Annotated in this window: 56 protein-coding genes and 1 pseudogene (1 of these 57 only partly in view); 31 read left to right on the forward strand and 26 right to left on the reverse strand. The window is 66.7% G+C overall.

Features of this window, described 5'->3' with window-relative positions; genetic code table 11:
• The 3 genes and pseudogenes from ACREB7_RS04400 to ACREB7_RS04410 all read left to right on the forward strand — a co-directional run.
• Positions 1-460 (forward strand): annotated as a pseudogene (locus ACREB7_RS04400) (tRNA (adenosine(37)-N6)-threonylcarbamoyltransferase complex transferase subunit TsaD); the annotation flags it as partial.
• Complete coding sequence (locus ACREB7_RS04405) at positions 457-1,443, forward strand: NAD(P)H-dependent glycerol-3-phosphate dehydrogenase (protein ID WP_431591080.1); 987 nt, start codon at positions 457-459, stop codon at positions 1,441-1,443. The pseudogene ACREB7_RS04400 and the gene ACREB7_RS04405, both read left to right, overlap by 4 nt.
• 76 nt (positions 1,444-1,519) lie before the next feature.
• Entirely contained in the window at positions 1,520-3,079 is a 1,560-nt protein-coding gene (locus ACREB7_RS04410) for a lipopolysaccharide biosynthesis protein (protein ID WP_431591081.1), read from the forward strand.
• A 3-nt stretch (positions 3,080-3,082) separates the two neighbouring features.
• On the opposite strand, the gene ACREB7_RS04415 is transcribed toward ACREB7_RS04410, so the two are convergent.
• Together ACREB7_RS04415 and ACREB7_RS04420 are read right to left on the reverse strand one after the other, a co-directional pair.
• Positions 3,083-3,343 (reverse strand): hypothetical protein, encoded by a 261-nt coding sequence (locus ACREB7_RS04415; RefSeq protein WP_431591082.1) that lies wholly within the window; start codon positions 3,341-3,343, stop codon positions 3,083-3,085.
• Positions 3,344-3,395: 52 nt separating this feature from the next.
• The gene (locus tag ACREB7_RS04420; RefSeq protein WP_431591083.1) at positions 3,396-4,394 is read right to left on the reverse strand and encodes an adenosine kinase; all 999 of its coding nucleotides are present in this window, start codon (positions 4,392-4,394) and stop codon (positions 3,396-3,398) included.
• 111 nt (positions 4,395-4,505) lie between these two features.
• Between ACREB7_RS04420 and ACREB7_RS04425 the strand changes: the two genes are divergently transcribed.
• Positions 4,506-5,186, forward strand: a complete 681-nt coding sequence (locus ACREB7_RS04425; RefSeq protein ID WP_431591084.1) for an EI24 domain-containing protein — start codon at positions 4,506-4,508, stop codon at positions 5,184-5,186.
• Entirely contained in the window at positions 5,183-5,551 is a 369-nt protein-coding gene (locus ACREB7_RS04430; protein ID WP_431591085.1) for a hypothetical protein, read from the forward strand. Before ACREB7_RS04425 ends, ACREB7_RS04430 begins: the two co-directional genes overlap by 4 nt.
• Before the next feature lie 7 nt (positions 5,552-5,558).
• Here the strand turns inward: ACREB7_RS04430 and queG are convergent, their stop codons facing one another.
• Positions 5,559-6,611, reverse strand: a complete 1,053-nt coding sequence (gene queG / locus ACREB7_RS04435) for a tRNA epoxyqueuosine(34) reductase QueG (RefSeq protein ID WP_431591086.1) — start codon at positions 6,609-6,611, stop codon at positions 5,559-5,561.
• A gap of 68 nt (positions 6,612-6,679) precedes the next feature.
• Between queG and ACREB7_RS04440 the strand changes: the two genes are divergently transcribed.
• From ACREB7_RS04440 to msrB, 4 genes are all read left to right on the forward strand, one after another.
• Positions 6,680-7,636 carry an ABC transporter ATP-binding protein gene (locus tag ACREB7_RS04440; protein ID WP_431591087.1) on the forward strand — a complete coding sequence of 319 codons (957 nt, stop codon included), beginning with the start codon at positions 6,680-6,682 and terminating at the stop codon, positions 7,634-7,636.
• Positions 7,633-8,880, forward strand: a complete 1,248-nt coding sequence (locus ACREB7_RS04445) for an ABC transporter permease (RefSeq protein WP_431591088.1) — start codon at positions 7,633-7,635, stop codon at positions 8,878-8,880. Before ACREB7_RS04440 ends, ACREB7_RS04445 begins: the two co-directional genes overlap by 4 nt.
• A 324-nt stretch (positions 8,881-9,204) precedes the next feature.
• Positions 9,205-10,461, forward strand: a complete 1,257-nt coding sequence (locus ACREB7_RS04450; RefSeq protein WP_431591089.1) for a cytochrome P450 — start codon at positions 9,205-9,207, stop codon at positions 10,459-10,461.
• Positions 10,462-10,518: 57 nt separating this feature from the next.
• Positions 10,519-11,007: a peptide-methionine (R)-S-oxide reductase MsrB gene (gene msrB, locus ACREB7_RS04455; protein ID WP_431591090.1), complete on the forward strand. Its 489-nt coding sequence runs from the start codon at positions 10,519-10,521 to the stop codon at positions 11,005-11,007.
• On the opposite strand, the gene ACREB7_RS04460 is transcribed toward msrB, so the two are convergent.
• From ACREB7_RS04460 to ACREB7_RS04470, 3 genes are read right to left on the reverse strand one after another with little or no spacing between them, the layout of a single operon-like run.
• Positions 10,988-12,784 carry a hypothetical protein gene (locus tag ACREB7_RS04460; protein ID WP_431591091.1) on the reverse strand — a complete coding sequence of 599 codons (1,797 nt, stop codon included), beginning with the start codon at positions 12,782-12,784 and terminating at the stop codon, positions 10,988-10,990. The two genes, msrB and ACREB7_RS04460, sit on opposite strands and share 20 nt — an antisense overlap.
• A 6-nt stretch (positions 12,785-12,790) precedes the next feature.
• On the reverse strand, positions 12,791-13,228 hold the full coding sequence (locus ACREB7_RS04465; protein ID WP_431591092.1) for a GtrA family protein: 438 nt from the start codon (positions 13,226-13,228) through the stop codon (positions 12,791-12,793).
• Entirely contained in the window at positions 13,228-14,763 is a 1,536-nt protein-coding gene (locus ACREB7_RS04470) for an NAD(P)/FAD-dependent oxidoreductase (RefSeq protein ID WP_431591093.1), read from the reverse strand. Before ACREB7_RS04470 ends, ACREB7_RS04465 begins: the two co-directional genes overlap by 1 nt.
• A 156-nt stretch (positions 14,764-14,919) precedes the next feature.
• Between ACREB7_RS04470 and ACREB7_RS04475 the strand changes: the two genes are divergently transcribed.
• A complete protein-coding gene (locus ACREB7_RS04475) occupies positions 14,920-18,144 on the forward strand; it encodes a CHAT domain-containing protein (RefSeq protein ID WP_431591094.1) in 3,225 nt (1,074 codons plus the stop codon).
• Positions 18,145-18,165: 21 nt separating this feature from the next.
• On the opposite strand, the gene ACREB7_RS04480 is transcribed toward ACREB7_RS04475, so the two are convergent.
• From ACREB7_RS04480 to rsmG, 6 genes are all read right to left on the reverse strand, one after another.
• On the reverse strand, positions 18,166-20,949 hold the full coding sequence (locus ACREB7_RS04480) for a carboxypeptidase regulatory-like domain-containing protein (protein ID WP_431591095.1): 2,784 nt from the start codon (positions 20,947-20,949) through the stop codon (positions 18,166-18,168).
• A gap of 31 nt (positions 20,950-20,980) precedes the next feature.
• Positions 20,981-21,805, reverse strand: a complete 825-nt coding sequence (locus tag ACREB7_RS04485) for a fimbrial biogenesis chaperone (protein WP_431591096.1) — start codon at positions 21,803-21,805, stop codon at positions 20,981-20,983.
• 230 nt (positions 21,806-22,035) lie between these two features.
• Positions 22,036-22,503, reverse strand: coding sequence for a DUF4402 domain-containing protein (locus ACREB7_RS04490; protein ID WP_431591097.1), 468 nt, complete (start codon positions 22,501-22,503; stop codon positions 22,036-22,038).
• A gap of 304 nt (positions 22,504-22,807) precedes the next feature.
• Positions 22,808-23,767, reverse strand: a complete 960-nt coding sequence (locus ACREB7_RS04495) for a ParB/RepB/Spo0J family partition protein (RefSeq protein ID WP_431591098.1) — start codon at positions 23,765-23,767, stop codon at positions 22,808-22,810.
• Positions 23,768-24,550, reverse strand: a complete 783-nt coding sequence (locus tag ACREB7_RS04500; RefSeq protein WP_431591099.1) for a ParA family protein — start codon at positions 24,548-24,550, stop codon at positions 23,768-23,770. It abuts the gene before it with no gap.
• On the reverse strand, positions 24,547-25,206 hold the full coding sequence (gene rsmG, locus ACREB7_RS04505; RefSeq protein WP_431591100.1) for a 16S rRNA (guanine(527)-N(7))-methyltransferase RsmG: 660 nt from the start codon (positions 25,204-25,206) through the stop codon (positions 24,547-24,549). The genes ACREB7_RS04500 and rsmG overlap by 4 nt, the downstream gene beginning before the upstream one ends.
• A gap of 440 nt (positions 25,207-25,646) precedes the next feature.
• On the opposite strand from rsmG, the gene ACREB7_RS04510 reads away from it, so the two are divergent.
• Positions 25,647-25,994, forward strand: coding sequence for a hypothetical protein (locus ACREB7_RS04510; RefSeq protein WP_431591101.1), 348 nt, complete (start codon positions 25,647-25,649; stop codon positions 25,992-25,994).
• Between the two features lie 37 nt (positions 25,995-26,031).
• Here ACREB7_RS04510 and mnmG read toward each other — a convergent pair whose 3' ends face one another.
• The 3 genes from mnmG to ACREB7_RS04525 form a co-directional block, all read right to left on the reverse strand.
• Positions 26,032-27,903, reverse strand: a complete 1,872-nt coding sequence (mnmG, locus tag ACREB7_RS04515; protein ID WP_431591102.1) for a tRNA uridine-5-carboxymethylaminomethyl(34) synthesis enzyme MnmG — start codon at positions 27,901-27,903, stop codon at positions 26,032-26,034.
• Positions 27,904-28,206: 303 nt separating this feature from the next.
• Entirely contained in the window at positions 28,207-29,511 is a 1,305-nt protein-coding gene (mnmE, locus tag ACREB7_RS04520; protein ID WP_431591136.1) for a tRNA uridine-5-carboxymethylaminomethyl(34) synthesis GTPase MnmE, read from the reverse strand.
• 23 nt (positions 29,512-29,534) lie between these two features.
• A complete protein-coding gene (locus ACREB7_RS04525; protein WP_431591103.1) occupies positions 29,535-29,825 on the reverse strand; it encodes a DUF6489 family protein in 291 nt (96 codons plus the stop codon).
• Between the two features lie 121 nt (positions 29,826-29,946).
• Between ACREB7_RS04525 and ACREB7_RS04530 the strand changes: the two genes are divergently transcribed.
• Genes ACREB7_RS04530 through ACREB7_RS04540 form a run of 3 tightly spaced genes read left to right on the forward strand, consistent with a single transcriptional unit; the run spans position 29,947 to position 32,643 of the window.
• Positions 29,947-30,645, forward strand: coding sequence for a dienelactone hydrolase family protein (locus ACREB7_RS04530; protein ID WP_431591104.1), 699 nt, complete (start codon positions 29,947-29,949; stop codon positions 30,643-30,645).
• Positions 30,642-31,052, forward strand: coding sequence for a nuclear transport factor 2 family protein (locus ACREB7_RS04535; protein ID WP_431591105.1), 411 nt, complete (start codon positions 30,642-30,644; stop codon positions 31,050-31,052). Before ACREB7_RS04530 ends, ACREB7_RS04535 begins: the two co-directional genes overlap by 4 nt.
• Before the next feature lie 4 nt (positions 31,053-31,056).
• Positions 31,057-32,643 carry an FMN-binding glutamate synthase family protein gene (locus ACREB7_RS04540; RefSeq protein ID WP_431591106.1) on the forward strand — a complete coding sequence of 529 codons (1,587 nt, stop codon included), beginning with the start codon at positions 31,057-31,059 and terminating at the stop codon, positions 32,641-32,643.
• Here ACREB7_RS04540 and ACREB7_RS04545 read toward each other — a convergent pair.
• From ACREB7_RS04545 to hemE, 6 genes are all read right to left on the reverse strand, one after another.
• The gene (locus ACREB7_RS04545; RefSeq protein WP_431591107.1) at positions 32,640-33,026 is read right to left on the reverse strand and encodes a DUF1489 family protein; all 387 of its coding nucleotides are present in this window, start codon (positions 33,024-33,026) and stop codon (positions 32,640-32,642) included. The two genes, ACREB7_RS04540 and ACREB7_RS04545, sit on opposite strands and share 4 nt — an antisense overlap.
• Before the next feature lie 92 nt (positions 33,027-33,118).
• Positions 33,119-33,841 carry a TerC family protein gene (locus ACREB7_RS04550; protein WP_431591137.1) on the reverse strand — a complete coding sequence of 241 codons (723 nt, stop codon included), beginning with the start codon at positions 33,839-33,841 and terminating at the stop codon, positions 33,119-33,121.
• On the reverse strand, positions 33,841-34,134 hold the full coding sequence (locus tag ACREB7_RS04555; protein WP_431591108.1) for an antibiotic biosynthesis monooxygenase family protein: 294 nt from the start codon (positions 34,132-34,134) through the stop codon (positions 33,841-33,843). Before ACREB7_RS04555 ends, ACREB7_RS04550 begins: the two co-directional genes overlap by 1 nt.
• 9 nt (positions 34,135-34,143) lie before the next feature.
• Positions 34,144-35,400 (reverse strand): transcription termination factor Rho, encoded by a 1,257-nt coding sequence (gene rho / locus ACREB7_RS04560; RefSeq protein WP_166944984.1) that lies wholly within the window; start codon positions 35,398-35,400, stop codon positions 34,144-34,146.
• A 193-nt stretch (positions 35,401-35,593) separates the two neighbouring features.
• On the reverse strand, positions 35,594-36,043 hold the full coding sequence (locus tag ACREB7_RS04565; RefSeq protein WP_431591109.1) for a CopD family protein: 450 nt from the start codon (positions 36,041-36,043) through the stop codon (positions 35,594-35,596).
• A 2-nt stretch (positions 36,044-36,045) separates the two neighbouring features.
• A complete protein-coding gene (gene hemE, locus ACREB7_RS04570; protein WP_431591110.1) occupies positions 36,046-37,068 on the reverse strand; it encodes a uroporphyrinogen decarboxylase in 1,023 nt (340 codons plus the stop codon).
• A gap of 350 nt (positions 37,069-37,418) precedes the next feature.
• On the opposite strand from hemE, the gene ACREB7_RS04575 reads away from it, so the two are divergent.
• The 12 genes from ACREB7_RS04575 (at position 37,419) to ACREB7_RS04630 (ending at position 45,722) form a co-directional block, all read left to right on the forward strand.
• On the forward strand, positions 37,419-38,237 hold the full coding sequence (locus tag ACREB7_RS04575; protein WP_431591111.1) for a pyruvate, water dikinase regulatory protein: 819 nt from the start codon (positions 37,419-37,421) through the stop codon (positions 38,235-38,237).
• The gene (locus ACREB7_RS04580; RefSeq protein ID WP_431591112.1) at positions 38,234-38,830 is read left to right on the forward strand and encodes a Maf family protein; all 597 of its coding nucleotides are present in this window, start codon (positions 38,234-38,236) and stop codon (positions 38,828-38,830) included. Before ACREB7_RS04575 ends, ACREB7_RS04580 begins: the two co-directional genes overlap by 4 nt.
• Complete coding sequence (aroE, locus tag ACREB7_RS04585; protein ID WP_431591113.1) at positions 38,827-39,639, forward strand: shikimate dehydrogenase; 813 nt, start codon at positions 38,827-38,829, stop codon at positions 39,637-39,639. Before ACREB7_RS04580 ends, aroE begins: the two co-directional genes overlap by 4 nt.
• Entirely contained in the window at positions 39,636-40,259 is a 624-nt protein-coding gene (gene coaE, locus ACREB7_RS04590) for a dephospho-CoA kinase (protein WP_431591114.1), read from the forward strand. Before aroE ends, coaE begins: the two co-directional genes overlap by 4 nt.
• Positions 40,260-40,278: 19 nt before the next feature.
• A complete protein-coding gene (dnaQ, locus tag ACREB7_RS04595; protein ID WP_431591138.1) occupies positions 40,279-40,977 on the forward strand; it encodes a DNA polymerase III subunit epsilon in 699 nt (232 codons plus the stop codon).
• A 46-nt stretch (positions 40,978-41,023) separates the two neighbouring features.
• Complete coding sequence (gene hpf / locus ACREB7_RS04600; protein WP_056341896.1) at positions 41,024-41,596, forward strand: ribosome hibernation-promoting factor, HPF/YfiA family; 573 nt, start codon at positions 41,024-41,026, stop codon at positions 41,594-41,596.
• Between the two features lie 160 nt (positions 41,597-41,756).
• Positions 41,757-42,221 (forward strand): PTS sugar transporter subunit IIA, encoded by a 465-nt coding sequence (locus ACREB7_RS04605; protein ID WP_431591115.1) that lies wholly within the window; start codon positions 41,757-41,759, stop codon positions 42,219-42,221.
• A gap of 21 nt (positions 42,222-42,242) precedes the next feature.
• Entirely contained in the window at positions 42,243-42,581 is a 339-nt protein-coding gene (locus ACREB7_RS04610) for a DUF1491 family protein (RefSeq protein WP_431591116.1), read from the forward strand.
• A 233-nt stretch (positions 42,582-42,814) separates the two neighbouring features.
• Positions 42,815-43,429 carry a cell wall hydrolase gene (locus ACREB7_RS04615; protein WP_431591117.1) on the forward strand — a complete coding sequence of 205 codons (615 nt, stop codon included), beginning with the start codon at positions 42,815-42,817 and terminating at the stop codon, positions 43,427-43,429.
• A gap of 69 nt (positions 43,430-43,498) precedes the next feature.
• Positions 43,499-44,131: a DUF4136 domain-containing protein gene (locus ACREB7_RS04620; RefSeq protein ID WP_431591118.1), complete on the forward strand. Its 633-nt coding sequence runs from the start codon at positions 43,499-43,501 to the stop codon at positions 44,129-44,131.
• Positions 44,128-45,249 (forward strand): M14 family metallopeptidase, encoded by a 1,122-nt coding sequence (locus ACREB7_RS04625; RefSeq protein ID WP_431591119.1) that lies wholly within the window; start codon positions 44,128-44,130, stop codon positions 45,247-45,249. The genes ACREB7_RS04620 and ACREB7_RS04625 overlap by 4 nt, the downstream gene beginning before the upstream one ends.
• On the forward strand, positions 45,249-45,722 hold the full coding sequence (locus ACREB7_RS04630; protein ID WP_431591120.1) for a GNAT family N-acetyltransferase: 474 nt from the start codon (positions 45,249-45,251) through the stop codon (positions 45,720-45,722). Before ACREB7_RS04625 ends, ACREB7_RS04630 begins: the two co-directional genes overlap by 1 nt.
• A gap of 270 nt (positions 45,723-45,992) precedes the next feature.
• On the opposite strand, the gene ACREB7_RS04635 is transcribed toward ACREB7_RS04630, so the two are convergent.
• Positions 45,993-46,454 carry an Hsp20 family protein gene (locus ACREB7_RS04635; RefSeq protein ID WP_431591121.1) on the reverse strand — a complete coding sequence of 154 codons (462 nt, stop codon included), beginning with the start codon at positions 46,452-46,454 and terminating at the stop codon, positions 45,993-45,995.
• Between the two features lie 187 nt (positions 46,455-46,641).
• Between ACREB7_RS04635 and gpmA the strand changes: the two genes are divergently transcribed.
• Positions 46,642-47,328, forward strand: a complete 687-nt coding sequence (gpmA, locus tag ACREB7_RS04640; RefSeq protein ID WP_431591122.1) for a 2,3-diphosphoglycerate-dependent phosphoglycerate mutase — start codon at positions 46,642-46,644, stop codon at positions 47,326-47,328.
• Between the two features lie 27 nt (positions 47,329-47,355).
• Here the strand turns inward: gpmA and ACREB7_RS04645 are convergent, their stop codons facing one another.
• The 3 genes from ACREB7_RS04645 to ACREB7_RS04655 form a co-directional block, all read right to left on the reverse strand.
• A complete protein-coding gene (locus ACREB7_RS04645; RefSeq protein WP_431591123.1) occupies positions 47,356-49,467 on the reverse strand; it encodes a TonB-dependent receptor plug domain-containing protein in 2,112 nt (703 codons plus the stop codon).
• 116 nt (positions 49,468-49,583) lie between these two features.
• Positions 49,584-50,426 carry a 2,3,4,5-tetrahydropyridine-2,6-dicarboxylate N-succinyltransferase gene (gene dapD / locus ACREB7_RS04650; protein ID WP_431591124.1) on the reverse strand — a complete coding sequence of 281 codons (843 nt, stop codon included), beginning with the start codon at positions 50,424-50,426 and terminating at the stop codon, positions 49,584-49,586.
• Positions 50,423-51,115 (reverse strand): pyrimidine 5'-nucleotidase, encoded by a 693-nt coding sequence (locus tag ACREB7_RS04655; RefSeq protein ID WP_431591125.1) that lies wholly within the window; start codon positions 51,113-51,115, stop codon positions 50,423-50,425. The genes dapD and ACREB7_RS04655 overlap by 4 nt, the downstream gene beginning before the upstream one ends.
• 158 nt (positions 51,116-51,273) lie before the next feature.
• Between ACREB7_RS04655 and ACREB7_RS04660 the strand changes: the two genes are divergently transcribed.
• Positions 51,274-52,572, forward strand: coding sequence for an amidohydrolase family protein (locus tag ACREB7_RS04660; RefSeq protein ID WP_431591126.1), 1,299 nt, complete (start codon positions 51,274-51,276; stop codon positions 52,570-52,572).
• Positions 52,573-52,672: 100 nt separating this feature from the next.
• On the opposite strand, the gene ACREB7_RS04665 is transcribed toward ACREB7_RS04660, so the two are convergent.
• Positions 52,673-53,179, reverse strand: a complete 507-nt coding sequence (locus ACREB7_RS04665; RefSeq protein ID WP_431591127.1) for a DNA-deoxyinosine glycosylase — start codon at positions 53,177-53,179, stop codon at positions 52,673-52,675.
• A gap of 299 nt (positions 53,180-53,478) precedes the next feature.
• Between ACREB7_RS04665 and rpsL the strand changes: the two genes are divergently transcribed.
• From rpsL to fusA, 3 genes are all read left to right on the forward strand, one after another.
• Entirely contained in the window at positions 53,479-53,850 is a 372-nt protein-coding gene (gene rpsL / locus ACREB7_RS04670; protein WP_431591128.1) for a 30S ribosomal protein S12, read from the forward strand.
• A gap of 71 nt (positions 53,851-53,921) precedes the next feature.
• Positions 53,922-54,392: a 30S ribosomal protein S7 gene (gene rpsG / locus ACREB7_RS04675; protein ID WP_431591129.1), complete on the forward strand. Its 471-nt coding sequence runs from the start codon at positions 53,922-53,924 to the stop codon at positions 54,390-54,392.
• A gap of 105 nt (positions 54,393-54,497) precedes the next feature.
• A protein-coding gene (gene fusA / locus ACREB7_RS04680; RefSeq protein ID WP_431591130.1) for an elongation factor G crosses the window boundary here: on the forward strand, positions 54,498-54,939 show its 5' portion. 1,652 nt of this gene lie beyond the right edge of the window; the window shows 442 of its 2,094 coding nt (coding positions 1-442); its start codon is at positions 54,498-54,500; its stop codon lies off the right edge, out of view.

Genomic DNA, 54,939 nt, shown 5'->3' on the forward strand with positions numbered 1-54,939 from the left:
CCCCAAAGCCGTGCCGCTGCCGCGCCCGCTCGTCGGCAGCAGCGAACCGCATTTCTCCTTCGCCGGACTCAAGAGCGCGGTGTCGCGCGCCGCCGCGTCGGGCCAGCACAGCGTCCCCGACCTCGCCGCCTCCTTCCAGCAGGCGGTCGTCGACTGCCTGGTCGATCGCAGCCGCATCGCGCTCGCCGCCTGCCCCGAGGCCACGGCGTTCGTCGTCGCGGGCGGGGTCGCCGCCAATGGCGCGATTCGCACCGCCCTGACCGACCTTGCGGCGCAGCACCACAAGCCCTTCGTCGCCCCGCCTTTGTGGCTGTGCACCGACAATGGCGCGATGATCGCCTGGGCCGGCGCCGAGCGCTTCGCCGCCGGGCTCACCGATCCGCTCGACGTCGCGGCGCGCCCGCGCTGGCCGCTCGATGCCGACGCCGAAGCGGTGCGCGGCGCAGGAGTAAAAGCATGACGTCACGCTTCGGCATCGTCGGCGGCGGCGCCTGGGGCACCGCGCTGGCGCAATTGCTCGCCGCCGATGGCGCCCCGGTCCGGCTGTGGGCGCGCGAAGCCGACGTCGTGACGGCGATCAACGCCGAACATCGCAACCCGCTGTTCCTGCCCGGCGCCGCGCTGTCGCCCTCGCTCACCGCCAGCGGCGCGCTCGCCGACCTCGCCGCGTGCGACGCGCTGCTGATCGTCGTTCCCGTGCCCTTCCTGCGCGCGGTTCTCGCCGACCTGCCGCCCAGTGATGCGCCGCTGATCCTGTGCAGCAAGGGCATGGAGGCGGGCAGCTTCGCCTTCCCGATCGATATCGCGCGCGACGTCGCGCCGGGCCGCCCGGTCGCCGTCCTGTCGGGCCCGACCTTCGCGCACGAGGTCGCCGCCGGGCTGCCGACCGCGATCACCCTTGCCGCTGCGGATACCGCAGTCGCCGACCGCCTCGCGCAGGCGCTCGCGCGTCCGCATTTCCGGCCCTATGTCTCGGCCGATGTCATCGGGGCCGAGATCGGCGGCGCGGTGAAGAATATCCTCGCGATCGCCTGCGGCATCGTCGACGGCGCCGGGCTCGGGCTCAATGCGCGCGCCGCGCTGATCAGCCGCGGCTTCGCCGAAATGACGCGCTTCGGGCTGGCGCGCGGCGCCGATGCCGAAACGCTCGCCGGACTCGCCGGGCTCGGCGACCTCGTGCTGACCTGCACCTCGAGCAATTCGCGCAACTTCTCGCTCGGCCAGGGGCTCGGGCGCGGCGAGGATGCCGCCGCCTTGATGGCCGACCGCCGCAGCGTCGCCGAAGGAGCGTTCAGCGCCCCGGTCGTCGCCGCCGCCGCGCGCGCCGACGGCATCGACATGCCGATCACCGACGCGGTCGCGCGGCTCGTCGCGGGCGAAATTCGCGCCGGCGAAGCCATTCAGGCGCTGCTCAGCCGTCCGCTGCGACGCGAGGGGCGATGATCCGACACCGTGATTTGCCACTCCCCCCCGGCCGCGCTACTAAGCGGCAGGGCGAGGAGCAAGGGGGGCCGCAGGTTTGACCCAGACGGACAGCGCGGCCGCGCCCGCCCTCGATTCGGCGTCGCCCACCCCTTCGTCGGACCCGCCGCCGCGCGATGCCGACACCGCCGCGCTCGCCAAGGGCGGCCGCACCAACTTCTTCGGCTTCATCCTCCGCCTCGTCGCGCGCCTGCCCTTTCTCTATGTCGCCGGCCGCTGGTACGGCGCCGAGGCGGTCGGGCGCTTCGCCTTTGCCGTGCTGGTCATCGAACTGGTCGCCCAGCTCGCCACGCTGGGCCTCAAGCGCGGCCTCGCCGAGCAATTGAGCGCCCCCGATGCCGACCATCGCATGGTCGTGTGGGACGGCATGTTTGTCGCCTTCCTCGCCTCGGCGGCGGGATCGGCGCTCCTCCTCCTCTTTCCGCAGCTCATGTTCCCCGCCGGCGGCATCGACAGCACCGACCGCTGGATGGCGTGCCTGGTCTTTGCGATCGCGGGGACCGAGGTCGCGCTCGCCGCCTGCGCCTATAAATTCGACATCGGCGCGACGGTGCGCGCGCGCGCGGTGGTCGAACCCTGGGTGATCAGCCTCGGCGCGGCGGGCTTCTGGTATGTGTCGGTGCGCGACGGGCTGATGCTGTCCTATGCCGCCGCGATGATCGGCGCTTTCCTGACCGCGCTGATCCCGATGCTCCGCCATTATGGGTCCCCGCGCGGCTGGCAGCCGCATCCGGTGCATCTGATGACGGTCGCGCGCCGCAATGCCCCGCTCGCCGCCGCCGATGCGATCGAATGGGGCACCCGCCGCCTCGACCTCTTCATCCTCGGTCAGTTCACCTCGCCGACGATCTACGGCATCTATTATATGGCGCAGCAGGTTGCCTCGCTGCCGCAGAAACTCAAGACCAGTTTCGAACCCATCCTCGGCCCCGTCATCACCCGCAATCTCGCCGAAAACCGGCTGGCCGCCGTGGCCGCGCAAGTGAGCCAGGTCGGTTTCTGGATCATCGCGGCGCAGGCCGGGGTCGCGCTCGCGCTCGGCATCCCGGGCGAAGCGGTGATGGGCCTCGTCGGTCCCGCCTTCGTCAGCGGGACCGCCGCGCTCGCCTTCCTGCTCGCCGCCGAGGTGGTCGCCGCGACCGCCGTGGTCAGCGAAGCGGCGCTCGTCTATGTCGCGCGCCACCGCAACCTGCTGATCAGCCTCGCGACGCTCGCGCTGCAGGCGGTGCTCAGCGTGGTCCTGATCAAGGTCGCCGAAGCGATGGGCCTGCCGCCGATCACTTATGCCGCTGCCGTCGCGCTCGCGCTCATGCTCGCCCTCGGTTTCGCCTCGGTGACCAAAGCCTGGCTGCTCGGGCGCATCCTGGGGACGCCGGTCAACAGCCTGCGCTGGGCGCTCGTCTGGGCGACCGCCGGCGCCGCCGTCCTCGGTTGGGGCGCGACGCAATTGCCCGAATGGGCCGAGCTGCTGGTCGGCGTGCCGGTCATCCTCGGCATTTATGGCTGGCTGATCTGGACGCGCGGCTTCGGCCCCGCCGACCGCGCCCTGTTCAAGAAACATCCCGAACCGGCGACCGCCGAAGCCGCCGCCGGTTGAGGGTCAATCGACCGCTTTCTGCGCCGCGTCGCCGACATCCTGCGCGGCATCGCCGACCTTTTGCGCCGCTTCGGTAATCGCGCCGGTTTCGGCCTTTTCATTGCCGAGGAACTGGAACGCGACAAAGCCCGCGACCGCGACGGCGATGAGCAGGATCAGCATCATGCCCATCCCGCCGCCGCTGCGGCGCGGTTCGCGGTCGACGATCGTCGTGGTGTGCGTCGTGCCGTCGGGCTCGCGCGTGGTATGGATTTCATCGCTCATAAAACCTCCTATGCCTGATGGCGCATAGGACGTTCCGAACCGCGATAAGTTCCTAGCCGAGCCGCGCGGCGACCTTGGCCTTGAGGTCGGTCTGCGCGCGCGGGCCGACCTGCGCGATGATTTCGCGCGCGCACACCGCACCCATCGTCAGGCAGTCGGCCATGCTGCGTCCTTCGGCGAGACCCGACAGGAAACCCGCGGCGAACAGGTCGCCCGCGCCCGTCGTATCGACGACCGTGTCGATCGGTTCGGCGGCGACTTCGGTGCGTTCCCCGTTGGTCATCGCCACCGCGCCATGTTCGCCGCGCGTCGCGACGAGCAGCGGGACTTCGGCGGCGACCTTGGCGAGCGCGGCCTCGAAATCGCCCTCCTGCGCCAGTTCGAGCAGCTCCGCTTCATTGGCGAACAGGATGTCGATCTCGCGCGCCGCGGTCATGCGGCGGAAATCCTCGCCATGTCCCGCGACAACGAAGGTGTCAGAGAGGGTGAAGGCGACGCGGCGGCCCGCCGCCTTGGCGAGCCCGATCGCCTCGGCCATCGCGGCGCGCGAGGCGTCGGCGTTCCACAAATAGCCTTCGAGATAGAGGATCTCGGCGTCGCCGATCAGGCCGGCGTCGAGCGCGTCATGCCCCAGATTCTGCGACGCGCCGAGGAAGGTGTTCATCGTCCGCTGCCCGTCGGGGGTGACGAGGATCAGGCACCGCGCGGTCGGCCCGCCGCCATCCTGCGCGGGCGTGTCAAAGGCGACGCCGAGCGAGGTCAGGTCGTGGGTGAACACCTGCCCCAGCTGGTCCTTCGCGACCTGGCCGATAAAACCGCATTGGCGCCCGAGCGCCGCCATGCCGGCCAGCGTGTTCGCCGCGCTGCCGCCCGACATTTCGACCGCCGGGCCCATCGCCGCATAGAGCCGCTCGGCCTCGTCGGCGTCGATCAGCCGCATCGATCCCTTGACCAGCTTTTCGGCGTCGATCAGCTCGTCGGACGCGCGGGCAAGGACGTCGACGATCGCATTGCCGATGGCAACGACGTCGAAACGGGCGGTGGAGGCCATGAAAATTCCTGTCGATGATGGGAAAAGATTGGGCGCGGCTTTAGGGATCGCGGCCCGGCAAGGCAAGCGCGACGCTTGACGCGTCGCCGGCGCCCGCGCATCCCGTGCCCCATGGCCCGCGCGATCCACGCCCTGATGCTCGCCCTGCAGGACCTGCCGCGCCGCCCGGTGCTCGTCGTCCTCGCGCAGAGCCTCGCGCTCACCTTGCTGATCTTCGCCGCCGCCGGCGCCGCGATCTTCTTCGGGGCGCGCTGGGCGCTCTATCGCTGGCAATGGCTCGGCGAGGTTGAGATCGACATGGCGGGCATATTGCTCATCCTCGGCCTGCTCGGCGCGAGCTGGCTGTTGTTTCGCGGCGTCGCGATCGCGGTGATCGGCCTGTTCGGCGACGCCATCGTCGCCGATGTCGAGGGGCGCCGCTATCCCGAGGCCGCCGCGCGGGCGGTGCCGGTGAGCTTCGCCAAGAGCCTGCGCCTCGGCCTCGTCTCGATCACCCGGCTGATCGTCGTCAACCTGATCGCGCTGCCCGTCTATATCCCCTTGCTGTTCACCGCGATCGGCGCGCCGCTCCTCGCCTTTGCGATCAACGCCGCGCTGCTCGGCCGCGACCTCGAGGCGATGGCGCTCGCGCGCCATCCCGACCGGCCGCGCCTCGCGCGCGGCGCGCGCTGGGGGCTCGGCGCGCTGTCCGCCGCAGCTTTCCTGGTACCCGTCGTCAATCTGTTGGCCCCCGTCCTGGGCGCCGCTATGGCCGTCCACCTCATTCACCTGCGAAACAGGGACGCCCCATGATCCGACTCCTTGCCGCCGCCGCCACCCTCGCCGCGCTCGGCGGCTGCGCCGCGGCGGTCCCGCCCCGCAGCGCCCCGCCGCCGGTGACCGCAGCGCCTGCCCCCACCATCGTCAGGCCGGTGCAGTCGAACAGCCTGATCGGCCAAAGCCCCGACGCGGCGCAGCGCCTGTTCGGCAAACCGCGCCTCGACGTGACCGAAGGCGCCGCGCGCAAGCTGCAGTTCGAGGGGACGGCGTGCGTCATCGACATTTATTTCTACGCCCCGCGCGCCGGCGCCTCACCGGTTGCGACGCATGTCGATGCCCGCACCCCCGATGGCCGCAACGCCGAATTGGGCAGCTGTGTGGAGACGCTGCGCCGCTAGCGTGACGTCAGGACGCCAATTCGGCGAGCGCCCAGGCCGCCGCCTCGGCAACCACGTCGGATTCGTCGTTTTTCAGCCGTTCGAGCGCCGGCCGGAACCGCGCATCGCCGCTGTTGCCCGCCGCGATCGCGGCGTTGCGGACCATGCGATGGCGTCCGATGCGCTTGATCGGCGATCCCGCGAAGACCTGGCGAAATGCGGCGTCGTCCAGCGCCAGCAGATCGCCGAGCGCCGGCGCGGCGAGCTCGGCGCGCGGCAGGAAGGCGCGGTGGCGCGCGGCGGTATCGGCGAATTTGTTCCACGGACACACCGCAAGGCAATCGTCGCAGCCATAGATGCGGTTGCCCATCGCGCGGCGCAGTTCGAGCGGGATCGGCCCGGCATATTCGATCGTGAGGTAGGAGATGCAGCGCCGGGCATCGAGCCGGTAGGGCGCCGGAAAGGCCTGCGTCGGGCAGGCGTCCTGGCACGCCGTACAGCTGCCGCACCTATCGCGCCCCGGGATCGCCGGCGTCAGGTCGAGCGTCGTATAGATCGCGCCGAGGAACAGCCAGCTGCCATGGTCGCGGCTGACGAGGTTGGTATGCTTGCCCTGCCACCCCAGCCCGGCCGCCGCCGACAGCGGCTTTTCCATCACCGGCGCGGTGTCGACGAACACCTTAACCTCGGCGTCCGCCGCTTCGGCGACGAGCCAACGCGCGACATGCTTCAGCGCCTTCTTCACGACGTCATGGTAATCGGCCCCCTGCGCATAGACCGAAATCCGCCCCCGGTCGGGATGCGCCGCCAGCGCCAGCGGATCGACCTCGGGCGCGTAACTCATCCCCAGCGCGATCACCGATTTGACCTCGGGCCACAGCCCCTGCGGCGATCCGCGCTGCGCGGCGCGGCTTTCCATCCAGATCATCTCGCCATGGCTGCCATCGGCGAGCCACTGGTTCAGCCGCGCGGCGGTGAGCGGCGCCGCATCGGCGCGCGCGATACCGAACGCGACGAACCCATGTTCGCGCGCGACGGCTTCCAGTCGCTGTTCGAGCGCAGGCAAGGCTTCGGCAACCATTGCCGCCCTATACGCGACCGCCCTTCGCATGTCATAGGGGCGACGACGACATTTCGCAGGACCAGCATTTGACCGAACTCAGCGTCGAGGCGCATGGCCTCACCAAATATTTCGAGGCTTTCAAGGCGGTCGACGACGTCAGCCTCGAAGTCCCGGCGGGCAGCATCTACGGCGTGCTCGGCCCCAATGGCGCGGGCAAGACCACCAGCCTGCGCATGATGCTCGGCATCATCGATCCCGACGCGGGGCAAAGCCGCTTGCTCGGTGGCCACAAGCCGCAGTCGGTGCGTCACCGCATCGGCTACCTCCCCGAAGAGCGCGGCCTCTATCCCGGCATGAAGGCGCGCGAGGCGATCGCCTTCATGGGCGCGCTGCGCGGGCTCGACTGGTCGGAGGGGCGCCGCCGCGCCGCCACCTTCATGGCCGAACTCGGGCTCGAGCGGGTGATCGACGAAAAGATCCGCAAGATGTCGAAGGGCATGGCCCAGATGGTCCAGCTGATCGGCTCGATCGTCCACGCCCCCGACCTGATCGTCCTCGACGAGCCTTTCTCCGGCCTCGACCCGGTCAATCAGGAGCGGCTCGAAATGCTGGTGCGGCGCGAACGCGACCGGGGCGCGACGATCCTCTTCTCGACCCATGTCATGGCGCATGCCGAGCGATTGTGCGACCGGCTCGCGATCATCGCGCGCTCGCAGCGACGTTTCGAGGGGAGCGTCGACGACGCGCGCGCGCTGCTGCCGATGCAGGTGCGCTACACCCCGCGCACCGAGGCCGCCCCCGACGCCGTCGCCGCGCTGCTCCCCGCCGGCGCCGAGCGGCGCGGCGAGGCCTGGCATTTCGCGATTCTGGACGAGGACGTCGAACCCCTGCTGTCGCGCATCACGGCGAGCCATTTTGGCGTTACGGGTTTGTCGATCAGCCGCCCGGCGCTCCACGACGCCTTTGTCCATATCGTCCGTCAGGTCGATGCCGATTTCCACGCCGACGCCGCCGAAGCCGCCGCCGAGGAGGCGAGCGCATGAACGCCTTCCTCAAGAATATGGTCGTCGTCGCGCGCCGCGACTTCCTGGCGATCGTCGCCACCCCGACCTTCCTGCTCTTCCTGCTCGCACCGCTGTTCATGGTCGGCATGGGTCTCGTTGGCGGCATGGGTGCGTCGCAGCTCGCCGACAGCGCGCGCGGCGCCGGCCGCATCGTCGTCGTGACCGACGCCGCCGACATCGAGGATTTCCGCGCCGCCGACGCGCGGCTCCGCGCCGCGATGCCGCGCGAACCGGCGGTATTGGACCTGCGTGTCGCCAGCCCCGCGACCGCCGATCCCGTCGCCATCGCGCGCGAAAAGGGCAGCGACACCTATGCGGTGCTCAGCGGAGCCTTGGCCTCCCCGCGCATCGTCGAACGCGAACCGGACAGCAGTTCGGGCCGCTACCTTGTGCTGCTCGCCGGCGAGGTGCTCCGCGCCCGCGCCGCCGGTCCCTTGCCTCCGGTCACCGCCACCTTCGAAAATCTGTCGAACGGCGGCACCAGCATCGCGGTCCAGCAATCGCTCGGCTTCAGCGCGGTGTTCGTCATCTTCCTGCTCACCCTGCTCCTCGCGGGCCAGACGGTGAGTTCGCTCGCCGAGGAAAAGGGCAACAAGGTCATCGAAATCCTCGCCGCCGCGGTGCCGCTCGAAAGCGTCTTCCTCGGCAAATTGCTCGGTTTCCTGGGCGTCGCGGTGCTGTTCATCGCCTTCTGGATGGCGATGGCGGTCGTCGGCGGGCTGGTCGCGGCGACCCAGATGGACCCCGCGACGATCGCCGCCGCAGGCGGCGCGAACAAGGCGATGGCGGCCATCGCGGCCTCCCCCGCCGTCGGCTGGCCCTTTTTCCTCGCCATCGGTTTCGCCTATTTCATCATGTCCTTCCTGCTGCTCGGCGCGGTGTTCCTCGGGGTCGGCGCGCAGGCGGCGACGGTGCGCGAAATCCAGATGCTCAGCCTGCCGATCACCATCTTCCAGGTCGGCATGTTCAGCCTCTGCGCCGCCTCGGCGAGCGCGCCGGGGAGTACCCTCGCGACCTTCGCGCAAATCTTCCCCTTCTCCTCGCCGCTCGCGATGGCCGCGCGCGCCGCGACCGACGATGCGATCGCCATCCATCTGCTCGCGCTCGGCTGGCAGGCGATCTGGGTCGCACTCGTCATCTTCCTCTCGGTCCGCCTCTTCCGCGCCGGCGTGCTCAGCGGCCGCAGCGACTGGCGCTTCTGGCGGCGAAAAAAGGGCGCGTAGCCGTTTTCGATTCGAATGTTCGGGCTATGCCGCGATGGCGTGAAAAGGTTTCGCGCAAAGACGCAAAGACACGAAGAAGCTGTCCTGCGGCCGCAAGGCCGCTTTTTCCATCATCGCTGCGCGATGGCACGGCGCGGCTGAAAAGGCCGCTTCGCGGCGGGCGCGACATCTTCGTGTCTTTGCGTCTTTGCGCGAAACAAAAAACCGAACGTCGAGCGACGGGCCTTCCGTCAACGCCGACACCCCCGTCGTTGACAAAGCTGTAAATAGTGGCATTCTGCAACTGAATCGGCCGCGCCAGACGGCCCTCCAGAGGAGCAGCCCATGGCCACCCAAGTGCGTATCGCCCCCGAAATCGCCAATCCGCTCGACGTCAGCCGCGCCGAATTGTGGAGCGAGGATCGCTGGCAGGACCCGATGCGCCAGCTGCGCGCCGAATCGCCGATCTATCGCTGCGAGGATTCGAAATTCGGCCCCTATTGGTCGGTGACCACCTACAAGCCGATCCAACATATCGAAGCGCTCCCCAAGATCTTCTCCTCGTCGTGGGAATATGGCGGCATCACCGTCGCCGGCGACGGCGTCGAGCATCTGAAGCCGGGTGAAATCCCGATGCCGATGTTCATCGCGATGGATCCGCCGCAGCACACCGCGCAGCGCCGTACCGTCGCCCCCGCCTTCGGCCCCAGCGAGATCGAGCGCATGCGCGCCGACACCCAGGCGCGCACCGCGGCGCTGCTCGACACGCTGCCGATCGGCGAAACCTTCGACTGGGTCGAGCGGCTGTCGATCGAGCTGACCACCGACATGCTGGCGATCCTGTTCGATTTCCCGTGGGAAGAACGCCACAAGCTCACCGCCTGGTCCGACGCGCTCGGCGACATCGAAAGCTTCGACACCGACGAAAAACGCCATGCACGCACCGCGATCGCGTTCGAGATGGGCGCGTCCTTCAAACAATTGTGGGACCGCAAGGCGCAGAACCCCGGCACCCACGACCTCATCTCGATCATGCTCCAATCCGACGCGATGAAGCATATGAGCGAGCATGAGTTCATGGGGAACCTCATCCTGCTGATCGTCGGCGGCAATGACACGACGCGCAACTCGATGTCGGCCTATGCCTATGGCCTGCACAGTTTCCCCGAAGAACGCGCGAAGCTCGAGCGCGATCACAACCCCGAACTCGCGGTCAACGCGATGCACGAAATCCTGCGCTGGCAGACCCCGCTCGCGCATATGCGCCGCACCGCGACCGAAGACACCGAATTGTTCGGCCACGAGATCAAGGCGCGCGACAAGCTCGCGCTCTGGTACGCCTCGGCGAACCGCGACGAGAGCGTGTTTCCCAACGGCGACCGGATCATCGTCGACCGCGAGAATGCGCGCCGTCACCTCGCCTTCGGCTATGGCATCCATCGCTGCGTCGGGGCGCGGGTCGCCGAACTGCAGCTGACGACGCTGATTTCGGAAATGCAGAAGCGCCGCCTGCGCGTCAATGTGCTCGCCGAGCCCGAGCGCGTCCACGCCAGCTTCGTCCACGGCTATCGCCATATGCCGGTGCAGCTCGAAAAATATTGACGCACGGGTGAAACCGGCCGCTCCTGCCCAACGTATCTAGCGGAGAGGAGCCCGACCATGATCGAACGGCGTTATCTTATCGGCGGCATCGCGCTCGGCGGCGCGCTCATCGGTGCGCCGATGCTGTTCGCCAAGGCCTCGCCGCGCCCCAAGGGCCAACCCGGCTGGCAGTTGAGCGAGGCGCAATGGAAGAAACGGCTGACGCCCTTCCAGTACAAGATCTTGCGCGAGGCGGGCACCGAACGCCCCTTCACCAACGCGCTCAACAACGAACATCGCACCGGCATTTTCAGCTGCGCGGGCTGCGCGCTGCCGCTTTATTCGAGCAAAACCAAATATGACAGCAAGACCGGCTGGCCGAGTTTCTGGGACCCGCTGAAGGGCGCGATCGCGACGACGACCGATTATGAAATCGGCGTGGCGCGCACCGAAGTGCATTGCCGTCGCTGCGGCGGCCACCTCGGCCATGTCTTCAACGATGGCCCGAAACCGACCGGCAAGCGTTATTGCATGAACGGCGCCGCGCTTATTTTCCGGCCAGCCTGACGCGATAAAGCGCCGCCACCGATCCATCGGGAAGCGGCACCGGTTCGAGCCAGGCCGGCGGCGCATGACGCGCGAGTCGATCGGCGAGGCCGCCCGGGAAGCTCTGGGCGATATTCTGCATCTCATGCTGTCCGGAACAGACGAAGAGATAGTCGGCGCGCGAGGCCGCGACGATCGTCGCCGCATCGTCAGGCGCCGCGGCGAAAGCCGAGATCACCCGGTTGATCGCCGCATGGTTGCGATGATGCGCGGTCGCGACGACGCTGTGCGACGTCCGGACCAGGATCGTCGGCCCGATATCGACCCCCGACATCACCAGCCCCGGCGTCTGACGCGCCAGAACCGCCAGATCGGCGGGGGTCGGGCACGGCGCCAAAGTCGCGGGATCGGTCGGTTCGGCGGGCGCTATGGCCGCTACCGCGCTCATCGCCACCTGTCCCAGCACGACCGGCAGCACCAGCAAGACCGCCAGCGAAGCGGCGATGCGCGCCGGCGCGGTGGCGCGCGACTGGCCATGCCGCCAGAGCGCCACCCCGGTCGCCGCCAGCGCGGGCAGCGCATAGATATGGGTCACCGCGACCGTCCGGACGACGAGCAGCGACAGCAGCACGCTCGCCCCCAGCACCAGCAGCATGACCTCCCACCGCGCCTTGGCCGGTCCGGGCGCCGCGCGGCGCCAGATCGCAAAGGTCAGCGCCAGCCCGGCGAGCGACGGCGCGACCAGCAGGGCGATTTTCGGCGCCCCCTGCCGCCAGACCGGCCGCCCTTCGAGGACATTGAGATACCAGAAATCGCGTACCAAAGGTTCGAGGGTGCCGAACGGGCCGGCAAGGCACGCCGGGCTGATCCAGGCAAAGACCAGCGCCCCGACGCCGCCCGCGACCGCCAGCAGCGCGAGCCGCGCGCGCCAGTCGCGTTGCACCACGCCCAGCCGCGCGCCGGCCAGCAACAAGGCTGCCGCCACGGCGGCGGCGCTCAGATAGGGCCGCGACCAGGCGTCGCACCAGTCGCCGGCGACACCGTCCCAGCCGCGCGTCGCGAGCAACAGCAGCGGCGCACCGAGCGCGAGGCTGGCGACAAAGGCGAAAAGACGCGGTCCTGCCGCCGCGTCGCGGAGCCAGGCGAGCGCAAAAATTCCGCCGAAAATCAACAGATAGGGTACGGCTTCGAGCGATATCGCGAGATGCAGGATCATCACCGCGGCCGCCAGCATCCCGTGCCGCCGGTCGGGGGCGCCGAGCGCGATGGCGAGCATCGCGACCGACAGGATCGTCTGCCAATTATGATGGTCGATGCGCAGCGGCACGAAATAATGGAGGAAGGTCACCGTCGTCGCCGCGATCAGCAGCCCCGCCGCGACGACCGCGCGGTCGTCCGACAGCCGGCGCAGCACCAGCGCCAGGCACAGGAACAAGGGCAACAGCAACAGCGGCGGATAGAGCGCGATCGCCCATTGCTCGGCCGCCGCTTTCCCCAGCACCGGCTGCAGCAGCAGGATCAGCCCCGCGATCTGCGCGTCGATCAGCCGCGACCAGTGCATCAGGCCCCCGGCGGGCGGATTGATCCGGTGCTGGCTCGCATCGAACCAGCCCTGCCCGCCGAGCAGGTCGCGCACCTGGACGAAACGCAGCGCATCGTCGGCGTCGCGAAACGCCATCGTCTGGATCGCCGGTCCGAAAAGCACCAGCATGACCGCCATGACGCCAAGCGCAAAACCGCCCGCGATCCACAGATCGCGAGCCAAAGCGCGCGGCGTGTCGGGCGGTGCGCCGGTCATCGCGGTTCAGCGCCCCGCAAAAACGATGGCCTTGCGCAGCACATAGGTGGTCTGGAAACTGATCGCGATCGCCGCCAGCTTGGCAAGCCGCGGGTCGAGCCCGAACGCGTCGCCGGCCCACACGATGCCGACGGTAATGCCCAGCCCGGCGAGCGCCGAGCCCAGAAACAGCGCCTTTTGCCGCGCGCGCTCGATTCCCCGGGTCTGCGCCCCCGCGACAAAAACCAGCCGCGTCGAGATCAGCCAATGCACGGCGATCCCGGCGCTATAGCTGATCGCCGACGCCGCAGCAGCGTGCCAGCCGCCGGCGAGCAACAGCAGGAACAAGCCCATGTCGGCCGCCAGCGCGAAAGCGCTCGCGCCGATATAGCGCAAATAGGTGATCCGGTGCAGCCGCGCGAGCAGCCGCTGCCCAAGACCGGCGATGCCGGCTTCGCCCGGCATCAGGCGGCTTTGCTCACGCGGGCGGGCACGTCGCGCACCGACGCCAGCGCCGCCTGTTCGCCCTCGGTGCCGCTCTCGTGATATTCGGCGTCCTCGTTGACGCCCCAGATGTCGTACACCCGTTCGCCCGCGACGATGTTGCGCACCGTCAGCATCGCGGTCATCATCGCATGATCCTGGTTGTTGTAACGGTGCATGCCGTTGCGCCCGACCATGTGCAGCGTCGGATAACGCGCCTCGAGTTCGGACCGCATCGTCTCGACATGCGCCGCATAATCATCGTCATAGACCGGATAGGCCTTTTCCTGCCGCACCACCGCGCCGCCGACGACGTCTTTCGGATCGCACAGCCCGAGGATCGCCATTTCCTTCGTCGCCAGCGCGACCAGATCGGCATCGCTCGACGCCCACAGCCCGTCGCCCTCGAAACAGAAATATTCGAGCCCGACGCAGGCAAGCTCGGGATCGGGCACCATTTCGGGCGACCAGCTGCGGAAATTCTGCACCCGGCCGACCTGCACCTTGCTGTCGTGGATATAGATCCAGTTGTCGGGGAACAGATCCTCCGACCGAATCTTGAGCGCGACGGTCAGAAAGTCGCGATATTTCAAAGATGGCGCCGCCGAAAGCGCGCATTGCGGCAACGGATGGATTCGCGCCGCGAGCTCGCGCATCGGCGCCGAGCTGATCACATGGCCGGCATCGATCACGACGTCGCCGTCGGGCCCGGTCGCGGTCAGCCGCCAGCGTCCCGACACCTGATCCTGCGTCACCTGCTTGAAGCTGTGCCCCATCAGCACATGATTGCCGCCCGCGACCACCTTGTCGCGCGCCGCGTCCCACATCATGCCCGGGCCGAGCCGCGGATAGCGAAAGGTTTCGAGCAGGGTCTTGGTCGCCATGCCGTCATTCGGCGCCTTGTTGAGCCCCAGGCTGCGCTTCAGCCCGTCGAGCACCGCCGCGCCGAGGCTCAGCCCCTTGATGCGCTGCGCCGCCCAGTCGGCCGACATTTCGTCGCACGGCATCCCCCACACCTTCTCGGTATAGGTCTTGAAAAAGATCGAATAGAGCTTCCGCCCGAACTGGTTGATCGTCCAGTCCTCGAAGCTGCGCACCGCCTTGTTCGGGAAGATCTTCGCCTGCGCATAGCTCGCCATGCACAAAGTCGATCGCACGATGCCCAAATTCCACAAAGCCTCGAACGCACGCAGCGGATAGGAATAGAATTTGCCCTCATAATAGATGCGGCTCATCCGCGGGCGCTGGATGAAATCGTCGGGCAGGATTTCGTTCCACAGGTCGACGACCTCCTGGCTTTTCGAAAAGAAACGGTGCCCGCCGATGTCGAAACGAAAGCCCTCATGCTCGACCGTGCGGCTGATCCCGCCGACATAGACCGGGTCCTTCTCGATCACGGTGACCGAAAAGCCTTCCCTGGTCAGCAGATAGGCGGCGGTCAGCCCGGCCGGCCCCGCCCCGATGATCGCGACATCGGCACTGGTCGGACGGCTCTTCGGCGCGGATGCGTCGGACATAGATTGATTCCCCACAGGCAAAGTCTTGCGCATTTCCGCTGTGGGCGATCATGGCTAAAAATTGGTTAACATGCGCAAATCGGCGCGAGCGGACCCAAGGCAAGGCGCGAACCCGACGCCGATTTACTCGCGCTCGCCGCCGCGTTAAGCAGCCTGATGGTCGGACGCCGTTTCCTGCCGTGGGTCATCGCGCCGCTTCTGGCGGCCGCGGCGCCGTCGGCGGCGCAATTCGTTCCGCGTGACGCCATGATCCCGGCCGAGCGCGCCGCACAATCCGTGCCCGCCGACCGCGCCGCCCCGACCACTGCGGATATCGACCAGATCGCCGCGCTCGAAAATCAGGTGCGGATCGACCAGCCGTGCAACACGACCTGGCAGCCCGAGCTCGAAGCTCCGCGGCGCGCGCTGCTGGCGCTCTACGAAGGCCGCTATGGCCCCGACCATCCGGCGACCGCGCGCCCGCTGCTGTCGTTGCTCTGCCATTTCGCCTATAATGACAAGGCCTCGAGCGAACCCGACGCCATCGTCGCGCGGCTGATCGCGATCGGACGCGCGCGCGACCAGCCGCTGGCGCTCTATGCCGGGCTCTCGGCGCGCGCGCAGCGGCTGCGCGAGCAGGGAAAGGCCGAGGCCGCCGTCGCCGATGCCCGGGAGGCGCTCGCGCTCGCGCGCCAACATCTCGGCGCACGCCCGGCGATCGTCGCATCGGCGGCGGCAAGCCTCGCCGCCATGCTCGAAGGCGCGGGCCGCCCCGTCGATGCCGAACCCCTACTTCACCAGGCTGCCGCCCTGCGCCAGGCGCTCCCCGGCGGCGACCGCTTCGAGCTCGCCGCCGCCTATGAGGCGCTGGGCAACAACCTCGGCGCCCAGATGCGCATCGACGACGCGCGGCTCTGGTACGCGCGCGAACTCGACATCTTCGAGGCCGCGCTCGCCGACGCCGACGTCGGCACGCTGACCAACATCATCCTCTATTCGCAGCGCGTCTTCACCGCCGACCCCGCGCGCGTCGACGCGCTCTATCGCGCCGTGCTGGCGCGCGAGGAGGCGCTGCCGGGCAGCAGCGATGCGCGCAACTGGATGACGTTATGGAATCTCGCCAAATCCTCGTCGCTGCGCCTCGACCTGCCCAATGCCGCCTTTCGAGACGACCTGTCGGAGGCGATCGCCTACCAGCGCCGCGTCATCGCTGCGGTCGGCCCCGGCCCGGACGGCTGGCACGAACGCGATCTCGCGCGCCTGCTCGCCCAGAACGCCGCCACCGCGCCCGAAGCCGAAACCATCTATCGGCGCCATCTCGCCGCCGATCCCGGCAATATCCAGTTGGTCGAGATGCTCGGCGATACGCTGTGGATGCTCGGCCGCTACGACGAGGCGCTGCCGCTGCGCCAGCGCAGCATCGCCGACACGCGTGCGCGCCTCGGCGCCAGCCATCGCGAAACGCTGCGCCAGACCTATAATCTGGGGGTGACGCTGTGGGGCGTGCGGCGCCCGGCCGAAGCGCGGCCCTATTATGAGGATGTGCTCGCTGGCTATCGCGCCGAGCTGTCGGCGCTGCCCGAGACCGCCAATGCCGCCTACCGGCTCAATCTGGCGAACTTCATCAGCGGCCGCGCCATCGACCTCCTCCGCCTCCACTGGACCACGCGCGCCGCCGACGGCGCGAGCGGCGAGGCCGCCAGCCGCACCCGGGGCTTCGCGGTCGCCCAGCTCGCCCATCCCTCGGCATCGGGCGCGGCGATCAGCGAAACCGCCGCGCGCGCCCTCGCCGAACGCGCCGGCAAGACCGCCCCCTTCCTGCGCTGGACCGCCGCCCGCGACCGCGTCGTGTCGCTCGACAAAGCGATCGAGCAGGCGGCGCAGCGCGGCGCCGCCGGCGATGCCGATCGTGTCGGGCTGCTCGCCGACCGCGCCACCGCCGGGGAGGCGCTCGCCGCCGCCGCCGCCGCGCTGCGCGACCAGCTTCCCGATGTTTTCGCCACGCTGCGGCCCGAACCGGTATCGCTGGCCGAGGTCGCGGGCGGCGGCGGCAAGGCGGCCCTGCTGCGCAAGGACGAAGCGCTGGTCCTGCTCTATCCCGGAATGCCCGACGCGCGCGGCGAAATGAGCCGGGGTATCGCCTTTGCGGTGACCCGCGAGGGATCGGCGTGGGCCGAAATCCCGATCGACGGCGCCGACCTGACCCGGATGGTCGGCACGCTCGACGGGCAATTGGCCGATTCGAAACATTCGGGGCTGACGATCCTCGAGGCCGGCGAAAATCCCGATACCTATTTGCGCTATGATCGCACGATGGCCCACCGCGTCTATCAGGCGCTGTTCGGCGACCCGGCGATCGCCGCGCTGGTGCAGGGCAAGGAGCGATGGATCATCATTCCCGAAGGCCCGTTGCTCGCGCTCAATTTCGCGGCGCTGGTCACACGCCCGCCGCCAGGCGGCGCGGCGGGCGACATCGATCCGGCGACGCTGCGCGCGACGACATGGCTCGGCCTCGAACGCATCGTCGCGGTGGCGCCGTCGGTCGATGCGGTGCGCACCGCGCGCCGCACCGCAAACGCCGCCCGGGCCTCGGGCAAATTCTATGGCATGGGCGATCCGGCTTTTCGCGGCGTCGCCGACCCGGCGCCCAAACCGCTGCCCGGCCGCCTGCGCGGCGCGCCGGTTGCAGCATCCACGACCGCGAATATCGTCACGATGCCGCGCCAGCGACTCTATCGCGACGGGGTGGCCGACCCGGCCATGCTCGCCAAACTGCCCCGACTCGAATATAGCGCCGCCGAGGTCCGGCGCATGGCCGAACTCCTCGACGCGCCGACCGACCGCCAATGGCTCCAGCTCGACGCCACACAGGCTCGGCTCGACCAGAACAGTGTCGACGGGACGCTCGGCGACAGCGCGATCGTCCTGTTCGCCACCCACGCGCTGCTCGGCGGCAGTTTCGACGGCACGCTCGCCGAGCCGGCGCTGGCGCTCACCCCGGCGACCCCTATCGCAGGCGCGACACTCGATGCGAAGAACGACGGCCTGCTGACCGCATCGGAGGTCGCGCAATTGCGGTTCCGCGCGGCGCTGGTGATCCTCTCGGCGTGCGACACGGCGGCCGGCGCCGACGGCGGCGATGGCTTCAGCGGCCTGACGCGCGCCTTTCTGCTCGCCGGCGCGCGCGCGGTGCTCGCCACCTATTCGCCCGTCATCGACGAGGTCGGCGAACGGATGACGACGACCGCGATCGCCCGGCTCGGCGACCAGCGCGGCGACATTGCGGCGGCGCTGCGCGATGCGATGCGCACCGTGGCCGCCGACCCGTCCGAAGACGCGCGCGGCGAATCGCTCGCCCATCCGGCGGCATGGGCGGTCTATGTCGCCATCGACCCGTCCTGAAACCGACCAACCACGCCGCGTCTAGGGCACGCCGCTTCCGCCGGTCGGGGGCGGACCCCGCGCGCTATTGCCCTCGCCCGTCGCCGTCTCTCCCGACACCGCGAGGTCGCGCCGCAGCGGCTTGAGCGCCAGCGTGCCGAGCCGGATACGCGGGCTTCCCTTGCCCGGCGACGCACCGATCGCAAAGGCGCCATCGATGCGCAGCGCCTGCGCCGATGCCTTGGCGATGCGCACCGTGTAGCGCCCGTAAGCGACGCTTTCGAAAAGGAAATATCCATCGAACTCGGTCAACGTCGTCGCGCGCACGCGCCCCTCGGCATCGACAAGTTCGAGGGTCAGTCCCTCGATCGGATTGCCGCCATCGCGGGTCGCGGTGCCTTCGATTTCGCCAGCGGCGGTCATCGGCAGCATCACTTTGGTCGCGACACCCGGACGCGGGGTGACGACGACGCCGGGCAGCGCCGGCTGGACATAGGGGTCGGGCAGGCTGCCGGCGTCGATTCCGATCATCACCGGGCGGAAGGGTTCGAGCCCGTCGATCATCGCCGCGCCCCGCTTGTCGGTCGCGGCGTCGATGAAAGCATGGCCGGCCGTCAGCGGCACCCCGGGCAACGCCGCCTCGCCCGGCTGGCGCACGCCGTCGCCATTCTCGTCCATCCACACCTCGGCCATCACCTGGCCGCGGCTTGCGAGCTTTTCGCTCGACACCCGCCAGCCCCTACCCTGCGGCTTCGGCCCGAAGCTGAAGGCGAGCGACAACGACGCGGCGACCGAGCCGTCGCTCGCCACTTCACCGAAGCCGGTCAACTGCAACTTGTTGAAACGGCGCGTATAACCTAAGCCGGCCCGCGCCCGGTCGAGCCCCTTGTCATAGCCGAGCTCGGCGCGCCATTCGCCGTCGCCTCCCCCAGACTGACCAGCGCCCGCCCATTCGGCGATCACCGTCGCGCGCGAATCGGCAGCGGCGCCCGACAGCGCAAAGCGCGCCTCACCACGGAGACGCACGCGCCCGATGCGGGCGTTAGCCAACAGGGTTGCACTCAGATTGTCGGGCGGATCGGGACCGATCGGCACCTTGGTGCGCGCCCAGTCGAGCTGGCCGGTGAAAGTCAGCGCACGAAAACTCGCCGAGGCGCGCGCCGACGCCTCGAGACTCTGTACCCCCGAGGTCCGATCGACCTGGCGCAGATCGAGATGCAGCGGCAACACCGTGCGCCCGAGCTTGACCGACTGATCGACCGAAACCTGATAAAGGCCGTTGATATTGTTGATAAAACGGTCCGACACGAAACCGCCGAAGCCGCGCAGCGCGTCGGCGCGCACATAGGTTTCGCCGAACGCCGCCAGCCAGCTCGCGCGCAGCGCGCCGCTGTTGTCATCGGCATAGGCCCCCGACACTTCGAGCAACGTCGGGCCGATCGAACGCCGCAGCGCGACTTCGCCATAGTTGCGCCGGACATTCTCGATCATCAGGCTGTGCGCATAACCCGCGATCGAGGTGCGCGTGTCGAGCCCGCGCTCGAGCCCGATCGTCCCGCGCCAGCCGCGGCGAAAGGTCTGGCGCCGGTCGCCGAACGAAATCAGATCGGCATTCTCCTGCGCGAAGCCCGCCCAATAATAGGTCTGCTGCGGCGGGATCGAATCGATCCCGACCTGCAACTGCTTGATCTCGCGCCGGATCTGGCCCTGCGGCCCATAGAGCACGATCTCGAAGCGGTTCGAGCCATATTGCAGCGGCACGTCGAGAAATTCGTAGCGGCCGTCGCCATTGGGGCTCGTGAAGGCGAGCAATTGCCCGTTGCGATAGAGTTCGGCATCCCAGCCGGCGGGCAGGTCGCCACGAAAATCGGTCTTGTCGAACGCGTCGGGGCGCTCGATCGGCCGGTTGGTGAGCACCGCGCCGCGCCCCGGCGCCGATCCCGCAACGATCCCGGTGGAAAGCAGGCTGACATCGCCCGCCGCATAATGCGTCGCCCGCAACGGCCCGAGCAATTTGCCCTGCGGATCGGTGCGATAGAGCCGCATCCGCAAACTGTCGGGCACCCCCTCATTATCCGACGACAATCGCGCATCGAAGCTCTGCCCGAGGACCTCGCCAGCCGCGAAAACCTCATAGCGCGCCTGGACATAGGATCCGCCGCGCTTGTCGTTGACGAAGCCCGCCGAGGCGACGACATCGACCGAGGGTGTCGCCCACGCCTGATAGGGCCGGGTCGCCTGCGGCAGGCTCGCGAGGTCGAAACTTTGTTGCGGACCCAGCCCCGCCCCGCGCGCGCGGCGTTCGGCGGCGAGCTGGAAGGGCAATTTCTCCTTCGAATCGATGCGCAGCACCGCGTTCGACAGGTCGGGGACCAGAGGCAGCTCGAACCAGGTCGCCAGGCTCTTCACATCGACGCACCAGCCCGCCGCCGTATCGCGGATCGCCGCCGCACCGATGCTGTAGCTGCGGCTGCCGAGCCTTACCTCGCCCGCGTCGCGGTCGATCGTCAGGCTGCGGCGCTCGTCGAACACCCATCCGGTTGCGCGGCGCAACTTCTTGTCGACGCGGATCGGCAGGTCGAGCGCGAGTACCATGTCGGCAAGGTCGACACACACCCCGCCCGGGGTCTGATAGCCGCGAACCCCGTCGCCGAGCCGATACTGCCCCGACCGCAGGTCGAACAGCCAGCTGTCGTCCTCATTGGGTTTCCAGCCATCGGAAACGTCCGCTTTTTCAGCGGCATGAGCGCCGGCGGGGACGAGCCCCACCAGCGCCAGCCCGGCCATGAGGACCGGGAAAATATGGTTCAGGGCGGCGCGAAACATCGCTGCGCCCGCCGGCGATCTCAGCCCGCCTTCATTTCACCACCCGATCGACCGCGTCGATCGTGCCGCCGCCGACCTCGCGATCCTCGCTATAGCGAATGCGCACCGGGCCCCTGAGTTTGGCCGCCAGCTCGGTCGGCACGCGCAACTGCACCTGGCGCTGGCCGACCTCGGGATAGACCGCAATGCCGCGCGCGAGCAGCAAAGGCTCGGCGACCCCCGGCCGCGTGACTTCGACGTCGCCATATACCGACCGATTGCCGGTGCGCGCCAGGTCGAAGGCGAAGGCGGGGCCGTCGACGGTGTCGACCACGCGCGCCTCGCCGATGCTCGCCTCGGCGCCGAGGTCGCCGACGCGCACGATCACCGGGATCGTGATGCCGTAAATCGGGGTCAGCGCGATCGACACGCCGCTGCTGGCGGGCTTCGCCGGATCGGCCGGCGCTGCGGCGTCGGGCACCGCGCGGAACAGCATATGCGCGCGATATTCGCCCGGCGGCGTGCCCTCGGGCACGCGCACCCCGACGCGGATCACCTGCGGCTGGTTCGGCGGCAGGGTGACGCGGCGGGGCGAGAAGCTGATCATCTCGAGCGCCGCTTTCTCGGCGGCATTGGCGTCGGCCTCGGCGATCTCGTCGAGCCCGCCGAGCGCGGTCATCCGCTTGATCTCGAGGCTGATGCGATAGGTCGCGGGTTCGGCGCCGATATTGTTCAGCACCACCTCGGTGCCGCGCGAGCCGTCGAGGACGACGCGCGTCGGCGCCACCAGCAGGTCGCCCGCCGCCTGGACGGGCGCAGCCGCCGCGCCGAGCACAACAGCCGAAAACAGGCCGAAGCCCTTCAAAAATCGCAACATGAAATGGTCCCCACCATTTAGGAAACCGGTCGGCCCACACCGCCCGGCAGTCCCCTCCCTGTTGCGCCAACATGGTTGATATTTCGCTAACCATGGCGTTTCGCACGGGCTGCCGCGCAGCGCGGCGCCGGAAAAAATCAGCAAAAAGGGCCGCCGGAGGCTGGTACCCCGACGACCCTTTTGCGGCCGGCGGACGCGAACGCCCGCCGTACCCCCCCACCGATAGACTGTTACTGGTAGTTGGCGGTGACGTTGAACGTCCCCGAATAGTCGCCCGCCGTCTGGTTGGCGCCGACGCTCAGCGTGCCGCCGACCTGGAAGCTGCCGCCCGTCGCGCTCAGCGTGACGTTGCTCGCCGAATAGGTAAGCGACGACGTCATCGTACCGCCGAGCGACCCGTTGAGCGTCACCGACGAATCGCCACCGACGAGCACCACCGCACCCGAGGTGCCAGCGATGTTGAAGTTCGCGGCAGTCGTAGTGCCGGTGCAGGTCAGCCCCGTGCCGCAGGTCGCGGCGCCGGCGGTCGAAACGACGACGGTCGAAGCGGTCGCGCCGCTGATGACCGTGGCGTACTGCAGGTCGCTGGTGTTGGTGAGCGTGATCTGGCGGAGGATCTTCGCCTTCGCCGTACCGGTGGCCGATGCCGCCTGTGCCGCCGAAGCGTTCATGGCGAGAGCGGCAATAGCGGCACCCATAAGGGCGCGCTTCAGTGCAATGTTGCGCATAAGTTTTTGGTCCCTTGGTCAATCGGAAGCGATTGGAAATCCCACCCCATCGCTGTCGCCCTTCTACCGACGACCGGTTCAGGCTTTGCCCAACAACCATGGTAAACGAGGCATTAGGAATTGGCCCGCATTTCTCATGGAAATCGAGATAAAACATCATCTTAGGACCAGAATGCGGACAGGCTGAGGACCGCTCCAACCTCTTTAACGGCCCGATGCGGCACAGATTAAGCGGCGGCGGAAGAAAGATTCGCGCCGACCACGGGGCCCCGAATCAGATCGATTCGCCGCTCAGCCGCTGGCAGATCATGTCGAGCTGGTCGAGCGAGGCGAATTTCAGCGTCAGCGCGCCCTTGCCGCCGCCGGCATAGTGAATCGCGACACCGATCCCCAGCAGTTCGGACAAATGCCGCTCGACCGCGACGATATCGGGGTCGCGGTTGCCGTCGATGCTCTTATATTCGAGCGGCGCCTTGCGCCCGCCGCCCTTTTCGGCGCGGACCAGCGCCTCGACCGCACGCACCGACAGCCCGTCCTTGACGATCTTGCGCGCGATCGCCTCGGCGCCCTCGGCCCCGATCAGCGCGCGCGCATGCCCCATCGCAAGACTGCCGCCGCCGACAAGATCCTGCACCGCCTGCGGCAGGTCGAGCAGGCGCATCAGATTCGCGACATGACTGCGCGACTTGCCGACCAGCCTGGCCAGCGCCTCCTGGCCATGGCCGAAATCGTCGATCAGCTTGCGGTACGCGCTCGCCTCTTCGATCGCGCTCAAATCCTGGCGCTGGATATTCTCGACCAGCGCGATTTCATAGGTCGCCGCATCGTCGAGTTCGCGCACCAGCGCCGGGATATGGTGCAGCCCCGCGCGCTGCGCCGCACGCCAGCGCCGTTCGCCCGCGACGAGCTGGAAACCCTGCCCGTCGGGGGCATGGCGCACGATGATCGGCTGGAGCAGCCCGCGCGCGCCGATCGAATCGGCGAGTTCGGCGATCGCATGTTCGTCGAAATGGCGGCGCGGCTGGCCGGGCAGCGGGCGGATCGCCCCGACCGAGACATGCTGCACCGAATCGCCGCTCGCGGGCGCCGGCGACGCCCCGCCCGGCGACGCGAGCACAGGCGCCTCGACCGCGGCATCGCCGAACAGCGCGTTCAGTCCGCGCCCCAGCCCGGACGGTCTTTTCTTCGCCGGAATCGCACCAGGTGCGCCGGTTTCATCTTGTTTATCAGCCATTTATGCCGCCTTGCGCACATTGGGAAGCCGGTCGATCAACTCGCGCGCCAGCGCGATATAGGCTGCCGACCCGGCGCAGCGATGGTCATAGATCAGCGCCGGCAGCCCGTGGCTCGGCGCCTCGGACAGCCGCACGTTGCGCGGGATCACCGTCTCGAACACCACCGGGCCGAGCACCTCGCGGACATCGTCCGAGACCTGATCGGTCAGCCGGTTGCGGCGATCGAACATGGTGAGCGCGACCCCCAGGATCGACAGATTCTGGTTGAACTTGCCGCGCACGCGCTCGACCGTGGTGAGCAGCTGGCTCAGCCCTTCGAGCGCGAAAAATTCGCATTGCAACGGCACGATCAGCGATTCGGCGGCGATCAGCGCGTTGAGCGTCAACATGCCCAGCGATGGCGGGCAATCGATCAGGCAGATATCCCACTGCCCCGCCTGCGCGTCGGTCATCGCCTGCTGCAGCTTGTGCAGCCGGTCCTTATATTCGATCAGCTCGATCTCGGCGCCCGACAGGTCGACCGTCGCGGTGACGATGTCGAGCCGCGGCACCGCCGTCGGGATCGCGCATTCGGCGAGCGTCGCTTCGCCGCGCAACAGGTCATAGCTCGACAGCGTGCGCTGCGCCTGCCCGATACCCAGCCCGGTCGAGGCATTGCCCTGCGGATCGAGGTCGATGATCAGCGTGCGCCAGCCGGTCGCCGCGAGCGCGGTCGCCAGGTTGATCGCGGTCGTCGTCTTGCCGACCCCGCCCTTCTGGTTCGCCACCGCGATACGGATCATGCTTTTCCTCGCTTTTTGGGCGTGATCGCCCCCCGGCCCACCAAAATCTGGCTTGTCGCGTCGGTGCGGCTCTGTTCCACGTGAAACATTCTCTGCCATGTCGGCGGCAGCAACGCCAGTTCCTTAACCGCGTTTCGCCCTTTTGGCAGCAGCCAGCGCGTCGATTCGGTGGAAAAACGCGCGGATAAGTCGATCAGCCGGTCGAGCGGCGCAAAGGCGCGCGCACTGATCGTCCCCGCCGGCCGCGTCGCCACCCTCTCGAGCGGCGCCTCGGCGACCTCGACATGCCCCAACCCGAGTTCGCCGGCCACATCGCGCAAGAACTCGCAGCGGCGCTTCCGCGATTCGACGAGCAGCATCGGCCGCCCGGACAGGATCGCCACCACCAGCCCCGGTAACCCCGGCCCGCTCCCCAGATCGACCCAAAGCCCGTCGCCGTCGGTATCGAGCGCCAGCAATTGCGCGCTATCGGCGATATGCCGCACCCAAAGCGTCGGGATCGTCGAAACCGCAATCAGATTCTGCCGCTCATTCTCGGCCACCAGCATCGCCGCAAACCGCTCAAGCCGCGCCCATTGCTCAACCGTCGGCGCAAACGCCTGTGTCAGCCAGTCGCGCGCTGCTTCTTCATCATTCAATATGGGGGTGTCCGCCACGTCGCTCTTTCACCTACCCCGCGAAGCGGGCTCTGTCCTTCTTTGCGCCTTTGCGCCTTTGCGTGAGATTTTGAAAGCCTCACACAAAGGCGCAAAGGCACAAAGAAGAAGGTCGACCATAAAGGCAGGAATTTCTCACACAAAGACACCAAGAAGGCGGCGATTTCCGCGCCGGTCGTGTCAAACCGAAAGCCCACCCTCTCGTCACCCCGGACTTGATCCGGGGTCCCGCTCGACGAAGTCGGAGTAAACGTTTCGTACAGGCCACCATGACGCCCCAACAGGTACTTCGGATGTCTGAGCGTTTCCCGTTGTGGACATCGAAGGATGCTGCATAATGCGTAGCTCGCCATCCCCGTTGGATATCGAGCAAGAAACAGCGAACCGTGGAAAGGAATGTTGCCATACCGATGATAAGGCGACAGCACTTTGAAACCAGAATGACAGAGATTTTCGGCAAGCTGTGCGAAAATTTTGTGGCGGTATCGAACCAAGAATCTGCGATCTACAGTCTGTTTTACATGACGATCTCCGGCGTCTCGCACAGATTTTTTTTGGATGCAGGAGCGCTGTTCTGGTCGTCCGGTATGGAACCCGACGAAGATGACGATCTACTGGAAGGCGATGTCTATGTCGATTTCGCTAAGCAATACGATCTCGCAGGATCACGCATTGAGAGTATTGATTTCGCCAATGATCTCCTGAGGATGAGGTTTGCAAATGGCGTGCGGTTGAATTTCGCATGCGGCGTGGATGAATGTGGAGGCCGATTGATCGACTCCCCGTAAGCTTCTGACCAAAGCGGCTGGACCGTATTGCCAAGCTTCAAGCCGCGCGCCGTTTGCTATGCACCAGGATCGCGGTCAGCGCCGCCGGGGTGACCCCGTCGATCCGCCCCGCCTGCCCCAAAGTCTCGGGCTGCGCCCGGGTCAGCCGTTCCACCATCTCGCGCGATAGCCCGCCGATCGCGGCATAATTCATCGCCGGGTCGAGCAAGATCGCCTCATTCGCCGCGAGCGAGCGCAACTCAGCCTCCTGCCGCGCGATGTACGGCGCATAATGCGCGTCCTCAGCCAACTCAGCGAGCAGCCTTTCGTCGACCGCGGCAAGTTCGGGCGCGAGCAGCGCCAGCTTCGCTATCGTCACCTCGGGAAAGCGCAGCAGGTCGATCCGCCGCCGCGCCGCGCCGTCGCCCGGCAGCGCCAGCCCGATCGCCGCATAGTCCGTCGTCGTCACAAGCGCGTCGAGCAACGCCGCCGCGCGCGCCCGCTCGGCCATCCGCGCGTCGAACAACGCCGCCGTCGCCGGCCGCACCAACCCGAGCGCGATGCCCTTGGGCGTCAGCCGCGTCGCGGCATTGTCGGCGCGCAGCCGCAGCCGATATTCGGCGCGCGCGGTGAGCATCCGATAGGGCTCGGTCACCCCCTGCAGCACCAGGTCATCGACCATCACCCCGATATAGGACTCGCTCCGTTCGAGGATCAGCGGCTCACGCCCCTGCACCGTCAGCGCCGCATTCGCCCCCGCCACCAGCCCCTGCGCCGCTGCCTCCTCATAGCCGGTGGTACCGTTGATCTGCCCGGCACAATAAAGCCCGCCGATCGCGCGCACCTGCAAGGTCCGGTCGAGCGCGCGCGGGTCGATATGGTCATATTCGACCGCATAGCCGGGCACGACCATCTCGACGGTCTCGAGTCCCTCCATCGTGCGCAGCATGGCAAGCTGCACATCGGCGGGAAGCGAGGTCGAAATGCCGTTCGGATAGACGAGCACCGAATCGAGCCCCTCGGGCTCCAAAAACACCTGATGTCCGTCGCGGTCGGCGAAGCGGTGGATCTTGTCCTCGATCGACGGGCAATAACGCGGCCCCGCCGCCCCGATCGCCCCGGTGAACAAGGGCGAGCGGTCGAGATTCGCCGCGATGATCGCGTGCGATTCGGCATTGGTGCGCGTGATCGCGCAGAATATCTGCGGCACCGTCCGCGCATTGTTCCACGTGGAACAGGTCCAGCTTGCACCCTCGACGCTGTCCGATGGCTGCTCGGCGAGCCGCGCCCAGTCGATCGTCCGCCCGTCGAGTCGCGGCGGCGTCCCGGTCTTGAGCCGCGCCATCGGCAGGTCGGCCCCGCGCAACTGCTCGGCGAGCCGGTGCGCCCCCGCCTCGCCGATCCGTCCGCCCTCCATCCGCTCCTCGCCGCGGAACAGCCGCCCGCCGAGGAAGGTGCCCGTCGCGAGCACCACCGCCCCCGCCGTCAGCTTGCTCCCGTCGCCGAGTTCGAGCCCCGCGACCGACGCGCCATCCTCGGACAGGATCAGCGCCGCCGCCTCGCCCTCGACAACAGTGATGCCCTCTTCGGCGGCGAGCAGATCCTGGATCGCCTGCCGGTATAATTTCCGGTCCGCCTGGATTCGCGGCCCCTGCACCGCCGCGCCTTTTGACGCGTTGAGCATCCGGTAATGGATCGCCGCGCTATCGGCCGCACGCGCCATCCATCCGTCGAGCGCATCGACCTCGCGCATCAGATGCCCCTTGCCGAGCCCCCCGATCGCCGGGTTGCACGACATCGTCCCGATCAGCGCCGGATCAAAACTGACGAGCGCGACCGACGCACCGAGCCGCGCCGCAGCGGCGGCGGCCTCGGTCCCGGCATGTCCGCCGCCGACGACGATGACATCAAAAGTTGCGCTGCTGTGCATGATTGTCGCGGCGCATAGCCGATTACCGCCGCCAAATCCATCGCGCGTAGCGCCTCAAAAAATCTCACACAAAGGCACAAAGGCACGACGAAGCTCCCCACTCCTTCTTTGCGCCTTTGCGTGAGATAATGCGATCATGCCCGGCCCGGTGAGTTCAGGCGCAGGGGTGGTGGCAAAACATAATCCCGCACAAAGCCACGAAGCCACAAAGAGGGTTCATGACCGTGGTCATCTTTGTGGCTTGGTGGCTTTGTGCGAATAAATTTGGAGGCTACGCTGCCCGAGCGTGTTCCACGTGGAACATCATTTGCCGATGCAAAAACGCCCGAACAACGTATCGAGCATTTCCTCGACCCCCGCCCTTCCGGTGATCCGGTCGAGCGCGCCGCCCGCGAGCCGCAGCCGTTCGGCGAGCAAAATCAGGTCGCCTGCCTCGCGCGACCCCGCCTCGATTACCAGCCACTCCTTCGCCTCCGCGAGCGCGTCGCGCTGGCGCCGGCGCAGCGCCGCCTCGCCCTCGCGCGGCAACAAAGTGCGCGCCATCTCGACGATCATGCGGTGGAGCCTGTCCATGCCCTCGCCCGTCTCCGCCGACAGCATCAGGTCGCAGCGCGCCGCATCGGCTTCGGCGGCGGCATCGCCCTTCCAGCGGTCGGCCTGCGCCGCCACCAGGATCGCACGCGGATGATCGGGCGCCTCTTTCGGCGGCCCCAGCCACAGCAGGATATCCGCCGCCTCGACCGCCGCCTTTGCGCGGTCGATCCCGATCATCTCGATCGCATCGGCACTTTCGGCGCGCAATCCTGCCGTGTCCGAAAAGCGCATCGCGATCCCGTCGAGCGCCAGCGCGGTCTCGATCACATCGCGCGTCGTCCCCGCGACCGGCGACACGATCGCCAGCTCGCGCTTGGCTAATGCATTGATAAGGGTCGATTTCCCGGCGTTAGGCGGCCCGGCGATGACCACCGACAGCCCCTCGGCAATCACCTCCGCCCCCGGCCGCGCCAGCCATCCGCCCATCTCGCCCGCCAGCGCCGCCATCCCCTCACGCAGACGCTGCGCGACACTTTCGCCAACTTCGACATCATCCTCATCGGCAAAATTCAGCTCGGCCTCCGCCCCCGCCATCAGCATCAGCAACCGCGCCTGCCAGGCCTCGACCGCGCGCGACACATGCCCGCTCGCCATGCCGAGCGCCTGCACGCGCTGGCTCTCGGTTTCGGCCGCGAGCAGGTCGGCGAGTCCCTCGGCCTCGGCCAGGTCGATGCGTCCATTCTCGAAAGCCCGCCGCGTGAACTCCCCGGCTTCGGCCCGCCGAAGTCCCGGAAGCGCCGCCAGCGCCGCCTCGACCGCCGCGACCACCGCCCGTCCGCCGTGCAGATGCAGCTCGGCGAGGTCTTCGCCGGTCGCCGTCGCCGGGCCCGGAAACCATAGCACCAACGCCCGATCGAGCGCCGTCCCGTCGGCGGCTTTCAGCGCGGCCAGCACGGCGCGTCGGGCTTCGGGCAACCGACCGGTCAGGCTCCGCAGCGCCGCCCCCGCCTGCCTCCCGCTCACACGCACGACGGCGATCGCCGCCGGCGGCATCCCGCTCGACAGCGCAAAGATCGTGTCGCTGCTTTTGTCTTGGTTCAGCTCTTGCGCCCCCGCGCCGGCTTGTCGTCGCCGTCGTTCGCCTTGGCCGCGCCGCTCATCAGCCCGCCGCCGAACTGGCTCATCAACGACTGGATCAGTCCCAGCCCGCCCTCGCCCATCGGCACCCAACTCTTGACCATCGCCTGCACCATGTCGGGCGTAATTCCTTTCGCCATCAGCTCCTTGACGCGGCTGAGGTAAATTTCATGCAGCGGCTCCAGATCGGGCAACCCGACCAACCGCCGCGCTTCTTCGGGGGTGCAATCGATCTCGATATTGAATTTCATCGCCTGTCTCCGCCCCGCCAAAAACCGTTACAAAAAACCCTTGAGCGCGCTTGAGCCGCGCCGCTGCGCCAGCTAGCTTCGCGCTTTAACCGCCAATAAGCAAGAGTCAGGAGAGACCCTCATGTCCGCGACCAACACGACCATCCCGGCGCTCGACGGCGAGGGCGATATTCCCGCCTATGTCGCCCGGCCCGACGCCGACAGCTCGCACGCGATCATCGTCATTCCGGAAATTTTCGGGGTGAATGCGGGCATCCGCAAGAAATGCGACGACTGGGCCGCCGAAGGCTATCTGGCGATCGCCCCCGACATCTTCTGGCGCTTCGCCCCCGGGGTCGAGCTCAACCCCGATATCGAGGCGGAGCTGCAGGAAGCCTTCGGCTATTTCGGCCAATATGACGCTGATAACGGGGTCAAGGATATCGAGGCCGCGATCCGCTGGCTCCACGCCCAGGGCGCGACCAAGGTCGGCTGCGTCGGCTTCTGTCTCGGCGGGCGGCTCGCCTATATGGCGGCGGCGCGCACCGACGTGAACGCCTCGGTCGGCTATTATGGCGTGATGATCGACCAGATGCTGCACGAAAGCCATGCGATCGCGCATCCCCTGATGCTCCATATCCCGACCGAGGACCATCTCGTCGACCATGACGCGCAGAAACGCATCCACGAAGGGCTCGACCCGCATCCCAAGGTGACGATCCACGATTATCAGGGCCTCGACCATGGCTTCGCCGCGACGATGGGCAATCGCCGCAACGAAGCCGGCGCGCAGCTCGCCGACGGCCGCACCAAGGCCTTTTTCGCCGAGCATCTGGCATGAGCGCGCCCAAGACGGCATTGGCCGGCGTCGCCGCCTGGCATGCCTATATGGAAGGCGGCGGCGATCCACAGGCCTTGCGCGCGATGCTCGCCGAGAATGCGGTGTTCCATTCGCCGGTCGTCCACACGCCGCAGGAGGGACGCGACAAGGTCTTCGCATATCTCCATGCCGCCAGCCACGCGCTCGGCAGCGATGATTTCCGCTATCTGCGCGAGATCGTCGACGGCGATCAGGCGATGCTCGAATTCGCCACCACGCTCGACGATATCCAGATCAACGGCGTCGACATCATTCGCTGGAACGAGGACGGAAAGATCATCGATTTCAAGGTGATGGTGCGGCCCTTGAAGGCGATCAACAAGGTGTGGGAGAAAATGGCCGCGATGCTCGCCGCGCAGGCGGGCTGACGTCATGGTGCGGGTTCCGCGCTGGATCGCGATCCCCATCCTGCTCGCGCTGATCGCAGCCGCCGCGTGGTGGGGTCCGGCGCGCTGGACGCTGATCCTCTGGGCCCCGCTGCTCGGAATCGCGCTCTACGACGCGGTCCAGCGCCGCCATTCGCTGCGCCGGAATTATCCGCTGATCGCGCGGATGCGCTGGCTGTTCGAGGCGCTGCGTCCCTTCCTCTACGCCTATATCGTCGAAAGCCCGCTCGACGGACGGCCCTTTGCGCGAACCGAACGTGACCTGGTCTATGCGCGCGCCAAGGGCGACCTCGACGCGCACCCCTTCGGCACCGAGCTCGACGTCTATTCGGACGAATATGAATGGATGAGCCACAGCATGGCGCCGACGGTCCATGGCGATCGCGGCGCGCGCGTCCATGTCGGCACCGCGCAATGTTCGAAACCCTATCAAGGCGCGCTGCTCAACATCTCCGCGATGAGTTTCGGTTCGCTCAGCGCCAATGCGATCGAGGCGCTGAACCTGGGCGCCAAAATGGGCGACTTTTACCATGACACCGGCGAGGGCGGGTTCAGCCCGTATCACCGCAAGCATGGCGGCGACATCGTGTGGGAACTGGGCAGCGGCTATTTCGGCTGCCGCGACGACACCGGCCGCTTCGATCCCGCACGCTTCGCCGATGTCGCACAGGCCGAACAGGTCCGGATGATCGAGATCAAGCTGAGTCAGGGCGCCAAGCCCGGCCATGGCGGCGTCCTCCCCGGGCCGAAGGTCAGCGCCGAGATCGCGGCAACGCGCGGCGTGCCCGAGGGCCAGGACTGTATCTCGCCCGCCGCGCATTCCGCCTTTTCGACTCCGGTCGAGATGCTCGGCTGGGCGGCGAAATTGCGTGAATTGTCCGGCGGAAAACCGGTCGGGATCAAATTATGTGTCGGCCAGCCGCACGAAATCTATGCCGTCATGAAGGCGATGATCGAAACCGGCATCCGGCTGGACTATATCGTGATCGACGGCGCCGAGGGCGGCACCGGCGCAGCGCCGGTCGAATTTTCCAACCGCGTCGGCATGCCGCTGCGCGAGGGGCTGATCTTTGTGCGCAACGCGCTGGTCGGCTGCGGGCTCAAGGAAGAGGTGCGGCTCGCCGCTTCGGGAAAGGTCCATTCGGGCGCCGGGCTCGCGATTAATGCCGCGCTCGGCGCCGACTGGTCGAACGCTGCGCGCGCCTTCATGTTCTCGCTCGGCTGCGTCCAGTCGCTGCAATGCCACACCGACCGCTGCCCGACCGGCGTCGCAACGCAGGATCCCGGACGCCAGCGCGGACTGGTGGTCGAAGACAAAGCCGAACGCGTGCGCCGGTTCCAGGCCGCCACAGTCAACGCGCTCTGGGACATCACCTGCGCGATGGGGCTCGAAACCCCCTGGCAGATCAGGCCGCACCATCTGCACGAACGGCTCAATTCGGCGCGGTCGGACTCGATCGACCGCATCTATAAATTCTACGAGCGCGGCGTGCTGCTCGACGACCCGGCTTCGGTCGCGAGCGCACGCTATTGGGCGATGGCGCGCGCCGACAGCTTTCGCGCGGCGCTTTAGATCAGGCTGAGTCCGGCGAGCTCCCGATAGAGTTCGGGCGGCAGATCGCCGATCCCGTCCCCTTCATCAGCACCCTTGGGCGCGTCGGCTTCAGCCAGATAGCGCCATCCCTGATGCGCCCGCTTGGGCTGCGGATGGATGCGTTCCAGATCCGCGATGCAGACGATATCGATCCGCCCGTCCTCGCGCGCGTCGAAGCGCAAGATTTCGACCCGCCCGACGAGCATATGCTTGACGATGAAGTGCAATTTTCCGCCGATCAGCTCGTCGGCACGCTTTGGCTTGAACCGCGTCGTGAAACGCACCTCGCCGCCCTCGCCGCGCGACGCGATCCGCGACGCGAGCGAGGGATAGTCGGGGCAGCCGACAGCCACGCGAGTCATATGAAGCTGGGACACGATTGTCACATGGGTAGCGGACAACAAAAAAGCCAGCCCCTAGCGGAGCCGGCTCTTTCGTAACCAGCCGAAAAGGATCAGCCGAACAGCGTGCCGATCCCGACGCTCGGATCGATCCAGCCTTCGTAGATCATCTTGACCGCGACATAGAGGATCACGGCGAGGCCGATATAGGCGATCCAGCGATAGCGCTCGATATATTTGGCGATGATGTTCGCCGCGACACCCATCAGCGCGACCGCGACGATCAGGCCGACGATCATAATGCCGGGATGCTCGCGCGCCGCACCGGCGACCGCAAGCACATTGTCGAGGCTCATGCTGACATCGGCGATCGCGACCGCCCAGGCGGCGGCGGCAAAGCTCTTGGCGGGCTTCAGACCCGAATGCTCGTCGCCTTCGACTTCGGGCGACCCGGCCGAATGCGCGCCTTCGCGCAGTTCGCGCCACATTTTCCACGCCACCCAGATCAGCAGCAGGCCGCCGACGAAGATCAGGCCGACGATGCCCATCAGCTGCTGGACGACGAGCGCGAAGGCGACGCGCAGGACCAGCGCCGCGAGCACGCCGATGACGATCACCTTGCGCCGCTGGTCGGCGGGAAGCCCGGCGGCGAGCGCGCCGACGACGATCGCATTGTCACCCGCCAGCACGATGTCGATCATCAGCACCTGCAGGAACGCCGACATCGCGGCGGGCGAACCGATGTTGCTGAAGTCGTTGACGATATGCTGCCAGATTTCGGCCGGCGAACCGAAACTCGGCGCCGCCGCGGCGGCCTGGGTCAAAATATCGAATATCACAGCATATCCCCGAAATAGCTGACCTCTGGCATAGGGTCATAAAAGCGATGCAACAACGCCCGCCACTGTTGATAGCGGTCGGACTGGCGGAAACCGTCGCGATGATCCTCGACCGACCGCCATTCCACCAGGAGCAGATAAGGCTGTCCGATGCTCGTCGGCCGGCGAATCTGGAGCGAGATAAACCCGGGCGATGCCGCAATCAGCGGCCGCGCTTCGGCGACGGCCGCCTCGAACGCCGCTTCGCTGCCCGCACGCACGGGAAGCAAGGCATGTTCGAGGACGGCCATCGACCGGGCTTACTGGTTCATGCTGTCGAAGAAATCCTCGTTGGTCTTGGAATCCTTGATCTTGTCGAGCAGGAATTCCATCGCGTCGATCGTCCCCATCTGCATGAGGATGCGGCGCAGCACCCACATTTTCGACAGCTTGTCCTTTTCGACGAGCAGCTCTTCCTTGCGGGTGCCCGATTTGCCGACGTCGAGCGACGGGAAGATGCGCTTGTCGGCGACCTTGCGGTCGAGCACGATTTCCGAGTTACCCGTGCCCTTGAATTCTTCGAAGATCACCTCGTCCATGCGGCTGCCGGTATCGATCAGCGCGGTGGCGATGATCGACAGCGAACCGCCTTCCTCGATGTTGCGCGCGGCGCCGAAGAAGCGCTTCGGGCGCTGCAGCGCATTGGCGTCGACACCGCCGGTCAGCACCTTGCCCGACGACGGAACGACGGTGTTGTAGGCGCGGCCGAGGCGGGTGATCGAGTCGAGCAGGATGACGACATCCTTCTTGTGCTCGACAAGGCGCTTGGCCTTTTCGATCACCATTTCGGCGACCTGGACGTGGCGCGTCGCGGGTTCGTCGAAGGTCGAGGAGACGACTTCGCCATTCACGCTGCGCTGCATGTCGGTGACTTCCTCGGGGCGCTCGTCGACCAGCAGGACGATGAGATAGACCTCGGGATGATTGTCGGTGATCGCCTTGGCGATATTCTGCAACAGCACGGTCTTACCCGTGCGCGGCGGCGCGACGATCAGTGCGCGCTGGCCCTTGCCCTGCGGGCTGACGAGGTCGATCACGCGCGCCGACTTGTCCTTGACGGTCGGATCGACGGTGTCGAGCGACAGCTTCTGGTTCGGATAGAGCGGCGTGAGGTTGTCGAAATTGACGCGGTGACGCACGACATCGGGGTCGTCGAAATTGACGCTGATCAGCTTGGTCAGCGCGAAATAGCGTTCGCCGTCGCGCGGGGCGCGGATCTCGCCCTCGACGGTGTCGCCGGTGCGCAGGCCATATTTGCGGACCTGGTTCGGCGAGACATAGATATCGTCGGGACCGGCGAGATAATTGGCTTCGGACGAACGCAGGAAACCGAACGAATCCGGGAGAACCTCGATCGTGCCCGATCCGATGATTTCCTCGCCCTCTTCGGCGAGTTCTTTCAGGATCGAGAACATCAGGTCCTGCTTGCGCAGCGTCGATGCGCCCTCGACGCCCAGTTCTTCGGCCATTTCGACGAGCTGGGCGGGCGCTTTGGTTTTGAGTTCTTTGAGATGCATGGGATGGATTCCGGGTATGAATATAAGAAGATAGGGAGACTTGTTTCGTCGCACCGGCTGGTGCCTATCCGGTCGTGGGACAACCGTTATTGATAGCTCGGCGCATGGAAGCGCCGCCCGCAGGAAACGGGGTTGATCGGCCCCTATAACCGGCGTTTGTCCAAGTCAATCGGCACCGCGCCGCGCCGATCGGTTAAAAGGGCCGGACGACCGCCAGAATGACGATCACCGCCGCTGCGACACCCGGTACCTCGTTGAGCATGCGAAGCTGCTTTTCGGTCAGCGGACGCTCTCCCTTGGCGAGCTTTTTGAAATAGCCGATCATCCAGCCATGATAGCCCGAGAGCGCGATCACGATCAGGAATTTGGCGAGGAACCAGCCCTGGTGCCAATAGTCGCCGTTGAACGCGAGCATGAGCCCGAGAACCCAGACGATCATGATGGCGGGGTTGAGGATGATCCGGCGCAGCCGGTCTTCGCGCTCGATCCATTTGGCGTCTTCGTCGGACCCCACTGCGCATTGGTGATGATAGACGAAGAAGCGCGGCATCATAAACAGGCCGGCCATGAAGAAGATCACGAAAATGACATGCGCCGCCTTGACCCACAAGGTCGCCGACCCAAGGAAACCCGCCAGTTCCATGCCTATCCCCGCACGCGCTTGATCAGATGCTCGACATGGGCGATCGGCGTGTCGGGCACGATGCCATGGCCGAGATTGAAGATATGGGGACGCGACGGGAAAGCTGCAAGGATGCGGTCGATCGCCGTGTCGAGCGCCTCGCCGCCGGCGACAAGCGCCAGCGGATCGAGATTGCCCTGCACCGGCAGATGCGGCGGCAGGACGGCATCGGCCCACACCGGATCGACCGTCTCGTCGAGCCCGATCGCATCGGCGCCGACTTCGTTCGCATAGGTCGCCAGCTTGCCGCCGGCTCCCTTGGGAAAGCCGATAACCGGGGTATCGGGATGCAGCGCCTTCAACCGGCGGACGATCTCGGCATTGGGCGCGATTACCCAGCGTTCGAATTGCGCGGGGCTCAGGCTGCCCGCCCAGCTGTCGAACAATTGCACCGCCTCGACCCCGTTTTCGATCTGGCCGGAGAGATAGGTGGTGCTGAGGTCGACGATCGCATCGATGATCGCCTGGAACGCCGCCGGATCGCCGAACGCCATGCGCCGTGCCGCCGCCTGGTCCTTGGACCCCGCCCCCGCGATCATATAGGTCGCGACCGTCCAGGGACTTCCTGCAAAGCCCAGAAAGGTCGTCTCGGGCGGCAAGGCGCCCGAGACGCGCGCGACGGTGGCATAAACGGGATCGAGCCGCTGCGGGGCGCCCTCGAGTGACGCCAGCGCGCTGTCGACCAGCGGCGGCGCGAGCCGCGGGCCCTCACCGGCCTCGAACCACAGATCCTGCCCCAGCGCGTGCGGGATGACGAGGATGTCCGAAAACAGGATCGAACCGTCGAAACCGAAACGGCGGATCGGTTGCAGCGTCACCTCGGCAGCGGCCTCGGGATCATAGCAGAGCTCGAGGAAACCGCCCTTGGTCTCGCGAAGCGCGCGATATTCGGGAAGATAACGTCCGGCCTGGCGCATGAGCCACAGCGCGGGCCGCTCCTGCCGGGCCCCGCGCAGCGTTGCGAGCAAGCGCTTGTGTGACGTCATGGCGCGGACCTCTTTCTCTTCCAATATAATATATAAGAATATGGTGGTGGTTTGTTGGCGGGCGAAGAACGCGGCTTTAGGCAGCGCCGCCGTCTTTGCCAACAGCTTGACTCCCTCGCCGGCCATCTTTGCGGCGGAGTCGGCGGGCGCTGTCCCCGTTCTTCACAGCCTGTGGATAAAATGCTTTCGCTGTGGACAAGCCATGGAGCGGAATCGGCAGCGCCGGGGATGAATCCACTGTACCGATTTGCTCCCCGTCGCTGTCCGCAAACTTATCCACAGGCGGTTTTTCGTCATCCCGCGCCTGATCCGGCATTGCCTTTTTCTGCGGCTTTGCGCCAAGTGCGGCGATGGGCCGACTTCACCTTCACCTCATATCCGATTCCACGGGCGAAACGCTCGAAAATATCGCCAAGGCGGCGATCGCGCAGTTCGACGATGTCGAAGTGGTGCGCCATTTCTGGCCGATGGTGCGCTCGGAATCGCATCTCGACCGGATCATGGCCGAGGTCGAGGCGAGCCCCGGCATGATCCTCTTCACCCTCGTCAACGGCGACCTGCGCGTCAGCCTCGAACGGCGCGCACGGGCACGCGACCTGCCGCTCGTCGCGGCGCTCGACGCGGTCACCGACGCCTTGTCGACGATGCTCGGACAAGAAGCCAAGGCGCGCCCCGGCCGCCAGCACCAGCTCGACGCCGCCTATTTCGCGCGGGTCGAGGCCATTCAATTTACCGTCGCGCATGACGATGGCATCGGCTGGGAAAATTGGGAACAGGCCGACATCGTGCTCGCGGGGGTGTCGCGCACCTCGAAGACCCCGACGAGCATCTATCTCGCCAATCGCGGCTTCAAGACCGCGAACATCCCGATCGTCCCCGAATCGCCGCCGCCCGATGCGCTCTACAATCTCAGGAAACCGCTGGTGGTCGGCCTCACCACCGGGCTCGACCGGCTGGTGCAGGTCCGCCGCAACCGGCTGCTCTCGCTCAACCAGGCGCCCGAAACCGCCTATGTCGACGATGACAAGGTCAAGGCCGAACTGGCCTATGCGCGGCGCATGTTCGCCGACAATGGCTGGCCGGTGATCGACGTGACACGCCGCTCGATCGAGGAAACCGCCGCGGCGGTGATCAAGCTGGTCGAGGACCGCTCGGCGGGCGCCGCATGACCTTGCTTCTTGCCTCGCAAAGCAGCGGCCGCGCCGCGATGCTGCGCGCCGCCGGGCTGACGTTCGAGACGACAGCCGCGCATGTCGACGAGGAAGCGCTGACCGCATCGCTCCACGCCGCCGGGCAAAGCGCGCGCAACATCGCCGACGCGCTGGCCGAGGCGAAAGCGATCAAGATTTCGTCGCGGCTCGCCGGGGTGACCGTGCTCGGCGCCGATTCGACGCTGGCGCTCGACGACGGGGCGATGCTGACCAAGCCCGAAAGCCCCAAAGAGGCCGCGCGCCATCTCCGCCGCATGGCGGGCACCCGCCACCGTCTGTTCAGCGCCGTCGTCGCCGCGCGCGACGGCGCGCCGATATGGCGCGCGATCGGCGAAGCGAAACTGTGGATGCGGCCCTTGTCGGACGCCTTCATCGCCGACTATGTCGCGCAAAATTGGGACAGCATCCGCTGGACCGTCGGCTGCTACGAGATTGAGGGGGCGGGGGTGCAATTGTTCGAACGCGTCGAGGGCGATCCCTGGACCATCATCGGCATGCCCATGCTTCCGCTGCTGTCGTGGCTGCGCGCCACCGGGCTGGCGCCGGCATGAGCACGCCCTATGCCGAAGTGATCGGCGACCCGATCAAGCACAGCAAATCGCCGCTCATCCATGGGTTCTGGCTCGCTGCACTCGGCCTCGCTGGCGATTATCGGCGCGCGCATGTGAAGCCCGATGATCTCGCCGCCTTCATCGCCGAGCGTCGCGGCGATCCCGACTGGCGCGGCTGTAACGTCACCATCCCGCACAAGCTGGCGGTGATGGATTTCGTCGACGATCCCGGCGACGTGCGCGGCACGATCGGCGCGATGAATACGATCGTGCGGCAGCGCGACGGGGCGCTGATCGGCACCAATACCGATGCGGCGGGCTTCTTTGCCCCGCTCGCCGAACTCGATCTCGAAGGGGCCCCCGTCGTCGTCGTCGGGGCCGGCGGCGCCGCGCGCGCGGTGCTGTTTGCCCTGGCGCGGGCGCGGGTCGGCCGGGTCACTATCCTCAACCGCAGCCCGCTCAAGGCCATGGGCCTGCTCGCCACCTTCGGCCTCAAGGGCGATGTGGTCGCGCTCGATGCGCCGCTGCCGCCCGCCGCCCTGCTGGTCAACGCGAGCAGCCTCGGCATGACCGGGCAGCCGCCGCTCGATCTCGACCTGTCGCCGCTCGCCGACGATGCGATCGTCTACGACCTCGTCTATGCGCCGCTGCGCACCGGGCTGCTCGCCGCCGCCGAGTCGCGCGGACTCGATACCGTCGACGGCCTCGACATGCTGATCGGCCAGGCCGCGCTCGCCTTCGAACTCTTCTTCGGCAAGCCGCCGCCCGAGGGGCGCGACGAGGAATTGCGCGCGTTGCTCACCGCATGAGTCACTATAAACGCCCGGCCTCGCGGCTCCGCCGCCCCTTCCTCCTCGGCCTCACCGGATCGATCGGCATGGGCAAGTCGACGGCGGCGAAAATGTTCGTCGCCGAGGGGATTCCGGTGTTCGACGCCGATGCCGAGGTTCACCGACTCCAGGGCCCCGGCGGCGCGCTCGTCGCCGCGATCGAGGCGCGCTTTCCCGGCACGACCGGACCGAAGGGGGTCGACCGGCAAAAGCTGGGCGCGCAAGTGCTTGGCAATACGCACGAACTCGCCGCGCTCGAAGCGATCGTCCACCCGGCGGTCGGCCGGGCGCAGAAACGCTTCCTCGCCCGCCACCGCGCGCGAGACGTCGTCGTGCTCGATATTCCCTTGCTGTTCGAGAAAGGCGGCTGGCGCCGCGTCGGCGCGATCGCGGTCGTTTCGGCCCCTGCCTGGATGCAGCGCAAGCGGGTGATGCGGCGACCGGGCATGACGCTCGCCCGGCTGCGCGCGATTCGCCGCCTGCAGGTTCCCGACCGGGTCAAGCGCGCGCGCGCCGATTTCATCATCGAAACGGGTCGCCCGAAAAGCGCGACGCATCGCCAGATTCGCGCCATCGCCTCTTGTTTCCGCGCCCGATAGGGTCCAGATTATGGCTTCGATGCGAGAGATTATTTTCGATACGGAAACCACGGGGCTCGACCCCAGAACCGGGGACAGGCTGGTCGAAATCGGGTGTATCGAACTGGTCGATCGCCGCGAAACCGGCCACAGTTTCCACGCCTATTTCAATCCCGAACGCGACATGCCCGCTGCGGCTGAAGCGGTGCATGGGCTGTCGATCGGATTCCTCTCCGACAAGCCCTTGTTCGCCGAGCGCATCGACGAGCTGCTCGAATTTCTCGGCGACGCGCCGCTGGTCGCGCACAACGCCGTCTTCGACTTCGGTTTCGTCAACGCCGAACTCGCGCGCGCCGGGCGTCCTGCGCTCGACATGGCGCGCATGTGCTGCACCGTGCAGATGGCGCGCAAGCTGCACCCCGGGGCGAAACACAGCCTCGACGCTTTGTGTACGCGCTACGGCATCGACCGCAGCCACCGCGTCAAACATGGCGCGCTGCTCGACGCCGAATTGCTCGCGCATCTCTATATTGAAATGACCGGCGGACGGCAGATCGGCCTCGGGCTTGCCGCGACCCCGGCCGGACAATCCGCGCAGCCCGCAGCCCCTGCCGCTCCGCATTCCCCCGACCGACCATGGCGCGAACCGCGCCCGCATATGGCATCGCCCGCCGAACTGGCGCGGCATGCCGATTTTGTCACAGGGCTGAACCAGCCGCTGTGGCTCGATACGGTGTGATGACGGTCGCCTGACCCGATCGCACCGGCCAAGAAGGAGAAGAAAAATGGAAATCCGCGTCTCTGGCCACCAGATCGAAACCGGCGAAGCGCTGCAGTCGCATGTGTCGGACCGGATGAACGCGATTGCCGACAAATATTTCTCCCGCGCGATCGGCGCGCACGCGACCTTCGGCAAGGGGCCGCACGACAGTTTCCAATGCGACATCGTCGCGCATGTGATGCAGGGCCTCGTGCTCAAGGGCCATGGCCAGGCGCAGGACGCGCATGTCGCCTTCGAGGGCGCCGCCGAACGCATCGAGAAGCAGCTGCGCCGCTATATGCGCCGGCTGAAGGATCGCAACGGATCGGGTGCGCCGTCGCCGACGGTCGACGAGATCCAGGACAATGCCAGCTACATCGTTTTCGACAGCGGCAGCGAGGAAGAGGATGCGGGCGACGCGCCGGCGATCATCGCCGAAACCCGCGTCGATATTCCGAGCAGCAGCGTGTCCGACGCGGTAATGATGCTCGACCTCCGGAACACCAACGCGCTGCTCTTTGTGAACAGCAAGACCGGCGCGCACAACATGGTCTATCGCCGGACCGACGGCACCATCGGATGGGTAGAGCCGCAATAGGACTGGATTTTCTCCGCCATCCGGCCTAAGGGCCGCGCCCAACGATACTCCCGCGATGCCCGGGGCCGTGATGGCGGGGGGCACCAGACCGATCCGCGAACGATTGCCATCAGGGCGAGCGCGTCTGCGGGGTCGGGTTGTTTGAGATTTGACCAGAGCGATGAACCTATCTTCCCTCCTCTATCCGGCGACCGTGCGCGCGCATGTTCAGCTCGATTCCAAAAAAGCCTTGTTTCCGTTCGTCGGCGACCTTGCGGCGCGGTCGCTCGGGCTCGATTCGGGCGAGGTCAGCGAGGCCCTGCTCGAACGCGAGCGTCTCGGCTCGACCGGCTTCGGGCGCGGCATCGCGCTGCCCCATGCGAAGATGGCCGATTTGACCGGGGTACGCGGGCTGTTCCTGCAACTGTCGCGCCCGATCGATTTCCAGGCCGTCGATGGCCTGCCGGTCGACCTGCTCTTCGTGCTGCTGTCGCCGCTCGACGCCGGCGCCGACCATCTGAAGGCGCTCGCCGGCGTCTCGCGCATGCTCCGCAACGAGGCGATCGCCGACCGGCTGCGCGGCGCCAAGAGCGACGAAGCGCTCTATGCGCTGCTCGCCGACAGCGAAACGCGTGACGCGGCCTGACGCCGCGCCGCCGTTTTCGCCATGACCCGGCTCACCAGCCGTTTCCTCATCGACCTGCTGATGCGCCGGACCGAAGCCGCCGGCGGCTTTGGCGCGATCCTCGCCTCGGGCGACGCGCAATCGGGCGTGATTCTCATCCAGTGCCGCGAGCGCGGGGCCGCCGGTGCGCTGCTCGAACGGCGTTTTTCGATGGCGGGCGGCTATGTCTGGGAGGATGTGGGCGCTGCGGCCGGTGACGACGAAGCGACGCGCACCGCCTATCTCGAACGGCGGAAAAAGGCCGATCCCGACCTGTGGATCGTCGAACTGGACATCGCAAATGCGCCACGACTCGTCGCCGAGTGGGCAGAGCTTGCTTGACATTGTTGCGCTGCACAATAAGTGGCACCGACAGATTAACGCGTAGGTCGTTCTGCGGGTGGCGTCGGCTCTGAGTCGAAACATCCGGTAAACGGTTCGGACACGCAGTCGGATGACGGCCGCAGGCGGGTACAGAAATACGTCCCCCGCCTGTTTTATTTGGCCCGTCAGCCGCCCTTTTGACGGATTTTATGAGTCGCATTTTGAACGTCGCTAGCGTGGTTGCCGTCGGTATGACAGTCGCCACCATGCTGGTCATGGCGGAACCCGGTTTCGCCAATGATCTGGTCGCCCAGGCCAGTCTGCCCGCAGCAACTTCGTCGAGCACCGTGCCCGAATTGCTCCAGAAGGCAGATATTTCGACCGAAACGATGGTCGAAACTCCCCAGATTACCGAGGATCAGCCCGCCGTCGAGCCCATCGCTCCGGTGACCGCCGAATCGCTCGCGGCGCTCGTCGCCGCGACGTCGCGTCCGGCGACGATCGATCCCGAACTGCGCTGCCTCGCCGGTGCGGTCTATTTCGAATCGCGCGGCGAATCGCTCGTCGGCCAGCTCGCGGTCGCGCACGTCGTGATCAACCGCGCCCAGTCGGGCCGCTTCCCGGCCAGCCTGTGCGGCGTCGTCCACCAGCCGAGCCAGTTCAGCTTCGTGCGCGGCGGCAAGATGCCGGCGATTCGCGAATCGACGACCCTGTGGTCGAATGCGGTCGCGATTGCACAGATCGCCCGCGACGGCAGCTGGAAGAATCAAGCGCCCGGCGCCCTCTTCTTCCACGCCCGCCACGTCTCGCCCGGCTGGCGCAAGACGCGCATCGCGCAGATCGACAATCACATCTTCTATCGCTGATGGTGACATGGGGTGCGCCCGCGCACCCCGTTCATTGCCAAGCCAGATTCGCTGGCGCATGATGGGCTTATGAAGCTTCATCACATAGTCGTCCTGCTCGGTGCAGCGACGCTGACGCTCGGCGGTTGCGCCACCGCCGTGCCGCCGGTCGAGGTCACGCGGTTTCACAATGCCGTCCCCGGCTGGGCGCCCGGCACGCGCTATGCCATTGCGACCGCGCCGCTCGATGCGTCGGGTGCGGGAGGCCCGGGCGCGGGCATGCCGTCGATCGAATGGAATAGCTACCGCACGGCGGTCGACCAGCAGTTGCAGCGCCAGGGACTCGTCGCGGCGGGATCGGGCGAACGCGCCCCGCTCCTCGTCCGCATCGCCTTCGAGCGCAGCGAACGCACCAGCGGCGGCGGCAATTCGCCAGTGTCGGTCGGCGTTGGCGGCGGCACCGGCGGGTATCGCTCGGGGGTCGGTCTGGGGCTGGGCATCGGCTTCAACCTCGGCGGCGGGCCGCGCCGCGTCCAGGATCTGCAATTGTCGGTGCGCATCGACGATGCCGCCACGGGCAACGCGCTTTGGGAGGGCCGCGCGATCGCCGCCGTGCCGTCCAAAGCCCCGGCGGCGCAGCCGTCGCTCGCGGCGGCAAAATTGGCCGACGCCCTATTCAAGGACTTCCCCGGCGAATCGGGACGCACTATCAGCGTGCCATGACCATCAGCATCGACGCCGCATTCGACAGCGGCAATATCGTCGTGGAGTCGCTCGCCGGCACCACCGCCAGGCTCTCGATCCGCAAGGATCGCGAATCCGATTTCTTCCAATGGTTCCACTTCCGCGTCGGCTGCGCCGTCGGCGACGCGCTGGAACTCAGCATCACCGGACTCGCTAATTCGGCCTATCCCGATGGCTGGCCCGATTATGCGGTGTGCGCCAGCACCGACCGCGAACATTGGTTCCGGCTCGACACGCGCTACGACGCTGATGCCGACGGCGGCTCGCTGATCGTCCAGCACACCGCCGAAAGCCCGATCCTGTGGGTCGCCTATTTCGCGCCCTATTCGATGGAGCGGCACCACGACCTGATCGCCTGGGCCGCCGAGTGTGATGGCGTGACCTATCGCCGCCTCGGTCACAGCCTTGAAGGCCAGCCGATCGACTGCCTCGAAATGGGCAGCGGCGACACGCAGGTGTGGCTCTATGCGCGCCAGCATCCGGGCGAGAGCATGGCCGAATGGTGGATGGAGGGCGCGCTCGAAAAGCTCACCGATCTCGCCGACCCGCACGCCCGCTCGCTGCTCGCCAAATGCCGCTTTCATATCGTGCCGAACATGAATCCCGACGGCTCGCGCCGTGGGCATTTGCGCACCAACTATGCGGGCGTGAACCTCAACCGCGAATGGCACGAACCGACACCCGAGCGCAGCCCGGAGGTCCTCTGCGTCCGCAATGCGATGGACGAAACCGGCGTCGACTGGGCGATGGACGTCCATGGCGACGAGGCGATTCCGGCGGTGTTCTTCGCGGGCTTCGAGGGCATTCCGTCGCTCAAGGCGGAGCAGCAGCAGAAATACAAGGATTTCCAGGCCGCACTCGCCGCCGCGACCCCCGATTTCCAGGTCGATCTCGGCTATGTCGAATCGGCGCCGGGCAAGGCGAACCTCAGCATGTCGACGACGCAACTCGCCGAACGCTATGGCGCGGTGTCGATGACGCTCGAAATGCCGTTCAAGGACAATCGCGACCTGCCCGACCCGGTGCAGGGCTGGTCGCCTGAGCGGTCGAAGCTGCTCGCGCACGCGTGCCTCTCGACGCTGGACCAGATCCTCTGATGTTCGATGGCGGCGGCTGGCATATCGTCGAGGACGATCTGTCGGGCGCCGCCATCCGGGCGCTGCTCGAACAGCATTTTGCTGGCATGCTCGCCAATTCGCCGGCGGGCAGTTGCCATTTCCTCGATTTCGACGGGCTGCGCGCGGGCGATGTGACCTTCTGGTCGATCCACCGCGACGGCGACCTCGCGGGTTGCGGCGCGCTCAAGATGCTCGATGCCGGCCATGGCGAGATCAAGTCGATGCGCACCCATGATGCGTTCCTGCGGCAAGGCGTCGCGGCGCGCATGCTCGACCATATCCTCGCCGAAGCACAAGCGCGCGGCGCCGAAAGGCTCAGCCTCGAAACCGGATCGAGCCCCGCCTTCGAACCCGCGCTCGCGCTCTACCGGCGCTACGGGTTCGAGGATTGCGAGCCCTTCGCCGATTACAAGCCCGACCCCTTCAGCTGTTTTATGACGCGAGCCCTTTGAAAGGGTTTCGCGCAAAGACACAAAGACACGAAGAAGGTACTCCGGGCCGATAGGCCCCTGTTCTTTTTGAGCGATGCGTTTGGCGCACCGTCCGCGAAAAAGGCTGCTTCGCGGCAGGCACGACCTCTTCGTGTCTTTGCGTCTTTGCGCGAAACGAATGACACGGACGTGTGCGCCACGGCGTAACCGGGCAGGAAAAATGCCCAAAAACGAAAACGGGGTCCGGAAGGGACTCCGGACCCCGCATATTTCAGGCCGAAGCCTCCGCGGTTACGCGGCCTTTTTATCGCCGTCGAACAAGGTCGGCTGCGCGCCGCCGATCGCGATCTTGTGAGGCTTCATCGCCTCGGGCACTTCGCGTACCAGGTCGATGCTCAGCAGCCCGTCGGCCAGGTCGGCGGCGCTGACGCGTACGAAATCGGCGAGCTGGAAGCGGCGCTCAAAGGCGCGCGTCGCGATGCCGCTATACAGCAGCTGGCGGCCTTCGCCTTCGGTGGCGGGCGCCTTGCGGCCGCTGACGACCAGCATATTCTGCTGCGCGGTGATGTCGATTTCGTCGCTCTTGAAACCCGCGACCGCGACGGTGATGCGGAAATGGTCGTCGGCGACCTTTTCGATGTCGAAGGGCGGATAGTTTTCGGCGCCCGAACCGCCCGTTTCGAGGAAATCGAACAGGCGGTCGAAACCGACCGTCGAACGGCGATAGGGGGTCCAGTCGAAGCTGTTGCGCATGGGTCTTTCTTCCTTGTCAAAAGCGAAGCAAAGGGACCGCGGCATGGGCCGCGATCGCCACCCGGCCCCTTGATGGCGACCGGATGATGCGAATCTGGGGGCGGCCGGACCCATTTCAAGAGGGGTGTTGGCCTTCGCGGAAAAGCCGCGCTAAGGCGGCGGCGAATCGTCTCTCGAAGGATCGTCCATGCCCAAGCTCATCCTCCTCCGTCACGGCCAGTCGCAGTGGAATCTCGAAAACCGCTTCACCGGCTGGTGGGACGTCGACGTCACCGAAAAGGGTGCGGCCGAGGCGAAAGCTGCGGGCGAGCTGATGAAGGAAAAGGGCATTGCGCCCGACACCGCCTTCACCTCGGTCCAGTCGCGCGCGATCAAGACGCTCAACCTCGCGCTCGAGGCGATGGGGCGTTTGTGGCTGCCGGTAACCAAGGACTGGCGCCTCAACGAGCGCCATTATGGCGGCCTCACCGGGCTCGACAAGGCCGAGACCGCGGCCAAGCATGGCGACGAGCAGGTCAAGATCTGGCGCCGCAGCTTCGATATCCCGCCGCCGCCGCTCGACGCCGGCTCGCCCTACGACCTCGCGAGCGACCCGCGCTATGCGGGCATCGCCATCCCCTCGACCGAGAGCTTGAAGGACACGATCGCGCGCGTGCTGCCCTATTATCAGGCTGAAATCGAACCCCAGCTTGCGGCGGGCAAGACGGTGCTGATCTCCGCCCACGGCAACAGCCTGCGCGCGCTGGTCAAGCATTTGTCGGGCATTTCGGACGCGGACATCACCGGGCTCGAGATCCCGACCGGCCAGCCGATCGTCTATGAGCTGAACGACGACCTGACTGCGCGCGAGCGCTATTATCTGAACGAGCGCTAGGAAGTTCCTCCCCGCTTGCGGGGAGGATTATAAGGTTCCCGTCACCGTCAGCTGGAAATATTGCCCGAACTTGCGCCGGCGGCTTTCGCTGAACGCAATCGGCCCGTCGCGCCGGTCGACATAGGCCGTGCGGTCAAAGCCGTCCTTCATCCCCGCGAGGTTGCGGTACGACAGCTTGACCGTGAAACCCGCGACATTCTTGTGCTCGACAAAGGCGGTGACGAACGGCCCCACCGTATATTCCTTCTCGATCGCATCGAGCCGCAGCCCGGGGCTGAAGCGTTCGTCGAAATAGCCGCCGCCCCATGCGATATTGCTGCCCGGAATGTCGTGGCGCAGGCTGAGGTCGGCGACATATTCCTGCCCGAAACTCTGGTCGCGCCACTGGTTCGTCAACGGGTCGCGCACCCGGTTGCGGCGCCAGGTCACATCGGCGTTGATCCGCGCCCCCTTCCACCCCAGCGGGTCGAGCAGCAATGTGCCCTTGGTGGTGACGCGATAGAGATGCGCGCCGGGCAGATTGCCGCGCCCTTCGGTGGTCGGCGACAGCGGGATCTGATCGACCAGGTCCTGCGCATAGCCATAAGCGAAGGCGATCGACGCATTGCCCCATCGGCTCAGGTCCTGGACGAATTCCAGCTCGCTGCGATTGACGATCGGCGGCACCAACTGGCCGTTGCCGCCATTGCCCTGCCCGTTCGCGACATCGACCGAGCTGGCGAAATCGAAGAAATTGAGCTGGTCGACCCGGCGCTGGACGAACCAGTTGATCGTGGTCTTGGGCCCTACCTTCCAGGCCAGCGCGAACTTGCCCTTCGGCCGGACGAAGCTGCGTGTCAGTCCGCCCGGCCCCGACGAGGTCAGTTCGCTATATTCGGCGGCAAGGTTGAGCTGTGCGGTCAGGTTCGGCGCCAGCGCGCGTCCCCAGGTGAGCGAGGCTTCGCTGCGCTTTTCCTCGACCTTGGTCCGCTCGCCGCCAAAGGCGACCGGCAGAAAGCTGCCATCGGACTGCAACCGCGCAAATTCGGCATCGACGTCGAGGGTGTTGTAAGCGCCCTCGAGCGCGACCTGCCAGTCGGTGCCGCCGCCGGTGCGCCAGCTATATTCGCCGCGCAGGATCGATTCGCCTTCGTCGGCGGTCTGGCTGAACCGCTCGCCCGACCGGCCGCCGATCGCGCGATCGACGATGAACGTATCGACGACCGGGCTATGCTCGAAGCGATAAAGGCCGATCAGCTTGAGCCGGCCCTTGCCCAGCCCCATTTCATAATCGCCGCCGATATCGAAATTATGCTCGTCTTCGGTAAAGCGGAAATCTTCCGATACGCGCCCGAAGCCCGGCTGCACCGATGTTCCGCGCACCGATTCGCGCAGATTCTGCAACTGGCCGCCAAGGTTGAAATTCCATTTGTTGCCGTTCGCCGTGGTCCGCGCGAGCGCCGCCGACAGGCGCGGCCGGTCGCCGTCATAGGCGCCGAACTCGTCGCGCACGAACAACAGGTCGCCCTGGTCGTCGAACCGCCGTTCGGGGCCCCAATGGCCGTTCCGGTTCGCCTCGTTCTTCAGGCTCAGCGTGACCTGGGTGCCGCCGAGCTTGCCGGTCGTCGAAATCTCGCCGTTCAGCCAATTATCCTCGATCCGCGGACGCCATTCGGGCTGCCAGCGGATCGTCGTCTTGAAGCCGCCGTCCGAACCCGCGCCCGCGACGAGGACGACATTGGCGACCTGTCCGGTCAGCCCGGGGACGTTCAGGCTCGCGCCGTCGACGATGTCGATATAGGCGACTTGCGTCGCGGTGATCCGCGACAGCGCGGTGCGCGCATCGGTCGTCTTGCTCGCGATGCGCTCGCCGTTGATCAGGACATTCTCGGTCGCCTGCCCCAGCCCGCGATTGCCGCCATTGGTACCGGTGACGATCAGGAAGCCGGGGACCTTCTCGACCATGTCGAGCGCGGTGCGCGGTGCGAAGCGGGCGAAGTCGGCGGGGTTGTAACGCTGTGCGCCATTGGCGACCGGGGTCGCGGCCGCCGCCGGCGCGTCGCCGGTCGGTTCGGCCGGGTCCTGCGCAAAGGCGATACCCGGATCGAAACAGCCAACCGCCAATGCCAGCGACGATGCCCTTGCGGCCATCCGCATCATAGTCTCCCCTCCCGTATTGCCGTACTAAAACAGCGGTTTGGCTGCAACAGTGGCGGCGCGGGAAGTCAAAAGCTTATCCACCAACGACGGCTGGGGATCGACCGGTGCGAAGGCGATCAGTCGCGCAGCAGCTCGTTGATCCCGGTCTTGGCGCGGGTTTGCGCGTCGACGCGCTTGACGATGACGGCGCAATAGAGCGACGGGCCGGGCGATCCGTCGGGCAGCGGCTTGCCGGGCAGCGCGCCGGGCACGACGACCGCATAGGCCGGGACTTCGCCGATGAAGATTTCGCCCGTCGCGCGGTCGACGATCTTGGTCGAGGCGCCGAGATAGACCCCCATCGACAGCACCGCGCCCTCGCGCACGATCACGCCCTCGGCGACCTCGGCGCGCGCGCCGATGAAGGCGCCGTCCTCGATGATCACCGGGCCGGCCTGCAGTGGTTCGAGCACGCCGCCGATTCCGGCGCCGCCCGACAGATGGACATTGGCGCCGATCTGGGCGCAGCTGCCGACGGTCGCCCAGGCGTCGACCATCGACCCCTCACCGACGCGCGCGCCGATGTTGACGAAGCTCGGCAGCAGCACCGCGCCCTTGGCGATATGCGCGCCGTGGCGGACGATCGAGCCGGGGACGGCGCGGAAGCCCGCGTCGCGAAAACGATTCTCGCCCCAGCCGGCGAATTTCGACGGCACCTTGTCCCACCAGCGCGCGCCGCCGGGCCCGCCCTCGATCAATTCCATGTCGTTGAGCCGGAACGACAGCAACACCGCCTTCTTCAGCCACTGGTTGACCTGCCACATGCCATCGGTCTGGCGCTCGGCGACACGGAAGCTGCCGTCGTCGAGCCCGGCGAGCGCGGTCTCGACCGCCTCGCGCAGGGCGCCCTGGGTCGCGAAGCCCAGCGCGTCGCGGTCGTCCCACGCGGCCTCGATGATGGTTTGCAGGTCGGTCGTCATGAAATCCCCCAGGGTGTCGGCTCCCAAAATTCCGGGAGCGTGTCGAGCCAGTCCGAAATGTCGTTCACATGGAAATCGACCTGGTCCGGCAGATGGTCGCGATGGCCGCTTTCGCTGCCATTGTCCAGCCACACGGTCCGCATCCCCAGCGCCTTGGCCGGGGTCAGGTTGCGCGCCATATCCTCGACGAACAGGCTGCGGTTCGGGTCCACGCCAAGGTGCGAGACCATCATCGCATAAGCGGCGGGATCGGGCTTGGGCGTGTAGCCGGTGACGCGAATGTCGCAGATGCCGTCGAACAGGTCCGCGATCCCGCGCGCCGCCAGCACCCGCGCCGCATAATCGGCATCGGCGTTGGTGAAGATCAGGCGGCGGCCCGGCAGGCGTTCCAGCCCGGCCCGGAGCCGCGCATCGGGGGCGATGCGGTCGAGCGCGATGGCATGGACGTCGACCAGGAAATGCTCGGGATCGACTCCATGGTGGCGCATCAGCCCCGCCATCGTCGTGCCATGGTCGTGGAAATATTGCTTCTGCACCCGCCGCGCCTCGACCGCGTCGACGCCCAGCAGCCGCATGATGAAGGCGCCCATGCGTTCGTCGATCAGGTCGAACAAAGCGCAAGACGGCGGATAGAGCGTGTTGTCGAGATCGAAGATCCACGTATCGATATCGGCGAGGCGCTGGGGCATGCGGCGGCGCTTAGCGATCCGGGTCGCTGCGGGCAAGCCGCCCTCCCCCTCTCCTGCGTCACCCCGGGCTTGACCCGGGGTCCCGCTTGGCCTTCAAAACAGCGGGACCCCGGATCAAGTCCGGGGTGACGACATGATGACACAACAGGGGACGCCAAATGAAGCCGACGACCTTCCTCCCGCTCCTGCTGCTCGGCACCGCGCTCGCCGCGCCCGCTGCGGCGCAAACGACGCGCACGATCATCCACGCCGGTCACCTGATCGCCGAACCGGGCCAGCCGATCCGCGGCGCGTCGACGATCATCGTCGAGAATGGCAAGATCGTCGCGATCGCCGACGGCCACCAGCCCGCCGACGCGGGCGCGACGCTCATCGACCTCCGCGACAAATATGTCCTGCCCGGGCTGATCGACAGCCATGTCCATCTGACCAGCGACGCCGGCGGTCTCGCCGGGCAGCTCGAGGAAGTGACCCTCAGCCCGGCGGCGCAGGCCTTCAATGCCGAGGTCAACGGCATGAAGACGCTGCGCGCCGGTTTCACCACGGTCCGCAACCTCGGCGACGGCGACGGCGCGACGCTGGCGCTGCGCGACGCGATCGCCGCGGGCAAGGTGCAGGGACCGCGCATCGTCGACGCCGGCAATGCGATCTCGGGCAGCGCGGGGCATATGGACGGCTCGCTCGGTTATCGCGACGAGCTCAAGCCCTTCTTCGCGGGCGCCGCCAACACCTGCAACGGCGCCGACGATTGTCGCCGCGCGGTGCGCTATCAGGTCGGGCGCGGCGCCGATGTGATCAAATTCGCCTCGACCGGCGGGGTCAACAGCCGCATCGGCGCCGGCCTCGGCAAACAGATGTTCGATGACGAGGCGCAGGCGATCGTCGACACCGCGCATATGTTCGGCAAAAAGGTCGCGGTCCATGCGCACGGCGCCGACGGCATCCGCCTCGCGCTCGTCGCCGGGGCCGATTCGATCGAGCATGGCACGATCCTCGACGAACCGACGATCGCGCTGTGGGCGAAATCGAAAACCTATTATGTCCCAACCCTGGCGACGGTGAACGGCTATAAGGAACGCCTCGCCGCCAACCCCGACGCCTATGCCCCCGATGTGCTGGCGAAGATCCGGTGGCGCATTTCGATCACCGGCAAAAGCCTCGAGCAGCTTGTCCCGCGCGGTGTCCGCATCGCCTTCGGCACCGATGCCGGCGTGTCGAAGCACGGCCGCAACGGCGACGAGTTCGAACTGATGGTCCAGCATGGCATGTCGCCGGTCGAGGCGCTCAAGGCCGCGACGGTCAACGCCGCCGACCTGCTCGGCCTCTCCGACCAGATCGGCACCATCGCGCCCGGCAAGAGCGCCGACATCATCGCGGTCGCCAGCGACCCGATCGCCGATGTGCGGGTGCTGAAGAGCGTCGATTTCGTGATGGCGCGGGGGGAAGTGGTCGACTGACCCCCCCCTTCGTCATTGCGAGGAGCCGAAGGCGACGCGGCAATCCAGAGCGTATGTAGACCCGCTCTGGATTGCTTCGCTTCGCTCGCAATGACGAGCTTCAACTTTTGAACGCCCCGCGCAGCTCCAGCCACTGCTCCAGTTTCCCTGCATAGCCGCCCGTATTCGCCGCACTGCTCGACGGCAGATCGACCAACGTGACCCCCTCCAGCACCGGCAACTGCCGCCGCCCGATTGCCGCAGCCTTGCCGCCGTTAAACGCGATCATCTGGAGGTTGGGCAATGTCGCGACCAGTGCCGCCAGATCCTGCGTCTCCACCTCGCGAATTGCGCTGTCGCTGCTCGACCGCCGCTCGGCGGTGCGGATCACGTCCCACAGGCCGACGCGTGTTTCACGCAGCGCCGCCAGCCGTGCGTCATAATCCATCGTCGCCAGCGGCCGGTCGATCACCTCCCCCACCAGCCGCCAGAACTGGTTCGTCGGATGCGCATAATAGCGCCGTTCCGCCAGCGACCGCGCCCCGGGCAGGCTGCCGAGGATCAGCAGGCGGGTGTCGGGCGCGACATGCGGGGCGAAGCTGGCGTGGCGGACGGGCGGCATCGCCATCCGATAGCCCGCCCCGCCCGGCGCAACAATCTTGCTCGCCCCTTGACCCTCAGGGGAATCGCCGCTAGGGGCCGCGTCGATCGAAAGCGGCGCTTAACCGCCACTTCCGGTTACAACAGCGCTTGAACATTGCTGGCGCGGATGGAGCCTCCGGAAGATCCTTGTGATCCGCCGGGGTCTTTTGCTGTTACAAGGTCGCCCGTTTTTCGCGGTTTTCTGCGGGGCCGGACCGATGCTTCATCCACCGCGGTACAGTAACCGTTCGCTTTGATGGGCGAACATTTTAAGGTGAAGCATTCATGCCCACGATCAACCAGCTGGTCCGCAAGGGCCGGAATCCCCAGAAGGTGAAGTCCAAGGTCCCGGCGATGGACGCAAACCCGCAGAAGCGCGGCGTTTGCACCCGAGTCTATACGACCACCCCGAAAAAGCCGAACTCGGCGCTCCGTAAGGTTGCGAAGGTCCGCCTGACCAACCAGCGCGAAGTCATCACCTACATCCCCGGCGAAGGCCACAACCTCCAGGAACACAGCGTCGTGCTGATCCGCGGCGGTCGTGTCCGCGATCTTCCCGGTGTGCGTTACCACGTCCTGCGCGGCGTGCTCGATACGCAGGGCGTGAAGGACCGCAAGCAGAGCCGTTCGAAATACGGTGCGAAGCGTCCGAAGTAAGGACCGCTTTTCGGCTTTTGATCATCCCGTAGCGCGCTGCGCCGGGATGCTGTTGTACAAAGGAATTACCTATGGCTCGTCGTCGTCGTCCTGAACGCCGCGAAATCCTGCCCGATCCCCGTTTCGGTGATATCGTGCTGTCGAAATTCATGAACAGCGTCATGCTGGACGGGAAGAAGTCCACCGCCGAAAGCATCGTTTACGGTGCGCTCGAGTCGGTCGAAGCCCGCGCCAAGAAGGAACCCATCGGCGTGTTCCACGAAGCGCTGGCGAACATCCGCCCGAACATCGAAGTCCGCAGCCGCCGCGTCGGCGGTGCGACCTATCAGGTTCCGGTCGAAGTCCGTCCGGACCGTGCGCAGGCGCTCGCTATCCGCTGGCTGATCACCGCCGCGCGCAACCGCAGCGAAACCACGATGGCCGCACGCCTGTCGGGCGAGCTGCTCGACGCGTCGAACAACCGCGGCAACGCGGTCAAGAAGCGCGAAGACACGCACCGCATGGCCGAAGCCAACCGCGCCTTCTCGCACTACCGCTGGTAATTTGCCCGACGCCCTCGGCGTTACGGGGGCGTCTCGCAATCGCAACAAAACTTCCTATATCGGGGGCGGCTCCAAAGGCCTCCCCCAAAAACCAAGGAAAAGACCATGGCACGCAGCCATTCGCTCGAACATTATCGCAACTTTGGGATCATGGCGCACATCGACGCCGGCAAGACCACGACGACCGAGCGTATCCTTTACTACACCGGCAAGTCCTACAAGATCGGCGAAGTCCATGACGGCGCCGCGACCATGGACTGGATGGAGCAGGAACAGGAACGCGGCATCACGATCACGTCGGCGGCCACGACCTGCCTCTGGAAAGCCGACGAAGGTCAGGGCCCCGAGCATCGCCTGAACATCATCGACACCCCCGGACACGTCGACTTCACGATCGAAGTCGAGCGTTCGCTGCGCGTCCTCGACGGTGCGATCACCGCGTTCGACGGCGTTGCCGGCGTTGAGCCGCAGTCGGAAACCGTGTGGCGCCAGGCCGACAAGTACCGCGTGCCGCGCATGTGCTTCATCAACAAGCTCGACCGCACCG

The sequence above is a fragment of the Sphingopyxis sp. genome, assembly GCF_050725615.1.
GTDB lineage: Bacteria > Pseudomonadota > Alphaproteobacteria > Sphingomonadales > Sphingomonadaceae > Sphingopyxis.

Excerpts from the sequence above, each read along its gene's own strand:
- ACREB7_RS04405 (WP_431591080.1), top strand. The coding sequence starts at position 457 with ATGACGTCACGCTTCGGCATCGTCGGCGGCGGCGCCTGGGGCACCGCG.
- ACREB7_RS04415 (WP_431591082.1), bottom strand. The coding sequence starts at position 3,343 with ATGAGCGATGAAATCCATACCACGCGCGAGCCCGACGGCACGACGCAC.
- ACREB7_RS04420 (WP_431591083.1), bottom strand. The coding sequence starts at position 4,394 with ATGGCCTCCACCGCCCGTTTCGACGTCGTTGCCATCGGCAATGCGATC.
- ACREB7_RS04425 (WP_431591084.1), top strand. The coding sequence starts at position 4,506 with ATGGCCCGCGCGATCCACGCCCTGATGCTCGCCCTGCAGGACCTGCCG.
- ACREB7_RS04430 (WP_431591085.1), top strand. The coding sequence starts at position 5,183 with ATGATCCGACTCCTTGCCGCCGCCGCCACCCTCGCCGCGCTCGGCGGC.
- queG (WP_431591086.1), bottom strand. The coding sequence starts at position 6,611 with ATGGTTGCCGAAGCCTTGCCTGCGCTCGAACAGCGACTGGAAGCCGTC.
- ACREB7_RS04445 (WP_431591088.1), top strand. The coding sequence starts at position 7,633 with ATGAACGCCTTCCTCAAGAATATGGTCGTCGTCGCGCGCCGCGACTTC.
- ACREB7_RS04450 (WP_431591089.1), top strand. The coding sequence starts at position 9,205 with ATGGCCACCCAAGTGCGTATCGCCCCCGAAATCGCCAATCCGCTCGAC.
- msrB (WP_431591090.1), top strand. The coding sequence starts at position 10,519 with ATGATCGAACGGCGTTATCTTATCGGCGGCATCGCGCTCGGCGGCGCG.
- ACREB7_RS04460 (WP_431591091.1), bottom strand. The coding sequence starts at position 12,784 with ATGACCGGCGCACCGCCCGACACGCCGCGCGCTTTGGCTCGCGATCTG.
- ACREB7_RS04465 (WP_431591092.1), bottom strand. The coding sequence starts at position 13,228 with ATGCCGGGCGAAGCCGGCATCGCCGGTCTTGGGCAGCGGCTGCTCGCG.
- ACREB7_RS04470 (WP_431591093.1), bottom strand. The coding sequence starts at position 14,763 with ATGTCCGACGCATCCGCGCCGAAGAGCCGTCCGACCAGTGCCGATGTC.
- ACREB7_RS04475 (WP_431591094.1), top strand. The coding sequence starts at position 14,920 with ATGGTCGGACGCCGTTTCCTGCCGTGGGTCATCGCGCCGCTTCTGGCG.
- ACREB7_RS04480 (WP_431591095.1), bottom strand. The coding sequence starts at position 20,949 with ATGTTTCGCGCCGCCCTGAACCATATTTTCCCGGTCCTCATGGCCGGG.
- ACREB7_RS04485 (WP_431591096.1), bottom strand. The coding sequence starts at position 21,805 with ATGTTGCGATTTTTGAAGGGCTTCGGCCTGTTTTCGGCTGTTGTGCTC.
- ACREB7_RS04490 (WP_431591097.1), bottom strand. The coding sequence starts at position 22,503 with ATGGGTGCCGCTATTGCCGCTCTCGCCATGAACGCTTCGGCGGCACAG.
- ACREB7_RS04495 (WP_431591098.1), bottom strand. The coding sequence starts at position 23,767 with ATGGCTGATAAACAAGATGAAACCGGCGCACCTGGTGCGATTCCGGCG.
- ACREB7_RS04500 (WP_431591099.1), bottom strand. The coding sequence starts at position 24,550 with ATGATCCGTATCGCGGTGGCGAACCAGAAGGGCGGGGTCGGCAAGACG.
- ACREB7_RS04510 (WP_431591101.1), top strand. The coding sequence starts at position 25,647 with ATGACAGAGATTTTCGGCAAGCTGTGCGAAAATTTTGTGGCGGTATCG.
- mnmG (WP_431591102.1), bottom strand. The coding sequence starts at position 27,903 with ATGCACAGCAGCGCAACTTTTGATGTCATCGTCGTCGGCGGCGGACAT.
- ACREB7_RS04525 (WP_431591103.1), bottom strand. The coding sequence starts at position 29,825 with ATGAAATTCAATATCGAGATCGATTGCACCCCCGAAGAAGCGCGGCGG.
- ACREB7_RS04530 (WP_431591104.1), top strand. The coding sequence starts at position 29,947 with ATGTCCGCGACCAACACGACCATCCCGGCGCTCGACGGCGAGGGCGAT.
- ACREB7_RS04535 (WP_431591105.1), top strand. The coding sequence starts at position 30,642 with ATGAGCGCGCCCAAGACGGCATTGGCCGGCGTCGCCGCCTGGCATGCC.
- ACREB7_RS04540 (WP_431591106.1), top strand. The coding sequence starts at position 31,057 with ATGGTGCGGGTTCCGCGCTGGATCGCGATCCCCATCCTGCTCGCGCTG.
- ACREB7_RS04545 (WP_431591107.1), bottom strand. The coding sequence starts at position 33,026 with ATGACTCGCGTGGCTGTCGGCTGCCCCGACTATCCCTCGCTCGCGTCG.
- ACREB7_RS04555 (WP_431591108.1), bottom strand. The coding sequence starts at position 34,134 with ATGGCCGTCCTCGAACATGCCTTGCTTCCCGTGCGTGCGGGCAGCGAA.
- rho (WP_166944984.1), bottom strand. The coding sequence starts at position 35,400 with ATGCATCTCAAAGAACTCAAAACCAAAGCGCCCGCCCAGCTCGTCGAA.
- ACREB7_RS04565 (WP_431591109.1), bottom strand. The coding sequence starts at position 36,043 with ATGGAACTGGCGGGTTTCCTTGGGTCGGCGACCTTGTGGGTCAAGGCG.
- hemE (WP_431591110.1), bottom strand. The coding sequence starts at position 37,068 with ATGACGTCACACAAGCGCTTGCTCGCAACGCTGCGCGGGGCCCGGCAG.
- ACREB7_RS04575 (WP_431591111.1), top strand. The coding sequence starts at position 37,419 with ATGGGCCGACTTCACCTTCACCTCATATCCGATTCCACGGGCGAAACG.
- ACREB7_RS04580 (WP_431591112.1), top strand. The coding sequence starts at position 38,234 with ATGACCTTGCTTCTTGCCTCGCAAAGCAGCGGCCGCGCCGCGATGCTG.
- aroE (WP_431591113.1), top strand. The coding sequence starts at position 38,827 with ATGAGCACGCCCTATGCCGAAGTGATCGGCGACCCGATCAAGCACAGC.
- coaE (WP_431591114.1), top strand. The coding sequence starts at position 39,636 with ATGAGTCACTATAAACGCCCGGCCTCGCGGCTCCGCCGCCCCTTCCTC.
- dnaQ (WP_431591138.1), top strand. The coding sequence starts at position 40,279 with ATGCGAGAGATTATTTTCGATACGGAAACCACGGGGCTCGACCCCAGA.
- hpf (WP_056341896.1), top strand. The coding sequence starts at position 41,024 with ATGGAAATCCGCGTCTCTGGCCACCAGATCGAAACCGGCGAAGCGCTG.
- ACREB7_RS04605 (WP_431591115.1), top strand. The coding sequence starts at position 41,757 with ATGAACCTATCTTCCCTCCTCTATCCGGCGACCGTGCGCGCGCATGTT.
- ACREB7_RS04610 (WP_431591116.1), top strand. The coding sequence starts at position 42,243 with ATGACCCGGCTCACCAGCCGTTTCCTCATCGACCTGCTGATGCGCCGG.
- ACREB7_RS04615 (WP_431591117.1), top strand. The coding sequence starts at position 42,815 with ATGACAGTCGCCACCATGCTGGTCATGGCGGAACCCGGTTTCGCCAAT.
- ACREB7_RS04620 (WP_431591118.1), top strand. The coding sequence starts at position 43,499 with ATGAAGCTTCATCACATAGTCGTCCTGCTCGGTGCAGCGACGCTGACG.
- ACREB7_RS04625 (WP_431591119.1), top strand. The coding sequence starts at position 44,128 with ATGACCATCAGCATCGACGCCGCATTCGACAGCGGCAATATCGTCGTG.
- ACREB7_RS04630 (WP_431591120.1), top strand. The coding sequence starts at position 45,249 with ATGTTCGATGGCGGCGGCTGGCATATCGTCGAGGACGATCTGTCGGGC.
- ACREB7_RS04635 (WP_431591121.1), bottom strand. The coding sequence starts at position 46,454 with ATGCGCAACAGCTTCGACTGGACCCCCTATCGCCGTTCGACGGTCGGT.
- gpmA (WP_431591122.1), top strand. The coding sequence starts at position 46,642 with ATGCCCAAGCTCATCCTCCTCCGTCACGGCCAGTCGCAGTGGAATCTC.
- ACREB7_RS04645 (WP_431591123.1), bottom strand. The coding sequence starts at position 49,467 with ATGATGCGGATGGCCGCAAGGGCATCGTCGCTGGCATTGGCGGTTGGC.
- dapD (WP_431591124.1), bottom strand. The coding sequence starts at position 50,426 with ATGACGACCGACCTGCAAACCATCATCGAGGCCGCGTGGGACGACCGC.
- ACREB7_RS04655 (WP_431591125.1), bottom strand. The coding sequence starts at position 51,115 with ATGCCCCAGCGCCTCGCCGATATCGATACGTGGATCTTCGATCTCGAC.
- ACREB7_RS04660 (WP_431591126.1), top strand. The coding sequence starts at position 51,274 with ATGAAGCCGACGACCTTCCTCCCGCTCCTGCTGCTCGGCACCGCGCTC.
- ACREB7_RS04665 (WP_431591127.1), bottom strand. The coding sequence starts at position 53,179 with ATGGCGATGCCGCCCGTCCGCCACGCCAGCTTCGCCCCGCATGTCGCG.
- rpsL (WP_431591128.1), top strand. The coding sequence starts at position 53,479 with ATGCCCACGATCAACCAGCTGGTCCGCAAGGGCCGGAATCCCCAGAAG.
- rpsG (WP_431591129.1), top strand. The coding sequence starts at position 53,922 with ATGGCTCGTCGTCGTCGTCCTGAACGCCGCGAAATCCTGCCCGATCCC.